This window comes from Azotosporobacter soli (assembly GCF_030542965.1).
Lineage (GTDB): Bacteria > Bacillota > Negativicutes > SG130 > SG130 > Azotosporobacter > Azotosporobacter soli.
The window spans coordinates 56,671-103,685 of the sequence record NZ_JAUAOA010000009.1 but is presented as its reverse complement, the minus strand read 5'-3'; the positions used below and the strand labels follow the sequence as shown (position 1 = coordinate 103,685).

Here is a 47,015-nt window from a genome sequence, read left to right as displayed (position 1 = left end):
CAGACCGTCGACAAAATGCACTTTACGCAAAGCGTAAGGTGCATTTTTCAATTTCAGTTATCCAATTTTCACTGCAAAAACGCAGTTTTTCGAAAAAACGTTGAAAAACAGGCGGTAATATACCCCTGCGTTTCTTCCAGGTCGCCAGTTTTTTCAGATTCATGCATGCAAAAGTAAGCGTCACCTGCATTTTCACTTTCTGCAGGCCACGCAGTTGCGTATAGCGCATTGCATGCTTTTCTTTTGCATCTGCAAAGACACGCTCAATTGTTTGCGAGCGCAATTTGTAAATATCGCGATATATCGGCATGTGCCGATACTCATCAGCAAGTTCCAGATAGGATTCCCATACATGCCTTTGGACTTGCTTTTGATGCGCTTTGCTCTGCGTGCATTGCTCTAAATGCGGACACACTTTGCATTGTTTTGCATCGCTTTTATATTCTTGATATCCTTCACGATTCGTCGTACTGTAGCCAAGCGCCTGGTTGCCAGGGCAAATCATGCATTCATAATATTCATCATATACGTATTCATATTTCTTGAAGAACCCTTCTTTTGTCATAGGACGCTTGTAGGGAACGACAGGAATTCGGCCACTGTCGATAATTTGTTTCATAATCCAGGGCGTTTTGTAGCCCGCATCGACGGCAACGGTTTCGGTTTCAGGGAAATAACTGACGACTCGTTCATACAGTTCATCAAACAATCGACTGTCATTAACATTGCCCGCTGCGACTTCGTATCCTAATATGAAGTTATGCCGGTCACAAGCCGTGTTGGTTACGTAGGCAAAGCATTTTTCATGCTCGCCTTTATGAAACAAGCCGCTTTCCGGATCCGTCGTACTTTGCGTGATGGTTTTACCTTGCGGCGGATTTTCATCGTCGTCTTTATCTTTTAACCGTTTCTTGCCATGGTTTTCGCGATCGGCTTGAATTTCCGCATTCAGTTCATCTTGATATTGCTTGGCCGGAATCGGCACAAACACTTTTGCGCTTTTCTTTTTGTTGGCTCGTGCTTTGATATGGGTTCCGTCAATGAATACGGAACTTGCATCAATGAAACCGCAGTTTACTGCTTCGTACAGGATGCGCATAAAGATCCGCTCAAACACATCGCTTCCTTGAAAACGCCGGGTATAATTCTTGCCGAAGGTTGAAAAGTGCGGGACTTTTTCGGTAAGGCCGTATCCGATAAACCAGCGGTAAGCCATATTTACTTCAATTTCTTTCATGGTTTGACGCATGCTACGAATGCCGAACAGGTATTGAATCAGTACGATCTTAAACAGACTCACCGGATCAATTCCTGGTTTGCCTCGTTCGGAGTCGCTATATAAACCGTCGACTTCGTCGTAGATGAAGCGAAAATCGATGGCTCGTTCAATGTCTCGTAATATATGATCTTTCGGTACTAAATCTTCTAAGCAGAAGAATTCAATTTGGCTTTGTTGACTTCGATCTTTTTTCTCGTACATAAAATCACTCCCGCTAATGATTTTATCATATCATTAGCGGGAGTGGAGATTTGTCTACAGTCTGAGGAAAACAGACGGCATTGCCGTCTGTTTTCCTTTTTAAGTGAACGAAGTCCGAGATGTGGTTTACATGGGGAGAAAGTAAAATCTGTCAAGCAAGGATATTGTGCAAAAATGGTGAAAAGGTGTGCATCTGCTAAAGCGACGTAATCTTTGGAGGAGAAACGATGGGGCATGCCTTTACAAGGACGCTGCGATGACGTACAATAACAAATAAGTGCATAAGGTGTAGGTGCCCTACGGGGCTTAATAGGGAAGACCGGTGTGATTCCGGCGCGGTCCCGCCACTGTAATGGGGAGTGAACCCAGGTTGTACCACTGAAGCCGTTTGGTTTTGGGAAGGGCTGGGGAAACGATGAGCCAAAGCCAGGAGAACTGCCTATACGACAATCACCGTTATTACCTACGAGCGATAGGGAGGGGATTTCGTACAGGCATTTTGTGTACGATTTCCCAACACGCTTGTGTTGGGATTTTTCATTTGCAAACGCAGGAAAGGATTGGTGGCAAGTATGGCTGGTATATTTTATGGTGTGGGCGTTGGCCCAGGAGATCCGCAACTATTGACGCTAAAAGCGGTCGAAGTCATTAAAGAGGCAGATGTGATTATTGCGCCGAAAACGGAGAAAAAAGAGGATAGTACGGCATTGTCGATCGCACGCCCCTATTTAAAAAAAGATGTGGAAGTGTTAAAACTTGTCTTTCCGATGATTAACGATAGCGAACGATTAGCGTTGGCTTGGGAAGATAATAAGAACGCAATTCTCGAACAATTGCAGGCAGGCAAGAAAGTTGTATTTCTGACGCTGGGCGACCCGATGTTTTTTAGCACGTATATGTATGTTTATCGTTTGTTAAAAGACTGCGGCTTTGCAATCGAAACGATTCCTGGCGTGCCTGCGTTTTGCGCGATGGGAAGCCGATTGGGTTTACCTTTGGCGGAAGGCAATGACGTCATGTGCATCGTGCCGGCTACAATGCAAGAGCAGGAACTCGACAAAATTTTGGAAACTGCCGATAATGTCGTATTGATGAAGGTGTATAAAAATTTTAAGCAGATCAGAGCGGGCTTAAAAAAGTACGGTTTCAGCGATAACGCGGTTATGGTCAGTAAATGCGGTTTGCCGGATGAAGTCATCAGTTATGATTTGAACGAAGTGGATGAAACATCAGTCAACTACTTGTCAACAATTTTGGCGAAAAAACATCCGTTGGGCTAGATAATAATTGGCGGAAGGAAGTGAGGCGCATGATACGCCAGACGAAAGCGATGGTCGTAGTCAGTTTTGGCACTACGCTTGCTTCTGCGCGAAAAACCTGCATTGAAAGTATTGAAAGAGATATGCGTCAATCCTTTCCGCAATATGATCATTACCGCGTTTTTACGTCGCAATTTGTCAGACGACGCCTTGCGTCAGAAGGAATTGAAGCGCCGAGCCTGGAAGAAGTATTAAAACAATTGCAGCAAGACGGTTATCAAGAGGTTTTAGTCCAGGTGACGCATGTTACTGCAGGACAAGAATTTTCAGATAAGGTTATTGCGGTCCTCGAACGGTGCAAGGGGATGTTTGCGACATTGCGAATCGGTCGGCCATTATTGGAAAGACCGGAAGATTATACGGCACTCGTAGCCGCGCTGCAAGAGCAGATCGAGAATTTGGCGCAGGGGCAGGCATTACTTTTGATGGGGCATGGCTCGCCCAACCGTGAAAATCCGGCATATGAGAGGCTCCAGCAAGAATTTGATAAGGGTAGTGAACAAGTGGTCGTTGGAGCATTAGAAGAGAATTGTCATCCCAACTTGGACGATGCGATCAAACTCTTGTTGCAGCGACGTGTTTGCAAGGTGAAACTGTTGCCATTGCTGCTGGTCTGCGGCGACCATGTGCTGAGGGACATGCTCGGAGCGCAAGCGGAGTCTTGGTTGAATCAGCTGCGTACGGCAGGATTCGAGGTTGAATTTGAGAAAACAGGCTTGGGCGAAAGAGTTGCGGTTCGCAATCTGTATATACAACACGCACGTGATGCGTTGACCGAGGCTGAATGAATAAGTGACCTGCATTTGTTGCCGGATAGTATATCCGGCCTTTGCCATTTCAAGTGGATGGGAGAAAAATGTGAAATGAGTATATGGATGAAAAAAACGGCATTGTTACTCGTTTTATTCGTAGTCATCGGTGTAGGTGGGTGCGGTGGCGCAAAGCAGGCGGAAAACAAGAATGCGTTTGCTGTCATCGCGGATGACAGCGGGCGACAGGTTGAACTGAAGCAAAGGCCGCAACGCATTGTTGTTTTATCAACCTCTTTGTTGGAGACGTTGTATGCTGCCGGTGGACAAGCGGTTGGCAAGCCGAATTCTCGGAATGCGCCGCCGATTTCCGGCACGGAAAATTTGCCGGAGATCGGCTATGTCTACAATGTAAATACGGAGCAGATACTCGGCTTGAAACCGGATCTTGTCATTGGTTTTCAGGGGATTCACGAAAAGCTCGTTCCCCTGTTTGAAGGGAGTCATATTCCGGTTTTGCTGCTGAAGATTAAAACTTATGATGATTTGAAACGTCAAATTGCTCTGCTCGGCAGAATTGCCGGCAGTGAAACTCAGGCCGAAGCTGTGGTCGGTGCGATGGAAGAACAGCTTAAAACTGTGCAGAATAAATTGCCGGAACAGGGCAAAAAAATCGTGATTTTGCATGCGACGGCTAAGAGTGTTACGGTAGAGCTTGAGAACAGCGTTGCGGGTAATATTGCAGCGCTATTGAAACTGCGCAATATTGCCTCGGGTTCATCGCCGATTGAAACCGGCGGTGATATGACTCCATACAGTTTGGAAAAATTAGTTGCGAGCGATCCTGATTTGGTTTTGGTAGTGACGATGGGAAGCAATACGGCTGATATTGAAAAGCGGATGCGTCAGGATGTCAGTGATAATCCGGCGTGGTCTTCGCTGCGGGCTGTAAAAGATGGGAGGATTGTCTTTTTGCCATCTGAATTGTTTCAATTGAATCCGGGCCTACAGTTTCCGGAGGCGGTAAAATATCTTGCAAAAGAGGTCTATCCGGAGGTATATGGAAATGCCCGATAAAGAGCGGCGGAAGTGGCGGATTTTACTGATCGGATTGTTCGTCGTAATAGCCATAGGCGGCTTTGTGGCCAGTTTGAGCAAAGGTGCAGTTGTCGTTAGTCATTCTGAAATTATCAATGCGCTTTTTTCCCACGGAGTGACAGGCAATCAAAGTCAAATTATCTGGAATATACGATTGCCGCGTGCGTTAGTCGCTATTTTAGTCGGTATTCATCTTTCGCTGGCCGGAGCTTTGCTGCAAGGCGTTATGCGAAATCCGTTGGCTGATCCTCATATTATCGGCGTTTCATCGGGAGCTGGTTTAGCTGGCGTGATCATCTTGGTCTTGTTTCCTCACCAAGAATATCTGGTGACGCCGGTCGCCTTCCTTGGCGCGTTGGCGGCAGCGGGGCTGATTTATTTGCTGGCCTGGAAGGGGAGCATTAAGCCGACACGGATCATTTTGGCCGGCGTTGCCGTTTCGGCTTTCCTGAATGCAGGGATTTCCTCGCTGTTGGTCTTTTTCAGCGACCGGGTTCATGGCGCGCTGATGTGGATGGTCGGTGGTTTGGCTGCACGCAGTTGGCCGCATGTGGAACTTCTTTGGCCTTATACGCTAGTTGGCTGTTTGTTAGCGCTGACAGCGGCTTCGCGTCTCAACTTGCTAAGCCTCGGCGATGAAATGGCTCGTGGTCTTGGAATTCGAGTGGAGGCGTCACGTCTTTGGCTGACGGCACTGGCAGCCCTCTTAGCGGCCAGCGCCGTCAGCGTCGTTGGTTTGCTGGGCTTTGTCGGCTTGATTGTACCACACGGCGCGCGTCTGTTGGTTGGGTCAGATTATCGCTATTTGCTTCCGGCGTCGGCTTGCCTCGGCGCGGCGGTGATGACTTGGAGCGATTTGGCGGCGCGTACATTGTTTTCGCCGGTAGAGATTCCGGTCGGGATCATTATGGCGTTGGCTGGTGCGCCGTTTTTCCTCTATTTGTTAAGGAGGGAAGCGTAATGAATCTGCTCTATGGTGAGAATATAGACGTGCGATTCGGCGAACAGCAGATATTGGATCGGGTGAGTGTCCAATTGCCGGAAGGAGCAATTACTGCCATCGTCGGCCCAAACGGTTCGGGAAAGAGCACGTTATTACGTGCTCTTTCAAGAAGCGTTAGGCTGCAAAACGGTACGATCTGTTTTGCGGGACGTGATATCAGTGCAATCAAGCGAAACGTCTTGGCGCAGGAAATGGCGGTCTTGCCGCAAAGTCCGCTTGCGCCGCCTGATCTGACTGTGCGCGATCTGGTCGAATATGGCCGATATCCGCATCGACGCTGGTGGCGTCGTGGAGATGAAAGAGACGCGGGCATTGTGAATGACGCAATGCGGCAAACGGGAGTTCATGCGATGTCAGAGCGTTTAGTCAATACGCTGTCCGGCGGTGAACGTCAACGGGTTTGGATTGCGATGGCGCTTGCACAGCAGCCGAAGCTGCTGCTGTTGGATGAACCGACGACCTATTTAGATATCAGTCATCAACTGGAAATAATGGAACTGTTGGCAAAGCTGAATCGTGAGCAGGGACTCACGGTAGGTATGGTAATTCATGATATTAATCATGCAGTGAACTATGCGCAAAATATCGTTGTACTGAAAGAAGGTCGGATTGCGCTGGCGGGCATACCGCAGACCGTAATTGAGCCTGGTTTGCTGCGCAATGTGTTTGGCGTGGAAAGTGAACTGGCAATCACGCAGGAGGGCAGGACACAGGTGATGATTACCGGCTTATGTAAGGGGTGAGTCCATGATTCAAATTAACAACTTAGTTAAAAGGTATGGCAACCGGACAGCAGTAGACGGACTGAGTCTTAGCATTTCAGATGGTGAGATCTTTGGTTTGCTTGGGCCGAATGGAGCTGGCAAGACAACGACGATCCGAATGCTAACGATGCTTACGCAGCCTTCGGCAGGCTCGATTCAAATAAAAGACTGTCCGCTGGATAGCGATGACCAACAGGTAAAGAGTCTGATTGGCGTTGTGCCGCAGCATTTGAATCTTGATGGCGATCTGACTGCGCGTGAAAATTTGGACCTGCATGGTAGGTTGCATCATATGCCTTCTGCAGAGCGGAAAGAGCGAATTGCAGAACTTCTTGCCTATGTGGAACTGGCAGATCGAGCCGAAGATATGGTCAGCACGTTTTCTGGGGGAATGAAACGACGCTTGATGATTGCGCGTGCACTCTTGCATCGGCCCAAGGTATTGTTTCTTGATGAACCGACAGTTGGTCTTGATCCGCAGGTGCGTCGCCGCTTGTGGGATTTAATTCGCAAATTGAAAGGCGAAGGTCTGACGGTGCTTTTGACGACGCATTACATTGAAGAGGCGGAACACCTTTGCCAACGCGTTGCGATTTTGGATAAAGGAAAGCTGATTGCACTCGATACGCCGGAACAGTTATGCTGCCGCGTTGGCGCTTATGTAGTGGAACGGGAAACGGAAGAAGGTTTGCAGGGCGAATTCTTTTCGACACGTGCGCAAGCGACCGCGTTTGCAGCCACGCTGACGACGACAACAACGGTACGGCGTTCTAATCTGGAAGACGTTTTTGTCGAATTGACGGGACGGAAGGTGGTGGGCTGATGCTGCAGGATGTCTGGACGGTTTTCTGGCGTGACTGGTTGGTTTTGAAACGACGCATTGGACGCTACATTTTATCGCGTATGATTTCACCGATCTTGTACCTAGTGGCGTTTGGCTGGGGACTGGGGCGCAGTATGGCGTTCGGCCAGGAAAGTTATCTCGATTTTATCGTGCCTGGAATTATTGCCTTAAACTCAATGAACATTAGCTTTAACTCTGTATCCAGTCCGCTTAATATGAGTCGCTTATACCATAAGACGCTGGAAGAATATCTGATTGCTCCTATTTCGGCAGCCTCTTTCGTTTTTGGGAAAGTGCTGTCAGGTGCATTGCGAGGTTTGATTTCAACAAGTGTGATCATTGTACTGGCCTATTTGTTTGGTGCACATTTTTCAGTGAATTTATTTTTTCTTGGTGCGCTGCTGCTGAATTGCCTGCTCTTTGCCTCGTTAGCGGTGGTGGCTGCAATGAAAATGGGCTCACATGAAGAAATGGCCAATTTTAACACCTATGTGCTATTGCCGATGTCATTTCTGTGCGGTACGTTTTTCAAAACGGATCATTTGCCGCTTGCCTTTCGTTATATAATTGAAATGTTGCCGTTGACGCACGCCAGTTATGCTTTGCGTAGCGCGGCATTAGGCGGCGAGGTCGGCTATATTTCACTAGTAGTCATGTTTGCATATCTTTTAATATTTACCTTCTGGGGCGTTCAGTTATTGAAAAAAGTGCGCGAGTAATCGTGCACTTTTTTTATTTTAACGGTTGCTTTTTTCTAGAGCATTCTATATTATGATAATTAATAATAATATTCTTAATAACGAGGTGACTTTATGAAAAAAATTACGAGCATAACGCTCTTGTTGCTCTTAGTGATGATGTTTGGCGGTTGCAGCAGCAAAGATGCGAAAGACAATGCTGCACCGGGTATTAAAGTTTTGACGACCGTTTATCCGGTTTACGAGTTTGCCAGGCTGGTTGGCGGCGATAAAGTTTCGGTCGAGATGCTCTTGCCGCCGGGAGCGGAACCGCATGATTGGGAACCGACCGCTAAGGATTTGGCGAAGTTGAAAGCGGCAAAAATATTTCTTTACCATGGTGCAGGGCTTGAACCGACCGATAAATTGCTGACTAAAGATGTCTTGGGAGAGACGAAAGCTGTTGAAGTCAGCAGTGGTCTGAGTCGGCTGACGAAAGAACATGCGGATGAGAATGCGGCAGGACACAACCATAGCAGCGATGCTGCGGAAGATCCTCACTTGTGGCTTGATCCGGCCAATGCGAAGCTTGAAGTAAAAACGATTGCTGCGGCATTGGCGGCGGTTGATCCGGCTAATGCGACTTATTATCAACAACGGGCAGAACAATATAATGCGGAACTGACAAAGCTGGATGAGGAATATCGCAATACACTCGCCAAAACAGCGCGCAAAGAGCTGGTAACGACGCATAGTGCGTTTGCTTATCTGGCGAAAGAATATGGTCTGACGCAGGTTGGAATCATGGGGCTGTCTCCGGAGGCTGAACCGACGATGGAGAAATTGCGTGAGGTTGCTGCTTTTTGCCGTGCGCATCAGGTGAAGGTGATTTTCTTTGAAAGTCAGGCCAACCCTAAAGTGGCTGCAACGATTGCCAAAGAGACCGGTGCGCAAGCGGTACAGCTTAATCCGTTGGAAAGCCTGACGGAAAGTGAAATGAAAGAAGGAAAAAATTATCTTAGTGTGATGCGCGATAATCTGTCAAAACTGCATAATGCATTGCAATAGCAATAAAGAGTGAGGCTTTAAGTGAGCATTTTCAATGCTTACTTAAAGCCTCACTCTTTATTGACGCAAGGAAAATGCACAGGTTAATAAGACGAGCAGCAATGGTTGATGCAGCAGATATATTGCTAGTGCATGGCGACCGAGAAAATGAAGCGGTGTATCAGGCGGCGATTGAACGAAAAAGGAGCGGTGAGCCGGATAAAAAAAACTTCCTCCTGCCATGCCGAGTAGAAATAGGCCGAACCAAGGAAGGAGCGGATAATAGTCAAGTGTAGCAAAGCTGGCGGGGGGATAGCCGAGCGGCAGCAGCCAGCTTTGACGCAGCCAGTTGTTGCCGGGCCAAAAGTTTCCAAGCAATAGGATGAAAAAGCCAAGTATGCTTTGTTGCCAAACGTTGTAGTGACGTAAAAAGGAAGCAAAGAGCAAACTGCTGCCGAGTAAGTGCAAAATGCCGAAACGGATGTAAGTTGTCGGTTCATAAAAGTAAGTCACCACTGTTATTGTGAGGCCCCAGGATAAAACGTGCAAACCATGGCGAAACGGATTGCGACTGAAATGAGTGCTGATTCCTGCAATGAAAATAAAGAGGCAAGCAGACAGTTTGCCGATGAGAAAGAAAAAGCCGTTTTGATAATCTAGCGGCACGGCAAAAAAATCGTGCAAGTCGACGATAAAGTGAAAGGCTATCATCAAGAGCACGGCTAGGCCGCGTAAAAAGTCGATTTCCCAGATTCGCATTCCGTGGCCATCCTTTCGTGTTCTTAAAACTAAATCTGATTTATTATAGTATAGTAAAATAAGAGTTAAAATAAAAGTCAAACATCAAATCTGACTGTTTGACTTTTTGACTATAACTTGATAATATGAATTTAAAAGATGTTTTAATGCGGATGAGCGGAGGCGATATTGATGGAACACGAAAAATACGAACCGGAAGCATTGGCGGCAATACAAGCGGCGCAGCAAGCGGCGGCGCTGCGTTATCACCAGGAGGTCAGCACGCGCCACTTGCTCTGGGGGTTGTTACAGCCAAGTGAGGGGCGGCTTCAAGAACTCATAAAGAGGGCGGGCGGCGACGCCGCTGCTTTACAAAGTGGAATAAGTGAACTGCTCGGCAAACAACCGTCGGTACGTGGCCAGGAAAGCAGGTTATATTATACACCTTCCTTGCTGCGTGTGATGGGCTTAGCGGAAAAAAGCGCAGCAAAGGGAAATGCACTTGTTGAAGTTGAAGATTTACTTTTAGCGACAGTAGAAGATGGCGACAGCGATGTGGTTGAGTTGTGCCGCGCGAAAGGGTTGCAAAAAAAAGAACTGTTAAAAGCATTAAATGAGCTGCGCAGTCAGGACGGCGGAGCTGGCGAGAGAAAAGCGCTGCAAAAGTATGCGCGTGATCTTACCGCAGCGGCGCGTGATGGCAAGTTGGATCCGGTGATCGGCAGGGAAGAGGAAATACGGCGTGTGATGGAAATCCTCTCGCGTCGTACCAAGAATAACCCGGTGTTGATTGGTGAGCCCGGCGTAGGTAAAACGGCAATTGTGGAAGGGCTAGCCCGCCGAATAGTTGCCGGGGACGTACCGGATTCGCTGCGCGACAAAATCCTCTTTTCGCTTGATTTAAGCGGTTTGCTGGCTGGGGCAAAATATCGCGGTGAATTTGAGGAACGGTTGAAGTCTGTTCTGTCTGAGGTCAGTCAATCGGCTGGGCAAGTCTTGCTCTTCATCGATGAACTCCATACTGTAGTCGGCGCTGGAGCGGCGGAAGGAGCAATGGATGCGGGTAATATTCTGAAACCGATGTTGGCGCGCGGTGAACTGCGCTGTATCGGCGCGACTACGTTGGCAGAGTATCGCAAACATATCGAAAAGGACGCTGCGCTGGAGAGACGCTTTCAACCTGTCATGGTTGCGCAGCCGGATGTAGAGGCTACGGTATCGATTCTGAGAGGACTGAAAGAGCGCTATGAAGTTCATCATGGCGTTCGAATTAAAGATGCGGCGCTAGTTGCGGCCGCGCTGCTGTCGGATCGTTATATTGCCGATCGATTCTTGCCGGATAAGGCGATTGACTTGGTCGATGAAGCGGCTGCACGGCTGCGAACAGAGATTGACTCTTTGCCGAGCGAACTCGATGAATTGCAGCGTCGCGTATTGCAACTTGAAATCGAGGAGCAGGCTTTAAAGCAGGAAGATGATGCAGGAAACAAGGGAAAGTTGACGGAATTGCAAACAGAGTTAGCCAGTTTGCGTGGGCAGACTGAATTGTTGCGCGGCAAATGGGAAGCAGAAAAACAGGCGATTTTACGTCTGCGTTCACTGCAAAAAGAGGTCGAGCAGGTCAAGACTGAAATGGAACAGGCAGAGCGGTTGTATGATTTGAATCGTCTGGCAGAACTCAAATATGGACGGCTGCCGGAATTGGAGCGGAGATTGAAGGAGGAAGAGAACGCACGTACGGAACAGGCATTGTTAAAAGAAGAAGTCGGCGAAGAAGACATTGCTAAGGTTGTTAGCCGCTGGACCGGTATTCCGGTTCAACGAATGTTAGCTGGCGAGCGTGATAAGTTGCTTCGTTTGCCGGAAATTTTGCATCAGCGCGTTGTTGGTCAGGAAGCGGCGGTGCAGGCTATCTGTGAAGCGGTGTTGCGCGCGCGTGCCGGCATCAAGGACCCTAACCGTCCGATTGGCTCGTTTATCTTTCTTGGTCCGACCGGCGTAGGTAAGACGGAATTGGCGAAGGCGTTGGCCGAGGCTTTGTTTGATGATGAACGCAGTCTGATTAGGCTGGATATGAGCGAGTATATGGAAAAACATGCGGTGGCCAGATTGATTGGCGCGCCGCCGGGTTATATCGGACATGATGAAGGCGGTCAGCTGACGGAGGCTGTGCGCCGCAAACCGTATGCAGTACTCCTACTGGATGAGGTGGAGAAGGCGCACCCTGATGTTTTCCATGTGCTGCTGCAGATTCTCGACGACGGACGACTCACTGACAGTAAAGGTCGTACGGTTGATTTTAAGAATACGGTGATTATTATGACCTCCAATCTGGGGTCGAGTGAGATTTTGCGCCAATCAGGACAGATGGCTCCGGAAGCGGTTCTCGATATGCTTAAAGATTTCTTTCGGCCAGAATTCTTGAACCGGATTGATGATGTCGTAATCTTTAAAGCGTTGAGCCAAGAAGAGGTGACGGCGATTAGCGAATTGTTGATGGTTGGTTTAGCCAAGCGGGCCGAACGCCAAGTCGGTGTTAAATTGACATGGTCAGACGAAGTTACTTCTTATCTGGCAACTGCCGGCTATGATCCGTTGTTCGGGGCCAGGCCGTTGAAACGCTTGATCAGTCGATCCGTGGAAACAGTGCTTAGTCGCCGTTTGCTTGAAGGAGACGTGAGGGAAGGCGATCAGTTAGCTATCCGGTTAAAAGACGGTGTCATTGCAGTAGAAAAAATATAACGAAAAAGTCCCTTCAGAAGCTAGTCTGAGGGGACTTTTTTGTTATATTATTTTTTTACCAGGATTAGCAGCATTTTGAAATTTTCTACGGCTTCGAGTCCGTGCGGAATATCGGCCGGCATGATGACGCTTTCGCCACTTTTTGCCAGCAGTTTTTGCTCGCCTACGCTGATTTCAGCTTGGCCGTCCAAGATATAGACCATCGCATCGCCCGGGGCGGAATGGGTGCTGACGCCTTCACCTTTGGCAAAAGCGAATAACGTTAGCGTTAAGGCTTCATTTTGTACTAACGTCAGGCTGACTACACGGCCGTTTTGATAATCGACCATACCGGACAGCGATAAGGCTTGGCTGAAAGGGATGTTTTTGATGAAAGTTTTGTTCATGCGAGTTTTGCCTCCTTACAATAAAGTTATTAACTGTCTTTAGATTAACATGACGGAGCGGCAAAGAATGTGATGCGAGTCACTCTGCTTAGTGAAAATGGTAATTTTTACACTTTCCCATGCTGGATTTTTTTAGTATACTAAAGGATAGGTGTTTTTTGCAAAATGGAAGGAAGCGTGCAATTTTCATACTATGAGTATAGGGCGGTATCAAAATGGTATTCTTAGAAGTTTTGCGGCCTAAACAATGGACAAAAAATGTTCTGGTTTTTGCGGCGCTGTTGTTTTCGGTTAAGTCAGCTACAATGGAGATGCTGTGGCGGTCAATTGCCGGATTTGCGCTTTTTTGTCTAGTATCGGGCTGTGTGTATATTTTGAATGATTATTTGGATCGTGAAGCGGATGCTGCGCATCCGGAAAAATGCCGTAGGCCAATGGCGTCAGGACGCTTGCAGCCGCAGGCAGGGTTGATTTTCGGTTTATTGCTTGCGGCGGCTTCGCTATATGCCGGTTGGCGCCTCGAACCTTGGTTTGCGGCTTTGCTTGGCGCATATTTTATTGTGAATGTCGCCTACTCGTTATGGCTTAAGCATGTTGTTATTCTCGACATTATGTTGATTGCTGTCGGTTTTGTACTGCGGGCGATTGGCGGGGGGTTAGTGATCAACGTTGCCTTTACGCCTTGGTTTCTCCTGTGTACGATGTTGTTGGCATTGTTTTTGGCAATCAGCAAACGACGTCATGAACTTTATTTGCTGAGCGACGGTTGCGGACAGCATCGCCGAGTGCTGGAACAATATTCGCCGGAACTTTTAAATCAGCTTAACAGCATCGTGACGACGGCTACCATCATGAGCTACTCCCTCTTCACATTCACTTCCGGACATACGATTCAATTGATGTGGACGATTCCTATCGTGATGTATGGGATTTTCCGCTATCTCTATTTGATCCATATGGAAGGTCTGGGAGGGCGACCGGAAAAGGTATTGTTGGAAGATGTACATATCTTATCCGCTGTTACGGTCTTTGCGGCCAGCGTGCTGACGGTATTGTACTGGTTTGAATAAAAAAGTAAGGTTGGTATTCAAAATGATAAAAGAATTATGGTTTATGCTGGCATCGGTCACACTCGGCACGCTGGGCCAAATTGCATTCAAGTATGGTGCGATGGAAATGGCAAATCAGCCAGGGACGACGCTGCTCGACAAGTTGAAATGGCCGTTGGTTCTCGGCGTCGCGCTATATGGGGCTAGTACGATATTATATATTTTGGCGTTGCGTCGTCTGGAACTTAGTTTTGCCTATCCGCTGATCAGCATTGGCTATGTGTTGGTTCTCTTCGCATCATACTTTTTGTTTCACGAATCGATCACTTGGATGCGAATTAGTGGTGTTGCGTTAATCCTGGCCGGTATTACACTAGTGGCTAAATCATAAGGAGGCATTCATGATTCCCTATGTCTTAATTCCTATTGCGGCTTGGCTTGTTGCGGGCTGTGTGAAATTTCTCGTTAATTTTCTGCGTTTCGGTCGCGCCGCGTTTGCGTTGATTGGAAACGGCGGTTTTCCAAGCACCCATACTACAGTAGTTAGCAGTGCAGTTTTTTTTGTAGTCTTTAAAGAAGGCGTCAATTCGTCTGTTGCGGTAATTGCGATGGCGCTGTTGCTCGTGGTCGTGATTGATGCGATGGGATTACGCCGCGCTGTAGGGAGGCAGGCAGCTGCGCTGAATACGCATGTGTTGCGTCCGGCAGGCGAGACACCGCTGCGTGAACGACAGGGACATAAGCCGTATGAAGTGGCTGGAGGACTCTTGCTCGGATTGATGGTGGCCTGGCTTGCTGGAGGTGTTTGGCTATGATTTTACTGACCGCGCAGTTATTATTGGCCTATCTGGCGACCATTCTCTGCTTAGGCTCCACGGCGTTTCTGCTTGGCGGATCGATTGGCGGCTGGGCTGCATGGCTCGCGTTGCCGCTGGCGACTCTAGGCGTTTTTTTTCGTTTGAGGCCACGCATTGCGGTTCTTTCACAAGCGATTCTTTTCTGCCTCTTCATCATTGGCGGCGCGCTCATTATTGCTAATTTATTTTATGACGTTTCCTATGATGGAGAAGTGTATCATCAGGAAGCGATACGCCAATTGGCAAATGGCTGGAATCCTTGGCATCAATATTTGGAACGAAATATGTCGCATTCGGCGATCTTGCTGGATCATTATGCACGAGGACCTTGGATTTATGGCGCCGCGTTTTACAGTGCGACGGGGCAACTGGAGACCGGCAAGGCGGCACATTTAATATTGCTTGCAGCCGCTCTTCTATACAGCGTATCGGCATTGCGTCAAATGGGGAGCCGTTATCTGACGGCCTGGCTTATCGCGGCTGCCGTTGCACTTAACCCAGTGGCAATTTATCAAAGCCTTAGTTTTTATATTGACGGTCAGCTGGCAAGTTTGTTGCTTTGTCTTGCGGCTGCAGCAGCGCTGTATTTGAAGGGGGATCGGCGACAGGAAATTGGCATTGTTTCGGCAATCGTGCTGGCTGCCAATGTGAAATTTACCGGTATCGTATATGCGGTACTCTGGTCGGTACTCTTTTTAGCGGCTTTGTGGTTTGGACATCGGCGCGATGCGATTCGTCATTTCGTCGTTACGGCTTTGGCGGGCGGTGTATTGGGGGCGGTGGTCATTGGCTGGAATCCATATATGACAAACTTGTTTTATTATGGACATCCGTTCTATCCGCTATACGGCGCCGGCGCGAATAATATGGATATCATGACGCTCAATTTTCCAACAGGTTTTGCGCAGTTAAATATGTTGAGCAAACTTGTGATGGCAAATCTCGTCGAATCGAGCAACGGCTTCGATAATCTTGCTCCAATCCTGAAATGGCCATTTGCGCTGCGACCGGCCGAATTGGCGCCGTTCGTTTATGGTGCGGATGTCCGGTTAGGCGGGTTTGGTCCTTGGTTCAGTGGTATCGCTTTGCTGACTTTGCTGCTGTTGCCTGGCTTAGTTCGCGAAAGGAAGAGAACAAAAGCGGCGCTGCTTATGGCGCTTGCGATCTTGTTGACGGTGTTGATCAACCCGGAAGCTTGGTGGGCTCGCTATGCACCGCAAATCTGGCTGCTGCCTGCTGTAGTTGCCTGGGCTGCGTTTCAAACCGACTGCCGCTGGCAACGATTCGGCGGCGTCTTAGTCCTTGTGGCAATGGCGGTCAATATTTTCTTGGTTGGCGCTGCGTATGGGCTGGGGAATTATTATGCTACGTCAGCGTATCGGCAAGAAGCGGCGCTTCTTGCCGCGCGTCCGCAGCCCCTCAAGCTGTGGTTCGGCGTTTTCAATTCGAATGAAGTACGGATGAAAGAACTGGGTGTTCCTTTTGTCGTTGCCGATGAAGGTCCGCAGGATGACCAAATCGATTCATCCTTTCGTTATCGTTATTTGGTGGCGGTGCATAAGCAGCCTGGCATGGTGGAAATCTTTCGCGATGAAAAAGAGCGTCTGAGGAGGGTTAATAATGAAACAGAGTAAAGGTTGGCTGACAGTTTTTCTGATGACCTTGTTTATCCTAGGGATGTCGAATGTGGTGAGTGCACAAAGGATTTTGTACGTTCCGTTTGACGACCGTCCGGTTAGCTGCGAATATCCGGCTGAGACGTTGAAGGCGGCGGGCATGGATATCGTTATGCCTCCGTTATCGATGTTGGCGAGCCGTGGTCGCAATGCGGATCCGCAGCAGTTGTGGCAGTGGATTTGGCAGGAAGCGCCTGCCGCTGATGCGCTGGTGGTTTCGCAGGATGCCGTTATTTACGGCGGTTTAGTGGCCTCGCGGACGCACCAGTGGAGCGACGAGCAACTTGCCTCGCGGCTTGGCAATTATCAAAAGTTGATCGAACGCTATCCGGCCTTAAGGATCTATTTGTTCAGTACGATTATGCGTAGCCCACATGCATCGAGCGGCGGCGTCGAGCCGCCCTATTATGAACAATATGGGCCCGATATTTTTGCATTGCATGCTTTAACGGATAAGGCTGAAAGTGAAAAACTGACAACAGAGGAACAGAACTGGCTGAATTCGGTGCGGCAAAGCGTTCCGCAAGAAGTTCAACGCGATTGGGTGGAACGCCGGGAAAAAAATTATCGTATCAATCTGCAGTCAACGGCGCTGTTGCGTCAAGGCGTGTTTTCTTATATGATCCTGGGGCGTGATGACTGCTCGCCGCATTCTCGTTCGCATCAGGAAGCCCGGTGGATGAAAAAAGAAACCGCGGATCTGAAACTTAATAAATACGCAACCTTCCCGGGGGCGGATCAATTAGGTTTGCTGATGTTGACGCGGGCGGTTAATGACATGACGTTCACGATTCCGTCGGTGCGTGCTTTTTATGCGGAAGGCATTGGCGAACAAACGGTGCCATCCTATGAAGATACGCCGGTTGGCGAAAATGTACGTAATCATCTTTGGGCAGCGGGTTGTCTGCCTTTGCAATATTCGAGCAAAGCTGATTTGACGCTGGCTGTGAACACTCCATATGATGGGTGGACGAGAGAGGCTGGTCGTACGGACAATGTAAAGGTTGCAAGTCAAACCGTAAGTCGATTTGCCAATCGTGTGGCCGACGGCGTACGCGCGGGCGATAAAATTGCGATTGCCGATATTTCTTTCGCCAATGGTTCTGACAACGCGCTGATGGAAGAGTTGGCGAAAAAAAATACGTTAACAGGGCTAGAAGCTTATTCGGGTTGGAACACCGCCAGCAACACGATCGGTTATGCGATTGGCCAAGGCGTGCTTGCGTCACATATGCTGCCGGAAGCGAAACATCGCTTATTGACGGTACGCTTGCTTGATGATTGGGCATATCAGGCGAATGTCCGACAGGATTTGTTGGCGAAGGTGCTGGAACCGGCGGGGCATAGTAATGTGCAGTTGGATGGAATGCGTGCGCCGCTTGCTAAACGTGCGACAACGGAATTAGCTGCTTTTGCCGCGGATCATATGCCGCAGTGGAAGCTGGAGCCTTTTACGGCGGACTTTCCCTGGAATCGAATGTTTGAGACGCATATTGAAATAAAGAAGCCTTGATTTTTTAAGTAAAAAAACAAAAGGAAGACGATAGAATCGTCTTCCTTTTGTGTATATAATGGAGAGGAAACGATTTACCGTTTAGGCGGTTTATTAGGGAGGACATAGTGGGACACGGCTATATGATTCGCAAGGTGCTTCTCAAGGAAATCCTTCCTGGCATGGAACTGGGAACTGAGGTTTTGCTTCCTGGTAACGGGAGAATGCTGGAAGAAGGTACGGTGTTGACGACCGAATTATTGGCGCGCTTTAAAAAAGGAGGGGTCGCCTCCCTCGATATAAGACAGCGGGAAGAATGGCCCGATATTTTGGCAAAATCGCTGAACGAGCCGGCGGAAAAGAAACGCTTTATGTCGGTGTACATGGAGACAGTCCAATCGGTGAAGGATGCGTTCCAAGATATGCGGGTATGTGAGCGTTTGTCGATGGATGAAATGGAGCGTCTTGTGCAAGGCATGATTTTACCAATGCTGAACTATCGCGGCATTATTCATAATTTGTACGAGCTGCATGCTTGTGATGAATATACGTTCCATCATTCCGTAAAAGTTGCGCTTCTTTGCGGCGTAATTGGCAAATGGATGGGCTATGAGGAGGAGGCGATTTGTCAATTGTCTTTGGCGGGTTTGCTGCATGATGTTGGGAAATCAAGAATACCACTGGAACTACTGACAAAACCGGGCAAACTTACTCCGGCTGAGATGGCGATTATGCAGCAACATGTAACAAAAGGCTATGAGCTGCTGCAAAAAAGCGGTGTCATCGTTGCCTGGCCGGTTGCCTGCGCCGTATTGCAACACCATGAACGAATGGATGGCAGTGGTTACCCGCATAGAACATGCGGTGGAGAGCTTCATCCCTATGCGAAAATTGTTGCGGTTGCAGATGTGTATGATGCAATGACGTCAGACCGTGTCTATCGGAAACGCCATACCCCGTTTAAGGTGTTGAAAACTTTGACGGAAGAGATGTTTGGCAAATTAGACCCGGATGTCTGCACGACATTTATGAATAATATCCGCGACTATCTGATCGGTAATCGCGTCAAGCTTAGTGATGGTCGACTCGCGGAAGTGGTGGCTTTGCATCATCCGATGGCGACTAGGCCGGTAGTTAGAACGCAAGCCGGCGATTTTATCGATTTAGAAAGCGAAAAAAATATTGTGATTATAGAAATCATAAATGACTGATGTAACGGGAATAGAACTGGCACTTTAAAGAAAAGTAGTCTATAATAGTCAAAGCAGTCTATGAGGGTATCGAGGTGAAAGAGTGGAAGCGTGGATTCCGATTTTCCAAAACTACGGTGTATCAGGGTTGTTTGTATTATCCTTTATTGAGTCTTTTATTTCGCCGATTTTACCGGATCTTTTGTTGATTCCGATGGCGTTGGCTATGCCGCAGGAGGCGATTTACTACTCTGCAGTAGCAACTACAGGCTCTGTGCTGGGCGGATTTGTCGGTTATGGCGCTGGCGGGCGCTTTGGCATACCTTTAGTGCAACGCTTTATTCCGGCTGAGCAGGCGGAGAAGATTCGCGAATGGATTGAAAAATATGGGGGATGGGCCATTTTTTTTGCAGCGATGGCGCCAATTCCTTATAAATTCGTCAGTATTAGCGCGGGTGTCTTTCGTGTTAACCTGTTAGTGTTTTTCATTGCTTCTGTTTTAGGGCGCGGGAAACGATTTTTACTCGAAGGCGTACTGATTTATTATTATGGCCCTAAGGCGTTGGAATTGATAACGAATGCATCGGATCATTTTTTGATTCTATTCTTAATGCTAGTGGTTGGCGGTATTATTGCTTTTTACTGGTATCGGAGGGAACCGTCTAGAGAAAATGAATAAAGAGACAGTCGCATGGCGGCTGTCTTTTCTCTTAATGTGAGAGAATATTTCTTCGATGAAATAGATAGTATGGAGGTGATTCCTATGGAAATCGGCAAAGTTGTAACGGGAAATAGCAATGCGAGCATAAATGCGAGTGCGGTGGATGAAAAAGTTGCTGTTGCTGCTGAGCCTGCACAAGGGGCAGCGGAGACGGCGGATGCGAATCAAAAAACGACAGTGGACAAAGATTTTCATTTGGATATAAATGATGTATTGCGGCAAAAACTGACGGAGCTTGCAAAAAATCTACAAGGCCGACAGGATCTGATCGAAAGTTTGCCGCAGGAAATCAAAGAAGCGGTTACGGAGTTGCTGCAGCAGACGAGTGCGGGGCGAGAAAGCGTTTCTAAAGGCGTAGTTGAAGTGTTCAAACAGCAGAGAGTGACCGCCGAGGTACTGAATGATCTGGCAGATGTTTTGCAAGTGGCGGTGTCCATATTGGAAACGGGCGATGACGGAAAAAATTTGTCGGCTGAATTGGCAAAACGCTTTTCAGTCTTGCAGCAAAACGAACAACCGATTGCGAAGGATGGATTGCCCCGTGTGCTTGGGTCACAGACTTTGGCGGATTTTTTGCCGGAGGTAGACAGTAACCGGAACGTAGCGACGGCAAAAGAGTTGTCCGGTCAAGTGCAAAATGCAGGCGCAAATGTTTTTCAGGCTAAAGCGTTGACGCCGGGGAGTGGTACGAATAACTTGGGAACGCTGCTTTTTCCAGGGGAACAAGGAAACACGCCGAAGCAGGCGGCAATTGAATTGTTGCAACTTGCCAAAGTTGTAACGGATGATAATCGCATGATGCTCGGGCAACTGCAAAAGCTCAGCGAGGCTTTTAAAGCGGGCGAAGGTTCGCAAACGCAGCAGGCAAAGAATTTTGCACAGATGACAAGTGCGCTAACTGTGTTGCAACCGGATGAACTGAAAAGCGTAGCGGGACAACACGATCTGCCGCAACTCAAAACGACTTGGACAATGCGGGCAATCGCCGCGGCCGAACCGTATCTGGAGATGACGGTAGATGAACTGGAATCAGCAGTACAAGTGTTGCGGGAACTAGGAAAAACAGCGCAAGAAGTGTCCGGGAAAGCACCGTTGCCCGCTGCCGGAGAAAAACTGGCGCTGCTAGCGGAACAATTGCCAGGCAAAGTGATGAATGCATTGGCAGAAAGTTTGCAGTCAGGAAATATTCAAGAGAAACTAGCCAAAATGGAAACTAACTTGAATTTGGCGCTGGGCGTAAAGCAGTCAAGCCTTGTCGAAACAGCGGCAGGCGGAAAAACAGTGCTAATGCCGGAAGTAAAAGCGTTGCTCGAAAGTTTTACCGGACAGTTTGGTAAAGCGGCGGATGATGTCGCTGAACTGATGAAAATGGTCAAGCAAACTGCTGCAAAAGATGCCGCGGCGGCGCTGTTGCAGGGAAAGGTTGAGCGTTTGACCGTAGGCCTGGATTTGAAAAATGTCGAAAATAATCCGGCTTGGACGGCGTTGCAGCAAAAAGCGGAAAGCAATGCGTCAGGAGTGCTTTTGCCGGATGCCGTTCGCAGACAGCAAAATCCTGAGTTGACAAAGGCGGCATTGGCGCTGCGGATTGCAAGTGCGGCAGAGTGGCAGGAACATAGTGAGAGTACATTGCGTCAGGCGGCAGCTACCGTGAAAGAGATTGCCGCGAGCGTGCAAAAACCAGATGTTGTAATGCGGGAAAGGCAAGCAGAACAAAGCGTATTGTCTTTTTCCACTGGATTGCAAATGGGTGAGGGTGTAGTTTATCCAGCGCATATTCACATCTATCACCAGCGCGAGAAAGAGCAAAGCCGACGTGCGGCAAATGATTATGAGACGTGGTTGCGGATTAGTCTGGAAACGAAACATATCGGCGATGTCACGGCGGTATTTCGTGTTTACGAAAAGGAACGCTTGGATGTGCGGGTTGGCTTTAAGATGTCGGAAGCGTTGCAACAGTTTCGTCAGCAGTTGCCGGAGTTGCGCAAAAAGCTGGAAAACGAGCGCTTGCGCTTGGCGGACTTAGGCGGTAATCAAATATAAAAAGAGAAGGACGTTGCACGATAATGATGCTGCAACGTCCTTCTCTTTGCGGACAACGAGTTAAAAACAAACAGTAGGATAACAACCTAGAATGGAAATATAAGAGCAATGCTCGCGAATGCTGCGAAGTGTCTCTGCAATCGGAGGATCGAGCAGACTGCCTTCCAGATCGAGGAAAAAACTGTATTCGCCCAGACGAGTGCGCGCCGGACGTGATTCAATCCGAACAAGATTGATATTATGGCGGGCGAAAACTTCCAGGAGCAAATATAAGCTGCCAGGCTTGTTTCCCTGCATGCGACAGACGATCGATGTCTTGGCGGGAGTTTCCAGCAAAGCGGGCAGTGTCGGCTCTACTAAAACGAAGCGAGTATGGTTGTCGTCCGAATCGCAAATGTGATTTTCGCTGGCGACGAGTTGATATAAGTCGGCGGAACGTCGTGCCGCAATCGCGGCGTGGCCAAAGCCGCGCTGGGAAACGGTCAGTGCGGCGGCGGCGGTGCTGTCGACAGGGGTGAGACGCGCATCAGGATAGTTTCTTCTGATGTATTGGCGGCATTGTGCCAAGGCCTGTGGGTGGGAAAAAATAGTGTGAGGCGCATCTGTACTGCCGGGATAAGTTAATAAATGATGGCGAATCGGCCAGACAAATTCCTTGGTGATGAACAGATGCTGATCTTGGGATAAGAGATCAAGTGTAATGTTGACGGTTCCTTCTAAGGAATTTTCAATCGGAACAAGCGCTGCAGGCATATGTAGATCAGCGACTGCTTGCAGGCAATCGGCAATCGTCGGATATTCAGTCAATTGCCGGTCGGGAAAAGCTAAACGAGCCAATTCTTCGCTATGTGTGCCGTGAGGACCGAGAAAGGCTAATTGGCGCATGATAGAGGTACTCCTCTCAAATATAAAGTAGAAGTAAGTGTAACACTTCTTGAATGAAAAAGCAATAAATTGAAAATTGATGTAAAGTGGATGCGTGGCCTTATGTTGAGAAACTGTAAGTGCGCTGTCGGGTATGGTACAATGATAACGAGGTGAGATTATAAGATGTTAAATATAGCAAAGGCAAAGTTGACTGCCTTATCGATTCATCGCGTGGGAAATCGGCTTAGAGACGAAGGTATGACTTTGTCCAACCAACCTTACCAAATTGAAGACGCCGAATTGGAGGAGGCGCTGCTCAAATATTTTTTGAGTTCATTTAAGACCGGCGCACTGCATCGCTTCGATCATCCGGCTGATTTACATTTAAATGAAATATATATGTATATCTGTGATATGTTTATCCGTGAGGAGTCGTTTCATCAACAGTCGCAGCATATTTGCCGGTATTTGTATGACGTTTCGGATCATCCGCAGATCAAGGGCGGTGAAGTTTACATCGCCCGTTTTAGTGATTGCGAAATTGATGGACAGTTGGTAGATGCGATTGGTATTTTTAAAACGGAACACAAGGCGACCTATCTCCAGGTAGAAGAGCGCGGCGCTCGGTTTTCGCTTGATTGTCATAAAGGCATCAATATCAAACGTTTGGATAAAGGCTGTCTGATTTTTAATCTGGATTCGATGGCTGGTTTTCGCGTTATGGCGGTTGACGGTATTTCAAAAAACGATGAAGCGCAATATTGGAAGGAGCGCTTCTTGCGCATTCAACCCGTGGCCGATGAATATTTTCATACTTTGAATTGCTTGGAAATTTGTCGCGATTTTGCGGAACAGGCTTGCGTGCAGGGCAAAGCAGACCGAAAAGATCAGGCGGTGCTGATGTCATCTGCGATTGGTTATTTCGGCCGCAGTGAAACCTTTAATATTGATGAATTCGCAGCCGAAGTCATCCGCGAACCGGAACGGATCCAAGAATTCAAAGAACATCGTGAATTATACCAAATGAATCAGGGCGCGCCTTCCGTAGATAGCTTTACTGTTTCTGCTCCGGCTTTGCGTAACGCGAAACGGCGCTATCGTAATCAGATAAAACTCGACACTGCGATGGAAATCCGTTTGAGCGAAGGGACAGAGGGGTTGGAAGATAATCTAGAACGTGGTTATGATGAAGCAAGAGGCATGTATTATTACAAATTATTCTTTCATAATGAACAATAAAGGTATCTTTGCAAGTGAGAACTGGTTTATAATGGGAAAAGATAGAAGGGGAAGCCGCTTTTGTAGAGAAACATTGCATTCATGAGTGAAAGGGGATAGTGAGCATGTTGAAACGTATTGCCATTATGACCAGCGGCGGTGATTGTCCGGGAATGAACGCCGCGATCCGCTCGGCGGTCCGCGTCGCGCTGCATGAAGGAATGGAAGTCTGGGGGATTTACAATGGCTATGCCGGAATGACTAATGATGAGATGGAGCAACTGACATCCCGCTCGGTCGGCGATATTATACAGCGCGGCGGAACTGTTTTGGGTACGGCGCGTTGTGAGGAATTCAAGACACCGGAGGGACGTCAAAAGGCTTTGGATAATCTAAGACGGCATGGCATTGAAGGCGTAATTGTGATCGGCGGCGATGGATCGCTCAGCGGTGCCAAGCTGCTGGCTGATATGGGCATGGCGGTTGTCGGATTGCCGGGAACGATCGACAATGATATATGGGGCACCGATTATACGATTGGTTTTGATACGGCGGTAAATACCGTGCTTGATGCGATCAATAAGCTGCGCGATACTGCATCCGCGCATCGGCGCGTGATTTTGCTTGAAGTTATGGGCCGCAATTCAGGTTGGATTGCATTGGCTTCCGGATTGGCCGGCGGCGCCGAACACATTCTGATTCCGGAAATGAAGATTGATCTGGATGATATTTGTCAGCAACTGATACAGTCGCGTGACAGCGGCAAGAAATACAGCATTATTGTCGTTGCCGAAGGTGCGGGAAGTGCGGCGGCAATCGGCGAGAAAATTGCGAAGGAAACCGGTGCAGAAACGAGAGTTTCGGTATTGGGGCATATACAACGTGGCGGTTCGCCGTCGGCGTTTGACCGGATTTTAGCAAGCATGCTTGCCGAACGTGCTGTTTTGGCTCTGTCGCAGGGCTTGTCAAACATCATGTTCGGCTACAAGACCGGTTTGATTGTCAATGTGGATCTCGGTGATGCTATCAGTTACAAAAAAGGCATTGACCCGACGATGTTTCGTCTGGCTACGTTGCTGTCGTAAGACACAGTAAAGCGACTGTTTTGATTTGCGAGAACAGTCGCTTTATTGTGTCTTTTAAGAGTTGGACAGAATTAAAACAGTGAAAGGGAAAAAAATACAAAAGACGGTTTGCCTTTGAAACGCAAGTCTGAAAATTGCAAGACAATTGTTGGCACGGAAATTGCTGTATTATTCAAGGTAGTGCGTCGAAATGGGGGTGGAGGCATGATCGGTGTTGTAATCGCGAGTCATGGTTTTTTGGCCAAGGCGCTGCTGGAAACTGCGGAAGATCTTCTTGGTAAGCAGTCAGCGGTTGCAGTGCTTTGCTTTGAGACCGGCGCAGCGCCGGCACGTTTGCAGGCGGAGCTGTTGCAGGCGGTGCACGAAGTAGAACAAGGGCAAGGCGTTCTGGTACTAGTCGATCTTGCCGGCGGCAGTCCATACAATGCTTCAGCGTGGCTCGCATGCAAAGGCGGGAAAATCGAAATCGTCAGCGGCGTCAACCTGTCCATGCTTACCGAGGTTTTAGCGATGCGGAACAGTCAATTGGACTTGCTGGCACAAGTTGCAATTGAAAGCGGGTGCGGCGGCATTTGCCGACTGCAGTTGCCGCGTTAAAGCTTTGGGCTGGGTTTTTCAATGAAGGCAAAGGAGAAGAGAGATGTCAATTGAACTGGTACGCATCGATGATCGCTTAATTCATGGTCAGGTCGTGATGGCTTGGCACAGGGCTTGTCCAGTCGATAGAATGGTCGTTGTCGATGATAGAGCGGCAAATGATGCAATTCGTAAAATGCTGCTTGAAACAGTTGCGCCGCAGGGCGTACGCGTTTCGGTGCTGACAAAAAAACAAGGCGCAGATGCGCTGCTGACTAATGCATATGGCGAGGAGCGTCTAATGTTGTTGGCGACAACGCCGATAACTCTGTTGGCCCTCATAGAGTGCGGCGTGGATTTAAAAGCGATAAATGTAGGCGGTTTGGGAACTGGGCCTGGGAAAAGACAACTTACACCTGCTGTAGCGGTCGATCAGGAAGAAGAAGCTGCATTTGCAGAACTTCAAAAGCTTGGCGTACAGCTGCAAATTCAAACTATTCCAAGTGACTTGCCGCTTGCGCTGAGCGATGTTTTGCCGAAGAGAGAAGCGTAACAAAAAATAAAAATAAAGTGAGGAAATTTATCATGACACAAGAAATGACGTTAAACATTCAAAACCAAGCCGGGGTTCATGCTCGTCCTGCAGCGATGCTGGCACAGAAAGCCGCTGAATTCAAATCGCAAATTTTGATTCATAAAGCCGATCGTCAGGCGAATGCGAAAAGCATCATTAGCATTATGGGGCTAGGCATCCAATGTGGTGATCAAGTCATTCTAAAGGTTGAAGGGCCGGATGCTGAACTGGCAGTAGGCGCGTTATCCCAATTGGTGAATGACAAGTTTGGGGAGGCGTAAGGGTATGGAGTTGAAAGGAATTGCCGCATCTGCAGGGTATGCGTTGGGACATGTTTGCTTTCTCAAAGAAATAAGCAATGATTTTGCGGCGACGGTTTTACCGGAACAGCGCGAAGCGGAACGGGAACGTTTTCTTGCGGCTCAGGTAAAAGCCCGTCTTGCACTGGAAGAATTAAAAGAAAAAGCGGCAAAAACAATGGGCGCGCATCAGGCAGAAGTGTTTGCTGCACATCAAATGATGCTCGAAGATCCGACACTGATGGAAGGTATCTTTGAGAAAATTGATTCCGCTTCAGCCAGCGCGGAAGCGGCTGTCAGCGAAACGGTCGAAACGATTGCGGCCATGTTCAGTGCGATGAATGATGATTATATGCGTGAACGCGCTGCGGACATCAAGGACATTGGATTACGCCTCCTGCGTATCTTGCAAGGCATTGAAGATGCCGCTGCCTATCAGGGCATTTTGGCGGCGCAGGACTTACTGCCTTCAGATACCGCGTCGCTGGATCTTGATAAAGTGTTCGGCTTTGTGACGGCGCTTGGCGGCAAGACTTCCCATAGTTCGATTTTAGCGCGTGCGGCAGGAATCCCGGCTGTTGTCGGCCTTGGCGCGCAACTGGCGGAACTCAAGGATGGCGATATGCTGATTGTCGATGGTCACGCGGGTAGCGTGCTGGTAAATCCGGCGCAAGAAGTCATCGAAGAATACCGTCTGCGTCAGCAACGGGAAAAACAATTGGCTGCTCGCTTAGCAGAAATCGCTCACCTGCCGTCGGTCACTACCGATGGCTATGAAGTGGAACTGGCCGCGAATATAGGCACGCCGGAAAATATGACGAAGGCTGTCGCAGCCGGTGCTGAAGGCGTTGGCTTGTTCCGAACTGAGTTCTTGTTTTTGGATAAAACATCCGTACCGACCGAAGAGGAACAGTATCAGGCATATAAGACTGTCCTCGAAGCGTTACCAAAAGGCAAAATCGTGATTCGGACGCTGGATGCCGGAGGCGATAAGCAACTGTCCTTTATCGGCGGATTGAAAGAAGAAAATCCGGCATTGGGGCTTCGTGCTATTCGGTTATGTCTTGTCTATCGTGATGTTTTCAAGACGCAATTGCGTGCGTTGCTTAGAGCGGGGGTTCACGGCAACTTGCATATCATGTTCCCTATGATTGCAACGCTTGAGGAACTGAGAACGGCCAAGAGTCTTTTGCAAGAAGCGGCGGCAGAGTTGACGGCCGAAGGCGTGGTTCATCGCAAAGATGTTCCTGTCGGAATCATGGTCGAAGTTCCTGCGGCAGCAATGCTTGCAGACGAACTTGCGCAAGAAGTGGCTTTCTTCAGCATTGGCACCAATGATTTGGTTCAGTACACAATGGCGGCGGATCGCATGAATGAACATGTGGCAACGCTGAGTGATTATTTCCAACCGCCGGTAATCCGTCTGATCGGTCAAGTGGCCAAAGCGGCGGAACGTCATGGTAAGTGGGTCGGCATGTGCGGTGAAATGGCAGGTGACGTGCTTTCGACGCCGCTTCTTTTGGGGCTTGGGCTTACTGAATTGTCTATGAATGCGCGGTCGATTCCGCTGGTGAAATATCGCGTGCGGCAACTGCAACAGACGGATGCGAAGGAGTTAGCGGAACAAGTGTTGAAGTTATCTACAGCGTCTGCAATCAAAGCGGCATTGGAAAACTTTTCGACTCGATTTGCAGACTGATGAGGCAGAGGGGGACAATGAAGTGTTGAAAAAAATTGCGGTAATGACCAGTGGCGGAGACAGTCCGGGAATGAATGCGGCTATTCGGGCGCTTGTCCGGGTGGCCATGCATGAAGGCGTCGAAACATGGGGGATTTATGACGGTTATTCTGGCATGGTGGAAGACCGCATGGTGAAGCTTGATTCGCGTGCGGTTGGCGATATCATTCAACGCGGCGGTACCATTTTAGGCACAGCGCGTTGTGAAGAATTCCGGACGCCGGAAGGACGCGCTAAAGGTCTTGAAAACATGCGGCGCAGGGGTATCGAAGGATTGGTCGTCATTGGCGGCGACGGTTCGCTGACAGGTGCCACGCTACTGGTGAAAGAAGGGTTTCCGGTTGTCGGATTGCCGGGAACGATTGACAATGATATATGGGGAACCGATTACACAATTGGCTTTGATACCACTGTCAATACCGTAGTCGATGCGATTAACAAACTTCGCGATACGGCCTCGGCGCACGGGCGGGTTATTGTGATTGAAGCGATGGGGCGTCACTCGGGCTGGATTGCTATGACGGCTGGTTTGGCCGGTGGTGCGGAACAAATACTCGTGCCTGAAATGGCCGTCAGTATTGAAGATACGATTGCGAAACTTAAGCAATCCAGAGCTTCAGGGAAAAAGTACAGCATTATCGTTGTGGCGGAAGGCGTCGGCAATACGGCTGAACTAGGTAAACGGATCGAGGAGGAAACCGGACTCGAAACACGTGTTTCGATTTTAGGACACATTCAACGTGGCGGATCCCCGAGCGTATTCGATCGTATTTTAGCCAGTACGTTAGCAGAACGTGCTGTAATGGCACTTTTATCCGGGATTTCCGGCGTGATGTTTGGCTCGCGAAATGGCGCGGTCGTCTCGATTGATATGGAAGATGCGATTTCGCATAAAAAAACATTGGATACTTCCTTGTTTCGCTTGGCAAACTTGCTGGCGCAATGAGCGAAAACAAAAGGGCGGATCGCTATGCGGTCTGCTTTTTGTTATGCAGAGAAGAAAAGACATTGCCGAACATGTTATAATATAAAGATAGTGTAATTTGAAACGAGGAGTCGGCAAATGAAGCGGCAATGGAGAGTCTTGGCGGCATTGGAAGAGATGTGTCGCATGCAATTAAATAAAGAAAGTTTTGCAGGACATCAGCCGGTTGGCTTTACCGCCGAAGAAGTAGCGCAAGCGAGCTTTTGTTCGCGCAGCAATGCAAGCAGTGATTTGAATGCGCTGCATCGGGAGGGGGCTGTTGTTAAGATCGTCAGCCGTGCGGCGTATTATCTGCCGTTGAATTGGTTGGAAGAACTGTTTCCGGAACGAAAAGGAACCTTGCCTCAGGTGATGCGTCACCATAAAGAACTTTTTGAAAAGACGTTGCTGCAACCAATCGCTAAAAAGGCTGAGCGAACGACAGCGCAAGATTCTTTTACGGAACTGATTGGGCATCAGGGTAGCTTGAAACCTGCAATTGAACAGGCTAAAGCGGCGATACTGTATCCACCGAAGGGCTTGGATACGCTGCTGGTCGGAGTGACGGGTGTGGGGAAAACGTTGTTTGCCGAAAAGATGTTTCAGTTTGCCGCTTGCCAGGAAAAAGTGAAGTCGGGGCAATCATTGGTGGTTTTCAATTGCGCAGATTATGCGGCGAATCCACAATTATTATTGTCGCAGTTGTTCGGTCATACCAAAGGAGCTTTTACTGGCGCAGAACGGGAAAAAATCGGTCTGGTGGAACAAGCCGATTGTGGCATGCTTTTTTTAGATGAAGTACACCGTCTGCCACCGGAAGGGCAGGAAATGCTCTTCTATCTGCTCGACCGCGGTGAATTCAGGCGACTTGGCGAAGCCGGAACGCTTCGGCGGGCAAAAGTGAGAGTTGTCGCCGCGACAACAGAAAATCCGGATTCGGCCTTGCTCAGAACTTTCTTGCGGCGGATTCCGGTCGTCATACAATTGCCGCAACTGGCGGAACGTCCGTTGGAGGAAAGGCTGGAATTGATTCGCTACTTACTCGCGCGCGAGGCCGTGCATATTCAAGGCGGTGTCGCCGTAAGTCAAGAAGCGCTCTGGGCACTGCTTTTATATCGCTGTCCTGGAAACGTTGGCCAATTGCGCAATGATCTTCAGCTGGTCTGTGCGAAAGCTTTTTTGTATCGTGAAGAAGGCGACGCAGAAGTCTGCATCGGTTATGAAGCGTTGCCGCTTAAGATCAAGCAAGCGATTGTGTATGATCAAACAAAGCGACTGGAGACAAATCGTGTTTTGTGCCAATTAGGCGGAACCTTGCAGATCAGGCCCGATGGTCAGGCTGCCCAAGGTGAAAGCAATCGACGATTGCCGGAGGGGTTTTATCATACGATTGCCGAAAGAATGCGCTTTTTGAGAAATCAGGGGATTGATGCGGAAGAAATCGTGCAATGCGTGGAAATGGAAGTCGATAACTATTTTAAACGACTCAGCCCGCAAGATACGGATCTTTCATCGGATCGTTTACGGAGCATGCTGGCGGGAGATTTTCTGGCGGTATTTGATGCGGCTTGCAATCGCGTGCAAACGAGCGGAATGCCAATCAGCCGTCAGCTGTATTATGCGTTGGCTGTCCATACGGCGGCGACGGTAGAACGTTTACGCAGTAACTTGCCAATTATGAATCCGCGCGCAGAAAGCATTCGTCAAGAATATCCCAAGGCGTACGAAGTTGCCGCTGAAATGGCGAAGATGATCGGCACAGGTATGAACGTGGTTATGCCGGAGGCGGAGATCAGTTTCATTGCACTGATGCTGGCGACTTTTGATCAACGCCAGGAAAACCAGGAACGTAAGGTAGGCGTAGTTGTCATTGCGCATGGAGATTCAACCGCGAGCAGCATGGTTGATTTTGCAAATCGCTTGCTTGGCGTCAAACATGCGAAAGCGATTGATATGCCGCTAGAGACAGATGTAGGGCAAGTGAAGGCAATGGCAAGCCATCTTGTGCAAGAGGCGGATGAAGGCAAAGGCGTTATCCTGTTGGTTGATATGGGATCTTTATCCGGGCTGGCGGAAAAACTGGCGCGGGAAAGCGGCGTTGTCGTCCGGGGCGTTGAAATGGTAACGACATTAATGGTGCTGCATGTACTGCATAAAGCTATTTTGCCTCAGTATGATTTAAACAGTGTTTATCGCGCTGCATGGGATGTACGGAGCATGTTGCAAACGACTCCTCATATCGCAGAGAGAGTAGCCGGGAAAAAAGATCGGGCGTTGGTGACGACCTGTTTCACAGGACAGGGAGCCGCTGCAAAGATAAAGAAAATGCTGGAAAAACTATTGCAGCAATGGCAAGTCAATACTATTCGGGTGATTCCGATTGAGGCGGGAAGCCGTGATGTTCTTCAAACACGCTTGGGGCAATTGCAGCAATCCTATGATATTATTGCCAGTGTGGGCAGCATTGATCCGGAAATAGCCGAAAAACCGCACATCTCATTAGAAACGCTGTTGCAAGATGGAACAGGAAATGCTCTGAGGAAACTTGTTTTGACGGGAACAGGCGATGTTTCGCTAGAAGTGAAGACGGAAAACATGGATTGGGAAATGCTGCATGCTGTGGTCGGGGATATGCTGGATGAGTTTCTTACGTTCGTTAATCCGCGTAAGGTGGTGGAAACGCTGGCGGAATGCCTGAAACTTGTCGAAGAGGGTATGGAATTTCGCTTTAGCTCGTCAGGCATGGTGCGAATGATGGTGCACTGCGGCTGTATGGTGGAACGCATTTTAACTAATGCAACAATCAGTTATCCTGAAGTAGAGTTGTTTAAAACGGAATATCAGTCCGAATACCAAACGATAAAAACGGCATTTATGATGGCGGAAAAACAATTCTTTATTGAAATCACAGCTGCAGAAATTTGCCATTTGATCGAAATCTGTAATATGGAACGCCAAAAATTCCGTATGACGGGATTGAACTAACGAAAAACTGCGTCGAAATCTGATTTCGACGCAGTTTTTTGTTTAAGGAGTGTTAGTAATCGGTAGCACCGAGGTTTGGCGATTTGCGCAGATGCTCCAACATTTCGTTCAATTCATCTGGTAAGACGAGCTTGTCGATAAGATCGGCAAATTTGATGTCGTTATCAGAATAGAGTATCGCAATGACATAACGGACGGCTTTGGCTGAAAATCCGGCATTACAAAGCGCGGCTTCCAGATCATGATAAACAATCGTGGTACTGCTTTGGCTTTTTTTGATGACTGGGCTTAGAATGTCGCCTGCGGTTTGCAAGTCGCGGGTTGAAAGATTGGCATGTAAACGCCATAATTCACTTAAGGGCAACAAGTTTTCCTTTTCGGCAAATTTGAGTGCGACTTTGAATGCAAATTCATTTTTTTCTTCAAACGAAATAGGCATAGCCCTCACCCTTTCCTTTGTTATTTATTTACAGTATAGCTCGATTTTCCTGAAATTGTCAATGGATTGGAATTAAAGGATAATTATTATCAGTAAATAATTTTAAAAAATAAATTGTGATTTGATATCAGTTGTGATATCATGAGACCAAGACAAAGTACTGACGAATAATGAAAGTCAGTTACAAAAAAGAGAGGGGTAATGTAGCGATGATTAGTGTGAAAATGCAAGAGGCGATTAATAATCAAGTACAGGAAGAACTGTATTCAGCATATCTTTATTTGGCAATGGCTGCAGACAGCGAGGAAAAAAACCTTAAGGGGTTTGCCAACTGGCTGCGTGTCCAATATCAGGAGGAGACAGGACATGCGATGAAATTGCATCAGTATGTACTGGAGCGCGGCGGCAAGGTTAGCCTCAAAGCGATTCAGGCGCCGCCGGCCGAATTTGGCACTCCTTTACAAGTCTTTGAGCAAGTGCTAAAGCATGAGCAACACGTAACTAGTTTAATCAATAAATTGTATGAGACCGCGGTTAGTGAAAAAGATTATGCTGCGCAGATTTTTCTCCAGTGGTTCATCGAAGAACAAGTTGAAGAAGAAGGCAATGCAACAGAAATCTTGGAAAAACTAAGAATGGTCGGCGAGCGAAGCGGCGCGGTATTGTATCTGGATAAAGAATTAAAAAAACGTGTTGCAGAATAAGGTTTGAAAAAGCAGCAGGCGTTATCTAACGATAGCGTCTGCTGCTTTTTATTTTGAGATATCTATAGAGGAGAAAATAAACAGCGTTGTTAAATGGATAAGATTAGTTTACAAGAATGAACTGGTAGAAAATACAAGACGCTGAAAAAACGTTTTTAAAATATTTAAATTCACTAATGACGACATTCTTGGCAGGAAAATCGCGGGAAAAGATGAATTAGGAGAACAGGAAGATGTGACAGAAGCAACAGGGCTCTCTGGAATGAAGTGCGCAAATCAACACCCGTGCTGACTGGACATATCAACCACTGTGGTGATACAATTTTAGTTGGGTAAACGATTACCTGGTTAGGGGGAGCGATTTTGGAATTATCAACGATTATTGGTTTGCTGTTGGGAACGCTTGGTCTGGGGACCGGGATGGCATTGAAAGGGGTTGGCCCATCAGCACTGCTTAACCCTGCAGCTATCATAATTATTTTAGTAGGGACATTGGCTTGTGTCTTTAATGCATTTCCAATGGAAAATATCAAAGGCGCTGGTGCATTATTTCGGAAGCTTTTCAAAAAACAGGTTCTGATTTCAAAAGTGGAGTTATTAAAACTATTTGTTGAATTATCGCAAACCGCACGTAGGGAAGGCATTTTGGCGTTGGAAAGTCGTGTCGAGGATATCCCGGATCAGTTTTTACGTACGGGACTGAACATGGTAATTGACGGCTTGGATCCTGATTTTGTCGGTGATGTGTTGGAAGCCGAAGTGCATGGCATGGAAGACCGACATCGCGACGGAGCCGCTATTTTTAGTCAGGCGGGGATGTATGCGCCGACGCTGGGTGTACTGGGAGCGGTTGTTGGACTGATTGCCGCACTGGGCAATCTGGCGGACATTGACAAGCTCGGTGTTGCAATTGCAGCGGCATTTGTCGCAACCTTGATGGGGATTTTTACTGGTTATGTTTTGTGGCATCCTTTTGCCAACAAATTAAAAATGCTTTCGAAGAAGGAAGCGGAAGTACGTAAGATGATGGTGGAAGGGGTTCTGTCCCTTCAGGCAGGCGATTCGCCGACTGCAATTGAAGCCAAACTGATGGTCTTTATTGCGCAGAAGGAACGTGACCTTCTTAAACAGGCGAAAGCGGGGGAATAGAATATGAGCCGGAAAAAACATCGCGAGGCTCATCATGAAGATCATATTGATGAAACTTGGCTGATACCTTATGCGGATTTGCTCACATTGCTGTTGGCGTTGTTCATCGTGTTGTTCGCATCGGCGGAAGTGGATCAGAAAAAATTCGATCATATGGCCTATGCGCTGAACCAGGCTTTTAGCGGTAGCCCGTCCGTCTTTGACAAGAACCAAGCCATGGTTGATGAAGCCCAATCTGGAAATCCGCAAATGTCGTCCGAAGAAAACAGACAGCAACAGCAGCTGCAGGAAACAATTCAATTGTTGGAAGCTAAAAAAGCGGTTGACCGCTATATCCAAGAAAATAAATTAGCCGGTGATCTAAACACGGTAATGACCGAGGATGGTCTGATGATTCGGATTAAAGACTCTGCGTTATTTAACTCAGGCAGTGCGGAACTGCTCCCTGATTCCCAGCGTTTAACGGCGCAGGTCGCTAAGATGCTGCTCGTTATTCCGCAAAAAGTCGTCGTATCTGGACATACGGATAATGTTCCGATCAATACGCGTGACTTCCCTTCTAACTGGGAGTTGAGTTCAAAGCGATCGATCAACTTTATGAAGCAGATTCTTTCGCAAGAAGATTTGAAACCAGAGCGTTTTAGCGCTATCGGCTATGCTGAATATCGTCCGATTGCACCAAACGATACAGAGGATGGTCGGCAAAAAAATCGACGGGTAGAAGTCCTGATCATGAGGAATTATCGCTAGTCAGGAATAAGCGACCTTGCGCCAGCAAGGCCGCTTTTCTGCATATTTGCTGGCAAAAGCCTGTTAATCCTGATAGAATACAGGTATGGTTTTACGGAGGTGGCAGGATTGATTCTTGGGATTGGAACCGATGTTATTGAAATTGACCGAATTAAAAAGGCGATTCAAAATCCAGCCTTCTTGGAACGTGTGTTTAGTCCGAATGAGAGAACGTATTGTAATGGACGGGGGAAACAGGCTTTCGCCTCTTACGCGGCTCGCTTTGCCGGTAAGGAAGCTGTAATGAAGGCGCTGGGAACTGGGCTTAGCGGTGGTAAATTGGTGGAAATAGAAATCATGCCGGATGCTAAAGGCAAACCGGTTGTATCATTGACGGGCGCGTTTGATAAAATTGCGAATGAGATCGGCGTGCAAAAAATATATCTGTCGTTATCGCATTGTCGGGAATATGCGACTGCGCAGGCGGTGGTGTGGGGGAAATAATGGTATGAAAATAGCAATGACTTCGGAAATGAAGGAAATTGACCGTCGTACAATTGAAGAATATGGCGTAGCAGCGCTTGCGTTGATGGAGAATGCCGGCGTGGAAGTGATGCGCCAGATAGAACAATTATTGGGCACGCTGGAACAAAAAAAGGTTTGTGTCTTTTGCGGCAAGGGAAATAATGGCGGAGACGGTTTTGTGGTTGCTCGTCATTTGCATAATCAAGGAGTTAAAGTGAAAGTGTTCCTTTGGGGAAACCGTCAGGAAATGAAAGCGGAAGCAGCAGCTAATTTGGCTGTTTTAGAAAAAATGGAACTCGATATCATGGATATTAAAGGAGAACGCGACTGGGACAAAGCGAAACTGGCGATTGCCTTTTCCGACTGTTTGGTAGATGCGTTAGTGGGGATTGGTTTTGCCGGCAAAGTGGAAGGTGATTTGGCGCAGTTGCTTCAATTAATGAATAAAGGCGGAAAACCGATTGTTGCAGTGGATATTCCGTCGGGTGTACGGGCTGATAACGGGCAGGTCTCGACGGTGGCCGTGTCGGCAGTCCATACCGTAACGCTGGGTTTACCTAAACCAGGCTTATTCTTGTTTCCTGGTGCAGAGCATAGCGGCGGCATAAGTGTGGCCGATATCGGTATTCCCTTACCGCTCTTGACCAATCAAGAAATACGTCAGGATCTTGTTTTGCCGGAAAGGGTACAGAGCATGTTGCCCAAACGGAAAGTAGATGCGCATAAAGGGCAATGTGGTCATGTCTTGGTTGTTGCTGGAGCAGAGGGATATACGGGAGCGGCTGTTTTGGCTGCGCAAGGAGCGCTTCGTTCTGGTGCGGGGTTGGTAACATTGGCTGTTCCGCGTGCGATATACCCGATTGTCGCTGCAAAAGTGACGGAGGTCATGGTTCAGCCATTAGAGGACGAAGGAAAGGGCTATATAGGTGTGGAGGCGCTGACTCGTTTATCAGAGCTGCTGGAAAAAGCCGATGTGCTGGCAATCGGTCCAGGCCTTGGTGCTCATGAAGAAACGATAGATGTAATTCGAGTGTTGTTGGAAACGGCAACCTGTCCGATGATTATTGATGCAGATGCTCTCCGGGCCTTTACGTTACCGGAGAAAAAAAGGGTACAAACGAAAGCAATTCCCGTATTGACGCCTCATCCAGGCGAGATGTCGCGCATGACAGGTTTAGCTACGGAAGATATTAACGCAAATCGCATCGCGATTGCTCGCCGCTTTGCGGAGGAATGGGCGTCAATTGTTGTTTTAAAGGGAGCAAGGACAGTCATTGCCTTTCCGGATGGTGAAATTCACGTCAATCTTTCGGGGACGGAGGGGATGGCGAGCGGCGGTATGGGCGATGTTTTGACAGGCGTAATCGCGGGCTTTATCGGGCAAGGATTATCGAGTCATCAAGCGGCTATTGCGGGGACGCATCTTCATGGCGTAGCGGCTGAGAAGGCAGCTCTGCAAGGGGTGCAGGGAATGACGGCCGGTGATGTTTTGGCTGTTTTGCCGGAAGTTTTATTAACCGCTCTAAAAGGGCAATAAGAAAAGGTGAAGGAGGTGTTGCAGTGGCTCGTATGCTAATAAGCAGTATTTGTTTTTTGCTTTTGCTTTGGGTGAATGGAGCCGCTGCGGCAGCTGTCGCTGACTCGACTAATTCATTCAAGAAGAATGCCAAGCCGGAATTAACGAATTTGCGTTCTTCCTATATAAAAAATGATGTGACGACAGGCGGCGCAAAATTAAGATTGGTGGTCGATTCGAGCGGACCGGTGAAGGCGGTAGGACGATTAGAAAATAAGAACGGCCTGCAACTGGTAATCGATATCACTGGCGCGGCAAGCGCGAATATCGAGACAAAGACTGCGTTAAAGGGCGATGTTGCCGAACAAGTTTGCGCTAAGCGTCTCGATGAGAATACGCTGCGCCTGGAAGTCGATCTGGCGGAGGCCATTGAGGCTAAGGATTACCGGGTCTTTACTTTGCAGCCGGATTTGAAAAATGATAAACCTTTCCGCGTCGTGGTTGACATCAATAAAGCCAAACCGAAACCAAATTATCGATTTACTGCAGGGCTGAAAAACAAAGTGATCGCCCTTGATCCGGGTCATGGAGGCAGTGACCCCGGTTCAATTGGGCAACGCGGCACGAAGGAAAAAGAACTGACGTTAGCCGTTGCGTTGCGAGTGAAGGGGTTGCTGGAAAAATCTGGTGCGCGCGTCGTTATGACGCGCCAAAATGACCGGGATGTGTTCGGTCCTAACGCCAGTGCAGTGGATGAACTTCAGGCGAGAACCAACATTGCGAATAGAGCAAAGTCGGATGTGTTCGTCAGTATTCACATCAATTCTTTTCAAGACCGTAGTGTCGGAGGCACATCGAGCTACTATTATCCCAAAAGCGATTATGACCTGATGCTGGCGCGAACGGTGCAAGCGGGAATGTTGAAAGCCGGCAGTGTTGATGATCGCGGTGTCAACTCGGCGCGATTTTATGTAGTGCAGCATGCCTTGATGCCGGCCGTATTGACGGAATTAGCGTTCATTTCTAATCCGGAAGAAGAAAAGCTGTTAAGGACAGAATCTTTTCAACAAAAAATGGCAGAAGGCATCGTAGAAGGCTTGGGTGTCTTTTTTGCTCAGGCGGCGCAAAAAGGGGGCGGTGTGCGGTGAAGAAATTACTGCGTTATGGAGTCTTAGGTATACTGGCGATATTTTTTTTACTAGCTGCCGGATGCAGCGGTGCTGCTACGACGCAGAAAGAAAGTACGCCGCCGCTTGTTGCCGGCAGTCCTGAAAATGATGTGAGCAAGCAGAAACTGACTGTTTATTTTGCGACAAAAGATGCTAATCATGTTGCGCCGGAAGTCGTTTTTGTGCCAAAGACCGATAATCCGGCCCAAGTAGCGCTCGAACATCTGTTGGCGGGCCCGAAGAGCGCCAATTTGCTTGCGGTAGCCACTGCGGATGTGAAGCTGAAGCGAATCTGGGTAAAAGAACATACGGCATATCTTGATTTCTCGGATGGTCTGTTGAAGAAAGCACCGGGTGGCTCCGCATATGAGCGACTGTTCGTTGGTGCGGTGGTCAATACATTAACCGAATTCCCCAATATCACGAGTGTACGTTTTCTGGTGGAAGGGAAAAACATCGACACGATTACAGGCCATCTGGATTTGAGTGAGCCGGTACGGCGGGACGAGGCATTAATTAAGCGACCATGAGAGGCGGCGACTTGTTTGCCGCCCAAATTATTCTTGCATGCGGTGATTTTCCAAATAGGCGGTGAAGAAATGGATATTAGGCAAATTGGCGAATTCGGTCTAATTGAGAGGATTCGTGAAGATGCAATTGTGGAAGCAGCTACTGTTGTGGCGGGAATTGGTGATGATGCGGCTGTCGTATTAGCCACGCCGAAGCACTTTCAACTGTTAACGACGGATATGCTGGTCGAAAGTGTACATTTTGATTTGTCGACAATCAGTCCATGGCAGCTCGGCTACAAAGCGATTGCCGTGAATTTGAGCGATATAGCCGCCATGGGCGGAATTCCACGTCAGGTGTTGATATCATTGGCGCTGCCAAGCGATGTGACGATTGAATTCGTAGATGGACTGTATCAAGGGATAAAAGAAATTTGCCGTCAGCATGTGGTCAATATTGTAGGCGGTGATACGGTTTCAAGTCCGAATGGCATCGTGATAAACGTAGTTGTTCTTGGTGAAGTTGAACCGGCTTATTTACAGCGGCGCAGCGGGGCAAATGCAGGCGACTTGATCGTCGTAACAGGAAATTTAGGTGATTCGTCAGCCGGCCTAGAACTACTGCAACGAGGCAGATGGGAAGAGTTTAAATTTGCTTGGCCGTTGGTGACGAGTCATCTTACGCCACGCCCACATCTTAAAGAGGGGCGAGTTCTTGCAGCGCATACGGCGACCAGCATGAATGATATCAGTGACGGCCTAGCCAGTGAAGCGAACGAAATTGCCAATGCTAGCCAGGTTTGTCTGCGTATCGATGCAGAAAGGATTCCTGTCTCGACGGAACTGCGTGAAGCTGCAATTCACTTGGGGAAAGATTCGCTTGAATATGCTCTTTATGGTGGTGAAGACTATAAACTGTTGGCGACGCTGCCGCCAGAAGCACTGGCCGCTGTAAGCGCGCAGGTGGATGTTACGGTGATTGGCGTTGTGGAAAAAGGGGAGCCTGGCGTATTTCTTCTGGAAGAAAACGGCGCTTTATTGCGTCTTGAGGCGAAAGGCTATAATCATTTTAGGCAGAACGAAAAAGGAGAGCATGATGTGGCAATGTAGCACTAAATCGCCGGAGGAAACGCAACAACTGGCAGTGTTGTTAGCGCGGCATTTACCATCTAGGGCGGTTGTCTGCCTAGCCGGAGATCTCGGGGCCGGAAAAACGCTGTTTGTCAAGGCTTTAGCTGCGGCGCTCGGCGTAGAAGAAGAGGTGACGAGTCCGACTTTTACGCTGGTTAATGTTTATCAGGGGCGCCAGGTTATCTACCATTTTGACTTATATCGCCTGGCAATGCTTGAACAACTTGTGGATATTGGCTTCGAAGAATATGTGAATAGTGACGGCATTTGCCTGATTGAATGGCCGGATGAATTTCGGGCGGCGATGCCGGAACAATACTTATGGATTGAAATCAGCATAGCGGGAGAAAATCTGCGTAATTGGCGATTCTTACCACAAGGGGCTGAATATGAAGTGATCAGTGAGGAGTTGAAGAAATCGTGCCCATACTTGCGCTAGATACAGCAACCATGGTTTCCGGCGTCGCATTGGCTGCGCAGGGGAAGGTGATTGCGGAATTAACATTGCAAATCGGCAAAACGCATTCAGAAATGCTTTTGCCGCATATAAAAGAATTGCTCAATATGGCGGGAATTGATAAAAAAGAATTGCGCGCGGTAGCGGTCAGTATCGGTCCAGGATCGTTTACCGGATTGCGTATCGGGCTGGCGACGGCAAAGGCACTTGCTTATGCATTGAAGATCCCGCTTATCGGCGTCTCTACGCTGGAAGCCCTTGCGTATGGTGCGGCGACTCCCGGAGCGCTAATTGTTCCGTTGCTTGATGCGCAAAAGGGCAATGTTTATTATGCCGCTTTTGGCTGGGATGCAAATGGTTTGCGCGAAGAGCGGGCGGCAGGCGTTGCAGCAATAGAAGATATTCTTGCGCAGTTAGCGCAAGAAAAACGCCCAGTTATGGTACTCGGTGAGGCAGCTGTCTTGCATCGGGATAAAATTTTGGCAATGAAAGGCGAGGGAATCTGTCTTGCGCCGGGACATATCGTGATATCACGCGCCTCCAGTGTAGCCTTGCTGGGTGAAATGATGTTGCAGCAAGGACTGGTTTCGGACACGATGGCGTTAGAACCGCTTTATATCCGCCGATCAGAGGCTGAAGTCCTCTGGGAAAAAAGGCATGGTACAGCAACGTGAACACAACAGTTGTATTTCGCCGGATGAATCTGGCAGATGTAGATGGTGTTCTGGCAGTGGAGCAAGCCACCTTTTCGGTTCCTTGGTCAAGAGATGCGTTTGTAGGCGAAATGAACAATGAGCTGGCCATGTACATTGTTGCCTTGGAAGGCGGTAAAATTATTGGCTATGCTGGTGCTTGGGTTATCGTTGATGAAGCGCATGTGACGAATGTCGGCATTATAGCCGAGTGGCGCGGTCGCGGCTTAGGCGAGCGCTTAATGCGTGAATTGATTGCCAAAGTTAAGGCGCGGGGCGCAACGGCGATGACGCTTGAAACCCGTGTTTCCAACCGGGTTGCACAATCGCTGTACGGCAAACTTGGCTTTAAGTCAGCCGGATTCCGCCGCAAATACTATACGGATAATCAGGAAGATGCACTTATTATGTGGTGCGAAAACTTGCCGTGAGTCAATAAGATAAATAGGGGGTAAAGTGCGTGCAGACAAAAAAACTCTGTCTTACGCTGGCGATAGAAACCAGTTGCGACGAAACATCGGCAGCCGTGCTGCTCAATGGGAGGCAGGTGCTTGCCAATGTAATTTCATCACAAATTCCTTTGCACCAAAAATATGGCGGCGTTGTACCTGAAATTGCGTCACGCAAGCATATTGAAAATGTACTGCCGGTGATTGATGAGGCGTTGCAGGAAGCGGGCGTAACACTGGCGGATATTGACGTGATTGGCGTAACGTATGGTCCGGGGTTGGTCGGTGCGCTGTTGGTAGGCGTTGCAGCAGCCAAAACGTTGGCGTATGCCAGCGATAAACCGTTGGTAGCCGTCAATCATCTGGAGGGACATATTTTTGCCAACTTTATAAGCCATCCTGAACTCGAACCGCCGTTTGCCGCGCTTGTCGTGTCTGGCGGACATACGTCGCTTGTTCATGTAAAAGATTACAATTCCTTTTCATTGCTTGGGCAAACTGTGGATGATGCGGCAGGAGAAGCGTTCGACAAAGTTGCGCGTGTTTTAAAGCTGCCGTATCCTGGCGGCCCGCATATTGACCGTTTGGCAAAAGAGGGTAATGGACAAGCGATTGCTTTTCCAAGAGCATTGGCGCAAAAGAACAGTATGAATTTCAGCTTTAGTGGCTTAAAGTCGGCAGTCCTCAATTATTTGAACAGTGCGATGCAAAAAGGTGAAACAATTGTGGCGGCTGATGTGGCAGCTAGTTTTCAATCGGCGGTGGTTGATGTCCTAGTAATAAAAGCGATGCAGGCGTGTGAAATCTGTCAAAGCAAGAAGCTGGTATTGGCTGGCGGCGTAGCCGCAAATTCGGCTCTGAAAAAAGCATTGGCAGAAGAGTGCCGGGAACGCGGTTATGAATTTTTTTATCCGGAACCTGTTTTGTGTACAGATAATGCGGCGATGATCGCCAGTCGAGCGCATTATCAATACCGAGAAGGCTTGGTAGCCGAATTGGATTTAAATGCGGTGCCTTCTTTGAAGCTAATCGATGCAAATTTAGCAGATTGATAAAAACCAACATAAAGGATAATTCTTCTGTGAGGTAAAAAGGAGCGTGATCGGGTGGAAACGGCGGGAGAAATTTGTCGGCGGCAAATGTTATTGGCGCCGGCTCAGATTGCGGTGCTGGATCGCGTAGCAGCGGCCTTGGAGTTAGTCAGCGATTTAGCTCACTCCCAGGTTACGGTTTATATAAAGGGATCTGAAGCCGGGACGCTCGTTGTGGCTGCACAGGTTCGTCCGCATACAACGTTTGTCCAACACCGTTCGAATCTGGCGGGTACTGTGGTGCATGGCAGCGAAGAACCGTTGGTTTGGCGTACGATGAGCAGCGGCCAACCCATCAGTGGGCAACGTGAATGGGCGCTCGGCATGCTGATGAAAATGCAGACCTATCCGCTTCGTGATGCTGCGGGGGCGCTGATAGCAGTCGTCAGTTTTGAGACGACGCTTGATGAAGCGCGCGCAGAAGGCCATGAATTGTTAATTGAAACGGCGTATTGGCTGTTGGCGGCGGTAGGCATAGCCGCCAGTTCTACTTTGTACCGTTCTCTCACTGCCAGTGATGGCGTCATCTTGGTCAGTGCGGAAGGGAAAGTCATTTTTGCTAATTCTGCAGCCGACAGTTTGTACAAGGTGCTTGGTGTGGGTAATGTAGTGGGCCGACGAATCTACGAACGGCAGCTTCATATGCGGTTACTGCAGAAAGCAGTTAATAATCGTGAAGTCTATGAGGCGGAATTGGCAGTTGGACCGCTCGTTATTACGCAACGAGCCATTCCTATTTTGCGTGAAAATGAAGTGCGACGGGCAATCCTGATTGTAACGGATCGCACGGAATTGAAAAAAAAAGAACGGGAATTACTGATAAAGTCAGCGGTCATACAGGAAATCCATCATCGGGTGAAGAATAATCTACAAACAATTGCCAGTCTTTTACGCTTGCAGGCTCGGCGAACTCATTCGCCAGAGGTCAAGGCGGCTCTTCGAGAAAGTGTGAATCGTATTTTAAGCATATCGGTGGTACATGAATTTTTATCGCAGCAGGATGCTGAAGTGATTGACGTAATGGAAGTGGCCAAGAACATTTTGGATTTGGTCATGCAAAATATGCTGGAACCTGGATTTACTCTGCATACGGTATTTAATGGCGAAACGGTCATTCTACCATCGGAGCAGGCCAGCAATTTGGCGCTGGTGATTAATGAATTGATCCAAAATTCGATTGAACATGCTTTTCCAGGTCGCCACGAAGGTACAATCGGTGTTGATGTGGTGGCGCAGCCTGAACAATATTGCATTCGCATTTATGATGATGGAATCGGTCTGCCGGACGATTTCACGTTGCAAAGCAGCAATAGTCTTGGATTGCAAATTGTTCGTACCTTAGTTGAAAGTGATTTGGGTGGAAAATTTGAATTTTTTAACCAAAATGGAACCAGTGCGTGCATAACGATTTCCCGCAGCACAGAGGAAGGGGCATAATGATGGAAAAACTGCGTATTGTTATTGCTGACAATGAATCGATTATTCGCATGGATTTGCGGGAAATTTTAGAAGAAGCAGGGCATTCGGTAGTTGCTGAAGCGACGGATGGCGCTAAAGCAGTTGAAATGGCCAGGCGTCATCAACCAGATTTGGTCATTATGGATATCAAAATGCCTGAAATGGATGGCATTGCGGCAGCGACGATCATTTCACAAGAAAAAATTGCACCGGTGTTACTGCTGACAGCATTCAGTCAGAAAGAAATTGTCGACAAAGCAAAAGAATCCGGTGTTCTGGCTTATTTGGTAAAACCGGTTAAAGAAGTAAATTTGTTTCCGGCGATTGAAATTGCAATTTCTCGGTTTCGCGAATTTAATGAATTAGAGCAGGAATTGGAAAATATAAAAGGAACGCTTGAAACGCGAAAACTGCTCGATCGTGCAAAGGGAATTCTTATGGACGCGCATGGGCTTAATGAAAGCGAAGCTTATCGCAAGATGCAGCAATACAGCATGGCAAAACGACTTTCGATCAAAGAAGTGGCACAGTCAATTGTGGCAGCCGCAACAAAACGAAACAAGCGTTAAAAAGCGGACGAAATCCGGTGCATTGTCTGAAAAGGCAAAAAATGGCCGGATTTTTTTATTGCAGGTCTTGCTTTTTAGCGATGAATTATATATCATAGGAAATGTGGTTAGCACTCTTGACCGGAGAGTGCTAACAACGCAAACTGAAACCATATCGTAAAGGGAGGTACTTTCAATGATTAAGCCGTTAGGCGACCGTGTTGTCATCAAAGTGTTGGAGGGCGAAACTACCACGAAGAGTGGTATTTTGTTGCCGGATACTGCTAAGGAAAAGCCGCAAGAGGGCGAAGTCATCGCCGTTGGCGCTGGAAAAGTGTTGGAAAATGGTCAACGGGTAGCGCTTGATGTAAAAACTGGCGACAAAATCATTTTCTCCAAATATGCAGGTACCGAAGTCAAGTTTGACGGACAGGAATATCTTATTGTCAGCGAACGTGATATCCTGGCTATTGTGGAGTAATAGAACGGAAACGGATAATTTTTAGGAGGTTTTTATAAATGGCAAAGCAAATTCTGTTTAATGAAGACGCGCGCCGCGCGCTTGAAAGAGGCGTAAATGCCTTGGCCAACGCTGTAAAAGTAACATTGGGACCTAAGGGCCGCAATGTCGTATTAGATAAAAAATTCGGCGCTCCGTCGGTAACCAATGACGGCGTGACGATCGCTCGCGATATCGATTTGGAAGATCCGTTTGAAAACATGGGGGCGCAACTGGTAAAAGAAGTTGCTACCAAAACAAACGACGTTGCCGGTGACGGCACCACGACGGCGACGTTGTTGGCGCAGGCGATGATTCGCGAAGGCATGCGCAACGTAGCTGCCGGCGCTAACCCGATGATCATCAAAAAAGGCATCGAAAAAGCAGTTGTCTCGCTGGTTGAAGAAATTAAAAAATCGTCGAAAAAAGTAGAAACCAAAGATGCGATTGCGCAAGTTGCTTCGATCTCGGCAGCCGATGCTGAAATCGGCAACCTGATTGCCGAAGCAATGGAGAAAGTCGGCAAAGACGGCGTTATCACCGTCGAAGAATCCAAAGGCATGGGTACTAATCTGGAAGTCGTGGAAGGCATGCAATTTGACCGCGGCTACATTTCGCCATACATGATCACCGATACCGATAAGATGGAAGCGGTTCTCAATGATCCATACATCCTGATTACCGACCGCAAGATCGGCGCAATTGCCGACTTGCTGCCTACGTTAGAAAAAGTGGTTCAACAAGGCCGCGAACTTCTGATCATCGCAGAAGATATCGAAGGCGAAGCGTTGGCTACGCTGGTTGTCAATAAACTGCGCGGCACGTTCAAAGCCGTAGCTGTCAAGGCGCCTGGGTTCGGCGATCGCCGTAAAGCGATGCTCGAAGACATTGCCGCTCTGACCGGCGGTACGGTCATCACGGAAGAGGTTGGCCGTAAATTGGACAGCGTTGAACTGGCTGATCTGGGACGTGCGCGTCAAATTCGTGTTTCTAAAGAAGAAACTACGGTTGTTGATGGCGCGGGCGATGTTGCTTTGATTAAAGCGCGTGTTGGTCAGATCAAAGCGCAAATCGAAGAAAGCACTTCCGATTTTGATAAAGAAAAACTGCAAGAACGTCTGGCTAAATTGGCTGGCGGCGTAGCAGTAATTCAAGTCGGTGCAGCGACCGAAGTCGAACTGAAAGAAAAGAAATACCGCATCGAAGATGCTCTGAATGCGACTCGCGCAGCCGTTGAAGAAGGCATCGTAGCAGGCGGCGGTACCACGTTCATTTCCGTGCAATCGGCACTCGACAATATTGTCGCCGAAGGCGACGAAAGAACCGGCGTTGAAATCGTGCGGCGCGCGATTGAAGAACCGGTACGTCAGATTGCCAACAACGCTGGACTGGAAGGCGCTGTTGTCGTTGAATACGTTAAAAAAGCCGCCAAAGGCATCGGCTTTAACGCTTTGACGGAAGAGTATGTTGACATGATCGCTGCCGGTATCGTGGATCCGGCCAAGGTTACGCGTTCTGCGCTGCAAAATGCAGCTAGTATTGCGGCCATGGTCCTGACCACCGAAACGCTGGTTGCCGATAAACAAGAAAAAGAAGCGGCAGCTCCGGCCGGCATGGGTGGCATGGGCGGTATGGGCGGCATGGGCGGCATGATGTAGTCATCCCCCTTTTCTTCACTGGAAAGTGAAAAACAGCGCTTCGAAAGTGCTTGAAGAGATCTTGTAAGAGTTTAAAGACTTTTGCAAGGTCTCTTCTTTTGTAGTGGCAGT

At 48.3% G+C, this 47,015-nt stretch carries 46 protein-coding genes and 1 riboswitch; of the genes, 41 read left to right on the top strand and 5 right to left on the bottom strand.

From position 1 onward, the window contains the following. Positions 1-22: 22 nt before the first annotated feature. Positions 23-1,480, bottom strand: a complete 1,458-nt coding sequence (locus tag QTL79_RS10335) for an IS1182 family transposase (RefSeq protein ID WP_346354798.1) — start codon at positions 1,478-1,480, stop codon at positions 23-25. Between the two features lie 273 nt (positions 1,481-1,753). Next, positions 1,754-1,937: riboswitch (cobalamin riboswitch) on the top strand. 115 nt (positions 1,938-2,052) lie between these two features. On the opposite strand from QTL79_RS10335, the gene cobI reads away from it, so the two are divergent. The 8 genes from cobI to QTL79_RS10295 all read left to right on the top strand — a co-directional run bounded on the left by cobI (position 2,053) and on the right by QTL79_RS10295 (position 9,002). Beyond that, positions 2,053-2,760, top strand: coding sequence for a precorrin-2 C(20)-methyltransferase (gene cobI / locus QTL79_RS10330; protein ID WP_346354898.1), 708 nt, complete (start codon positions 2,053-2,055; stop codon positions 2,758-2,760). 29 nt (positions 2,761-2,789) lie between these two features. Then, positions 2,790-3,587, top strand: a complete 798-nt coding sequence (locus tag QTL79_RS10325; protein WP_346354897.1) for a sirohydrochlorin cobaltochelatase — start codon at positions 2,790-2,792, stop codon at positions 3,585-3,587. A gap of 75 nt (positions 3,588-3,662) precedes the next feature. Further along, positions 3,663-4,625, top strand: coding sequence for an ABC transporter substrate-binding protein (locus tag QTL79_RS10320; RefSeq protein ID WP_346354896.1), 963 nt, complete (start codon positions 3,663-3,665; stop codon positions 4,623-4,625). Next, positions 4,615-5,607, top strand: a complete 993-nt coding sequence (locus QTL79_RS10315; RefSeq protein WP_346354895.1) for a FecCD family ABC transporter permease — start codon at positions 4,615-4,617, stop codon at positions 5,605-5,607. Before QTL79_RS10320 ends, QTL79_RS10315 begins: the two co-directional genes overlap by 11 nt. After that, the gene (locus tag QTL79_RS10310; RefSeq protein WP_346354894.1) at positions 5,607-6,392 is read left to right on the top strand and encodes an ABC transporter ATP-binding protein; all 786 of its coding nucleotides are present in this window, start codon (positions 5,607-5,609) and stop codon (positions 6,390-6,392) included. The genes QTL79_RS10315 and QTL79_RS10310 overlap by 1 nt, the downstream gene beginning before the upstream one ends. A 4-nt stretch (positions 6,393-6,396) precedes the next feature. Beyond that, positions 6,397-7,236 (top strand): ABC transporter ATP-binding protein, encoded by an 840-nt coding sequence (locus tag QTL79_RS10305; protein ID WP_346354893.1) that lies wholly within the window; start codon positions 6,397-6,399, stop codon positions 7,234-7,236. Beyond that, positions 7,236-7,976 (top strand): ABC transporter permease, encoded by a 741-nt coding sequence (locus tag QTL79_RS10300; RefSeq protein WP_346354892.1) that lies wholly within the window; start codon positions 7,236-7,238, stop codon positions 7,974-7,976. The genes QTL79_RS10305 and QTL79_RS10300 overlap by 1 nt, the downstream gene beginning before the upstream one ends. Before the next feature lie 93 nt (positions 7,977-8,069). Next, the gene (locus QTL79_RS10295; RefSeq protein WP_346354891.1) at positions 8,070-9,002 is read left to right on the top strand and encodes a metal ABC transporter solute-binding protein, Zn/Mn family; all 933 of its coding nucleotides are present in this window, start codon (positions 8,070-8,072) and stop codon (positions 9,000-9,002) included. 57 nt (positions 9,003-9,059) lie between these two features. Here QTL79_RS10295 and QTL79_RS10290 read toward each other — a convergent pair whose 3' ends face one another. Beyond that, positions 9,060-9,740: a heparan-alpha-glucosaminide N-acetyltransferase gene (locus tag QTL79_RS10290; protein WP_346354890.1), complete on the bottom strand. Its 681-nt coding sequence runs from the start codon at positions 9,738-9,740 to the stop codon at positions 9,060-9,062. 171 nt (positions 9,741-9,911) lie between these two features. Here QTL79_RS10290 and clpB point away from each other — a divergent pair, with 171 nt between their 5' ends. Further along, positions 9,912-12,461: an ATP-dependent chaperone ClpB gene (gene clpB, locus QTL79_RS10285; protein WP_346354889.1), complete on the top strand. Its 2,550-nt coding sequence runs from the start codon at positions 9,912-9,914 to the stop codon at positions 12,459-12,461. 47 nt (positions 12,462-12,508) lie between these two features. On the opposite strand, the gene QTL79_RS10280 is transcribed toward clpB, so the two are convergent. After that, positions 12,509-12,847 (bottom strand): cupin domain-containing protein, encoded by a 339-nt coding sequence (locus QTL79_RS10280; RefSeq protein ID WP_346354888.1) that lies wholly within the window; start codon positions 12,845-12,847, stop codon positions 12,509-12,511. Between the two features lie 215 nt (positions 12,848-13,062). On the opposite strand from QTL79_RS10280, the gene QTL79_RS10275 reads away from it, so the two are divergent. From QTL79_RS10275 to QTL79_RS10240, 8 genes are all read left to right on the top strand, one after another. Further along, entirely contained in the window at positions 13,063-13,917 is an 855-nt protein-coding gene (locus QTL79_RS10275; protein ID WP_346354887.1) for a decaprenyl-phosphate phosphoribosyltransferase, read from the top strand. A gap of 22 nt (positions 13,918-13,939) precedes the next feature. Beyond that, a complete protein-coding gene (locus QTL79_RS10270; RefSeq protein WP_346354886.1) occupies positions 13,940-14,287 on the top strand; it encodes an SMR family transporter in 348 nt (115 codons plus the stop codon). Positions 14,288-14,297: 10 nt separating this feature from the next. Beyond that, complete coding sequence (locus QTL79_RS10265; protein WP_346354885.1) at positions 14,298-14,711, top strand: divergent PAP2 family protein; 414 nt, start codon at positions 14,298-14,300, stop codon at positions 14,709-14,711. After that, positions 14,708-16,387, top strand: coding sequence for a hypothetical protein (locus QTL79_RS10260; protein ID WP_346354884.1), 1,680 nt, complete (start codon positions 14,708-14,710; stop codon positions 16,385-16,387). The genes QTL79_RS10265 and QTL79_RS10260 overlap by 4 nt, the downstream gene beginning before the upstream one ends. Beyond that, positions 16,374-17,942: a DUF4127 family protein gene (locus tag QTL79_RS10255; protein ID WP_346354883.1), complete on the top strand. Its 1,569-nt coding sequence runs from the start codon at positions 16,374-16,376 to the stop codon at positions 17,940-17,942. The genes QTL79_RS10260 and QTL79_RS10255 overlap by 14 nt, the downstream gene beginning before the upstream one ends. A 107-nt stretch (positions 17,943-18,049) precedes the next feature. Further along, positions 18,050-19,132, top strand: coding sequence for an HD-GYP domain-containing protein (locus tag QTL79_RS10250; RefSeq protein WP_346354882.1), 1,083 nt, complete (start codon positions 18,050-18,052; stop codon positions 19,130-19,132). 82 nt (positions 19,133-19,214) lie between these two features. Beyond that, complete coding sequence (locus QTL79_RS10245; protein WP_346354881.1) at positions 19,215-19,790, top strand: YqaA family protein; 576 nt, start codon at positions 19,215-19,217, stop codon at positions 19,788-19,790. A gap of 84 nt (positions 19,791-19,874) precedes the next feature. Then, complete coding sequence (locus QTL79_RS10240) at positions 19,875-21,875, top strand: hypothetical protein (protein ID WP_346354880.1); 2,001 nt, start codon at positions 19,875-19,877, stop codon at positions 21,873-21,875. A 60-nt stretch (positions 21,876-21,935) separates the two neighbouring features. On the opposite strand, the gene pheA is transcribed toward QTL79_RS10240, so the two are convergent. Continuing rightward, a complete protein-coding gene (gene pheA / locus QTL79_RS10235; protein ID WP_346354879.1) occupies positions 21,936-22,760 on the bottom strand; it encodes a prephenate dehydratase in 825 nt (274 codons plus the stop codon). Between the two features lie 165 nt (positions 22,761-22,925). On the opposite strand from pheA, the gene QTL79_RS10230 reads away from it, so the two are divergent. The 8 genes from QTL79_RS10230 (at position 22,926) to QTL79_RS10195 (ending at position 32,181) form a co-directional block, all read left to right on the top strand. Further along, complete coding sequence (locus tag QTL79_RS10230) at positions 22,926-23,981, top strand: nucleoid-associated protein (protein ID WP_346354878.1); 1,056 nt, start codon at positions 22,926-22,928, stop codon at positions 23,979-23,981. 104 nt (positions 23,982-24,085) lie between these two features. Beyond that, positions 24,086-25,045, top strand: a complete 960-nt coding sequence (gene pfkA, locus QTL79_RS10225; protein ID WP_346354877.1) for a 6-phosphofructokinase — start codon at positions 24,086-24,088, stop codon at positions 25,043-25,045. A 204-nt stretch (positions 25,046-25,249) separates the two neighbouring features. After that, a complete protein-coding gene (locus tag QTL79_RS10220) occupies positions 25,250-25,642 on the top strand; it encodes a PTS sugar transporter subunit IIA (RefSeq protein WP_346354876.1) in 393 nt (130 codons plus the stop codon). A 43-nt stretch (positions 25,643-25,685) separates the two neighbouring features. Further along, positions 25,686-26,174 (top strand): PTS sugar transporter subunit IIB, encoded by a 489-nt coding sequence (locus tag QTL79_RS10215; RefSeq protein WP_346354875.1) that lies wholly within the window; start codon positions 25,686-25,688, stop codon positions 26,172-26,174. A 32-nt stretch (positions 26,175-26,206) separates the two neighbouring features. Further along, the gene (locus tag QTL79_RS10210; protein WP_346354874.1) at positions 26,207-26,476 is read left to right on the top strand and encodes an HPr family phosphocarrier protein; all 270 of its coding nucleotides are present in this window, start codon (positions 26,207-26,209) and stop codon (positions 26,474-26,476) included. A 4-nt stretch (positions 26,477-26,480) separates the two neighbouring features. After that, positions 26,481-28,193: a phosphoenolpyruvate--protein phosphotransferase gene (gene ptsP, locus QTL79_RS10205; protein ID WP_346354873.1), complete on the top strand. Its 1,713-nt coding sequence runs from the start codon at positions 26,481-26,483 to the stop codon at positions 28,191-28,193. Positions 28,194-28,215: 22 nt separating this feature from the next. Further along, the gene (gene pfkA / locus QTL79_RS10200; protein ID WP_346354872.1) at positions 28,216-29,178 is read left to right on the top strand and encodes a 6-phosphofructokinase; all 963 of its coding nucleotides are present in this window, start codon (positions 28,216-28,218) and stop codon (positions 29,176-29,178) included. Positions 29,179-29,295: 117 nt separating this feature from the next. Next, complete coding sequence (locus tag QTL79_RS10195) at positions 29,296-32,181, top strand: sigma-54-dependent transcriptional regulator (RefSeq protein ID WP_346354871.1); 2,886 nt, start codon at positions 29,296-29,298, stop codon at positions 32,179-32,181. Between the two features lie 52 nt (positions 32,182-32,233). On the opposite strand, the gene QTL79_RS10190 is transcribed toward QTL79_RS10195, so the two are convergent. Next, positions 32,234-32,620, bottom strand: a complete 387-nt coding sequence (locus QTL79_RS10190; RefSeq protein WP_346354870.1) for a hypothetical protein — start codon at positions 32,618-32,620, stop codon at positions 32,234-32,236. 209 nt (positions 32,621-32,829) lie between these two features. On the opposite strand from QTL79_RS10190, the gene QTL79_RS10185 reads away from it, so the two are divergent. The 16 genes from QTL79_RS10185 to groL all read left to right on the top strand — a co-directional run bounded on the left by QTL79_RS10185 (position 32,830) and on the right by groL (position 46,904). After that, on the top strand, positions 32,830-33,324 hold the full coding sequence (locus QTL79_RS10185) for a ferritin (protein ID WP_346354869.1): 495 nt from the start codon (positions 32,830-32,832) through the stop codon (positions 33,322-33,324). A gap of 363 nt (positions 33,325-33,687) precedes the next feature. Then, positions 33,688-34,473, top strand: coding sequence for a flagellar motor stator protein MotA (gene motA / locus QTL79_RS10180; protein WP_346354868.1), 786 nt, complete (start codon positions 33,688-33,690; stop codon positions 34,471-34,473). A 3-nt stretch (positions 34,474-34,476) separates the two neighbouring features. Further along, positions 34,477-35,223 (top strand): flagellar motor protein MotB, encoded by a 747-nt coding sequence (locus QTL79_RS10175; protein WP_346354867.1) that lies wholly within the window; start codon positions 34,477-34,479, stop codon positions 35,221-35,223. 108 nt (positions 35,224-35,331) lie between these two features. Continuing rightward, a complete protein-coding gene (gene acpS, locus QTL79_RS10170; RefSeq protein ID WP_346354866.1) occupies positions 35,332-35,706 on the top strand; it encodes a holo-ACP synthase in 375 nt (124 codons plus the stop codon). Positions 35,707-35,710: 4 nt separating this feature from the next. Next, a complete protein-coding gene (locus QTL79_RS10165; protein WP_346354865.1) occupies positions 35,711-37,264 on the top strand; it encodes an NAD(P)H-hydrate dehydratase in 1,554 nt (517 codons plus the stop codon). Between the two features lie 32 nt (positions 37,265-37,296). Beyond that, entirely contained in the window at positions 37,297-38,391 is a 1,095-nt protein-coding gene (locus tag QTL79_RS10160; protein ID WP_346354900.1) for an N-acetylmuramoyl-L-alanine amidase family protein, read from the top strand. Beyond that, entirely contained in the window at positions 38,388-38,942 is a 555-nt protein-coding gene (locus tag QTL79_RS10155; RefSeq protein WP_346354864.1) for a GerMN domain-containing protein, read from the top strand. Before QTL79_RS10160 ends, QTL79_RS10155 begins: the two co-directional genes overlap by 4 nt. A 69-nt stretch (positions 38,943-39,011) precedes the next feature. Further along, positions 39,012-40,031, top strand: coding sequence for a thiamine-phosphate kinase (thiL, locus tag QTL79_RS10150; RefSeq protein ID WP_346354863.1), 1,020 nt, complete (start codon positions 39,012-39,014; stop codon positions 40,029-40,031). Continuing rightward, positions 40,015-40,491, top strand: coding sequence for a tRNA (adenosine(37)-N6)-threonylcarbamoyltransferase complex ATPase subunit type 1 TsaE (gene tsaE, locus QTL79_RS10145; RefSeq protein ID WP_346354862.1), 477 nt, complete (start codon positions 40,015-40,017; stop codon positions 40,489-40,491). Before thiL ends, tsaE begins: the two co-directional genes overlap by 17 nt. After that, positions 40,473-41,183: a tRNA (adenosine(37)-N6)-threonylcarbamoyltransferase complex dimerization subunit type 1 TsaB gene (tsaB, locus tag QTL79_RS10140; RefSeq protein ID WP_346354861.1), complete on the top strand. Its 711-nt coding sequence runs from the start codon at positions 40,473-40,475 to the stop codon at positions 41,181-41,183. Before tsaE ends, tsaB begins: the two co-directional genes overlap by 19 nt. Next, a complete protein-coding gene (gene rimI / locus QTL79_RS10135) occupies positions 41,180-41,632 on the top strand; it encodes a ribosomal protein S18-alanine N-acetyltransferase (RefSeq protein ID WP_346354860.1) in 453 nt (150 codons plus the stop codon). Before tsaB ends, rimI begins: the two co-directional genes overlap by 4 nt. A gap of 29 nt (positions 41,633-41,661) precedes the next feature. Then, a complete protein-coding gene (tsaD, locus tag QTL79_RS10130; RefSeq protein WP_346354859.1) occupies positions 41,662-42,702 on the top strand; it encodes a tRNA (adenosine(37)-N6)-threonylcarbamoyltransferase complex transferase subunit TsaD in 1,041 nt (346 codons plus the stop codon). 54 nt (positions 42,703-42,756) lie between these two features. Further along, the gene (locus tag QTL79_RS10125) at positions 42,757-44,178 is read left to right on the top strand and encodes a sensor histidine kinase (RefSeq protein WP_346354858.1); all 1,422 of its coding nucleotides are present in this window, start codon (positions 42,757-42,759) and stop codon (positions 44,176-44,178) included. 2 nt (positions 44,179-44,180) lie between these two features. Then, positions 44,181-44,768: an ANTAR domain-containing response regulator gene (locus QTL79_RS10120; RefSeq protein WP_346354899.1), complete on the top strand. Its 588-nt coding sequence runs from the start codon at positions 44,181-44,183 to the stop codon at positions 44,766-44,768. Positions 44,769-44,943: 175 nt separating this feature from the next. After that, entirely contained in the window at positions 44,944-45,228 is a 285-nt protein-coding gene (gene groES, locus QTL79_RS10115) for a co-chaperone GroES (protein ID WP_346354857.1), read from the top strand. A 38-nt stretch (positions 45,229-45,266) separates the two neighbouring features. Then, entirely contained in the window at positions 45,267-46,904 is a 1,638-nt protein-coding gene (gene groL / locus QTL79_RS10110) for a chaperonin GroEL (protein WP_346354856.1), read from the top strand. The last annotated feature ends 111 nt before the right edge of the window (positions 46,905-47,015 follow it).

Excerpts from the sequence above, each read along its gene's own strand:
- QTL79_RS10335 (WP_346354798.1), bottom strand. The coding sequence starts at position 1,480 with ATGTACGAGAAAAAAGATCGAAGTCAACAAAGCCAAATTGAATTCTTC.
- cobI (WP_346354898.1), top strand. The coding sequence starts at position 2,053 with ATGGCTGGTATATTTTATGGTGTGGGCGTTGGCCCAGGAGATCCGCAA.
- QTL79_RS10325 (WP_346354897.1), top strand. The coding sequence starts at position 2,790 with ATGATACGCCAGACGAAAGCGATGGTCGTAGTCAGTTTTGGCACTACG.
- QTL79_RS10320 (WP_346354896.1), top strand. The coding sequence starts at position 3,663 with ATGAGTATATGGATGAAAAAAACGGCATTGTTACTCGTTTTATTCGTA.
- QTL79_RS10315 (WP_346354895.1), top strand. The coding sequence starts at position 4,615 with ATGCCCGATAAAGAGCGGCGGAAGTGGCGGATTTTACTGATCGGATTG.
- QTL79_RS10310 (WP_346354894.1), top strand. The coding sequence starts at position 5,607 with ATGAATCTGCTCTATGGTGAGAATATAGACGTGCGATTCGGCGAACAG.
- QTL79_RS10305 (WP_346354893.1), top strand. The coding sequence starts at position 6,397 with ATGATTCAAATTAACAACTTAGTTAAAAGGTATGGCAACCGGACAGCA.
- QTL79_RS10300 (WP_346354892.1), top strand. The coding sequence starts at position 7,236 with ATGCTGCAGGATGTCTGGACGGTTTTCTGGCGTGACTGGTTGGTTTTG.
- QTL79_RS10295 (WP_346354891.1), top strand. The coding sequence starts at position 8,070 with ATGAAAAAAATTACGAGCATAACGCTCTTGTTGCTCTTAGTGATGATG.
- QTL79_RS10290 (WP_346354890.1), bottom strand. The coding sequence starts at position 9,740 with ATGCGAATCTGGGAAATCGACTTTTTACGCGGCCTAGCCGTGCTCTTG.
- clpB (WP_346354889.1), top strand. The coding sequence starts at position 9,912 with ATGGAACACGAAAAATACGAACCGGAAGCATTGGCGGCAATACAAGCG.
- QTL79_RS10280 (WP_346354888.1), bottom strand. The coding sequence starts at position 12,847 with ATGAACAAAACTTTCATCAAAAACATCCCTTTCAGCCAAGCCTTATCG.
- QTL79_RS10275 (WP_346354887.1), top strand. The coding sequence starts at position 13,063 with ATGGTATTCTTAGAAGTTTTGCGGCCTAAACAATGGACAAAAAATGTT.
- QTL79_RS10270 (WP_346354886.1), top strand. The coding sequence starts at position 13,940 with ATGATAAAAGAATTATGGTTTATGCTGGCATCGGTCACACTCGGCACG.
- QTL79_RS10265 (WP_346354885.1), top strand. The coding sequence starts at position 14,298 with ATGATTCCCTATGTCTTAATTCCTATTGCGGCTTGGCTTGTTGCGGGC.
- QTL79_RS10260 (WP_346354884.1), top strand. The coding sequence starts at position 14,708 with ATGATTTTACTGACCGCGCAGTTATTATTGGCCTATCTGGCGACCATT.
- QTL79_RS10255 (WP_346354883.1), top strand. The coding sequence starts at position 16,374 with ATGAAACAGAGTAAAGGTTGGCTGACAGTTTTTCTGATGACCTTGTTT.
- QTL79_RS10240 (WP_346354880.1), top strand. The coding sequence starts at position 19,875 with ATGGAAATCGGCAAAGTTGTAACGGGAAATAGCAATGCGAGCATAAAT.
- pheA (WP_346354879.1), bottom strand. The coding sequence starts at position 22,760 with ATGCGCCAATTAGCCTTTCTCGGTCCTCACGGCACACATAGCGAAGAA.
- QTL79_RS10230 (WP_346354878.1), top strand. The coding sequence starts at position 22,926 with ATGTTAAATATAGCAAAGGCAAAGTTGACTGCCTTATCGATTCATCGC.
- pfkA (WP_346354877.1), top strand. The coding sequence starts at position 24,086 with ATGTTGAAACGTATTGCCATTATGACCAGCGGCGGTGATTGTCCGGGA.
- QTL79_RS10220 (WP_346354876.1), top strand. The coding sequence starts at position 25,250 with ATGATCGGTGTTGTAATCGCGAGTCATGGTTTTTTGGCCAAGGCGCTG.
- QTL79_RS10215 (WP_346354875.1), top strand. The coding sequence starts at position 25,686 with ATGTCAATTGAACTGGTACGCATCGATGATCGCTTAATTCATGGTCAG.
- QTL79_RS10210 (WP_346354874.1), top strand. The coding sequence starts at position 26,207 with ATGACACAAGAAATGACGTTAAACATTCAAAACCAAGCCGGGGTTCAT.
- ptsP (WP_346354873.1), top strand. The coding sequence starts at position 26,481 with ATGGAGTTGAAAGGAATTGCCGCATCTGCAGGGTATGCGTTGGGACAT.
- QTL79_RS10195 (WP_346354871.1), top strand. The coding sequence starts at position 29,296 with ATGAAGCGGCAATGGAGAGTCTTGGCGGCATTGGAAGAGATGTGTCGC.
- QTL79_RS10190 (WP_346354870.1), bottom strand. The coding sequence starts at position 32,620 with ATGCCTATTTCGTTTGAAGAAAAAAATGAATTTGCATTCAAAGTCGCA.
- QTL79_RS10185 (WP_346354869.1), top strand. The coding sequence starts at position 32,830 with ATGATTAGTGTGAAAATGCAAGAGGCGATTAATAATCAAGTACAGGAA.
- QTL79_RS10175 (WP_346354867.1), top strand. The coding sequence starts at position 34,477 with ATGAGCCGGAAAAAACATCGCGAGGCTCATCATGAAGATCATATTGAT.
- QTL79_RS10165 (WP_346354865.1), top strand. The coding sequence starts at position 35,711 with ATGAAAATAGCAATGACTTCGGAAATGAAGGAAATTGACCGTCGTACA.
- QTL79_RS10160 (WP_346354900.1), top strand. The coding sequence starts at position 37,297 with ATGCTAATAAGCAGTATTTGTTTTTTGCTTTTGCTTTGGGTGAATGGA.
- thiL (WP_346354863.1), top strand. The coding sequence starts at position 39,012 with ATGGATATTAGGCAAATTGGCGAATTCGGTCTAATTGAGAGGATTCGT.
- tsaE (WP_346354862.1), top strand. The coding sequence starts at position 40,015 with ATGATGTGGCAATGTAGCACTAAATCGCCGGAGGAAACGCAACAACTG.
- QTL79_RS10120 (WP_346354899.1), top strand. The coding sequence starts at position 44,181 with ATGGAAAAACTGCGTATTGTTATTGCTGACAATGAATCGATTATTCGC.
- groES (WP_346354857.1), top strand. The coding sequence starts at position 44,944 with ATGATTAAGCCGTTAGGCGACCGTGTTGTCATCAAAGTGTTGGAGGGC.
- groL (WP_346354856.1), top strand. The coding sequence starts at position 45,267 with ATGGCAAAGCAAATTCTGTTTAATGAAGACGCGCGCCGCGCGCTTGAA.